The organism is Comamonas kerstersii (assembly GCF_008801935.1).
Taxonomy (GTDB): Bacteria; Pseudomonadota; Gammaproteobacteria; order Burkholderiales; family Burkholderiaceae_C; genus Comamonas; species Comamonas kerstersii.
This window is the reverse complement of the sequence record NZ_VZOT01000002.1, coordinates 393,636-448,706: the sequence shown is the minus strand read 5'-3', so window position 1 is coordinate 448,706 and position 55,071 is coordinate 393,636. Positions and strand designations below refer to the sequence as shown.

Annotated in this window: 53 protein-coding genes and 3 pseudogenes (2 of these 56 running past the window's edge); 30 read left to right on the top strand and 26 right to left on the bottom strand. The window is 60.2% G+C overall.

Annotated elements, in window-relative coordinates:
* Positions 1 to 114, bottom strand: the beginning of a protein-coding gene (locus tag F7P80_RS05240) for a DMT family transporter (protein ID WP_151043219.1). It extends 789 nt beyond the left edge of the window; the window shows 114 of its 903 coding nt (coding positions 1-114); its start codon is at positions 112 to 114; its stop codon lies beyond the left edge, outside the window.
* Between the two features lie 144 nt (positions 115 to 258).
* Entirely contained in the window at positions 259 to 1,398 is a 1,140-nt protein-coding gene (locus F7P80_RS05235; RefSeq protein WP_151043217.1) for an aromatic ring-hydroxylating oxygenase subunit alpha, read from the bottom strand.
* Positions 1,399 to 1,719: 321 nt separating this feature from the next.
* On the opposite strand from F7P80_RS05235, the gene xseB reads away from it, so the two are divergent.
* From xseB to F7P80_RS05210, 5 genes are all read left to right on the top strand, one after another.
* Positions 1,720 to 1,968, top strand: a complete 249-nt coding sequence (gene xseB, locus F7P80_RS05230) for an exodeoxyribonuclease VII small subunit (RefSeq protein WP_151043215.1) — start codon at positions 1,720 to 1,722, stop codon at positions 1,966 to 1,968.
* A 27-nt stretch (positions 1,969 to 1,995) separates the two neighbouring features.
* Positions 1,996 to 2,919, top strand: coding sequence for a polyprenyl synthetase family protein (locus F7P80_RS05225; RefSeq protein WP_077344801.1), 924 nt, complete (start codon positions 1,996 to 1,998; stop codon positions 2,917 to 2,919).
* Positions 2,920 to 3,019: 100 nt separating this feature from the next.
* Positions 3,020 to 4,915, top strand: a complete 1,896-nt coding sequence (gene dxs, locus F7P80_RS05220; RefSeq protein ID WP_054066483.1) for a 1-deoxy-D-xylulose-5-phosphate synthase — start codon at positions 3,020 to 3,022, stop codon at positions 4,913 to 4,915.
* Positions 4,916 to 5,108: 193 nt separating this feature from the next.
* Complete coding sequence (locus F7P80_RS05215) at positions 5,109 to 6,191, top strand: TRAP transporter substrate-binding protein (protein ID WP_054066482.1); 1,083 nt, start codon at positions 5,109 to 5,111, stop codon at positions 6,189 to 6,191.
* A 151-nt stretch (positions 6,192 to 6,342) separates the two neighbouring features.
* On the top strand, positions 6,343 to 7,422 hold the full coding sequence (locus tag F7P80_RS05210) for a TRAP transporter substrate-binding protein (RefSeq protein ID WP_151043213.1): 1,080 nt from the start codon (positions 6,343 to 6,345) through the stop codon (positions 7,420 to 7,422).
* Positions 7,423 to 7,566: 144 nt separating this feature from the next.
* Here the strand turns inward: F7P80_RS05210 and F7P80_RS05205 are convergent, their stop codons facing one another.
* The 3 genes from F7P80_RS05205 to yjgA form a co-directional block, all read right to left on the bottom strand.
* Positions 7,567 to 8,769 (bottom strand): multidrug effflux MFS transporter, encoded by a 1,203-nt coding sequence (locus F7P80_RS05205; protein WP_054066480.1) that lies wholly within the window; start codon positions 8,767 to 8,769, stop codon positions 7,567 to 7,569.
* An 81-nt stretch (positions 8,770 to 8,850) separates the two neighbouring features.
* The gene (gene mog / locus F7P80_RS05200) at positions 8,851 to 9,444 is read right to left on the bottom strand and encodes a molybdopterin adenylyltransferase (protein ID WP_058879735.1); all 594 of its coding nucleotides are present in this window, start codon (positions 9,442 to 9,444) and stop codon (positions 8,851 to 8,853) included.
* Positions 9,441 to 10,124 (bottom strand): ribosome biogenesis factor YjgA, encoded by a 684-nt coding sequence (gene yjgA, locus F7P80_RS05195; RefSeq protein ID WP_151043211.1) that lies wholly within the window; start codon positions 10,122 to 10,124, stop codon positions 9,441 to 9,443. The genes mog and yjgA overlap by 4 nt, the downstream gene beginning before the upstream one ends.
* A gap of 69 nt (positions 10,125 to 10,193) precedes the next feature.
* Between yjgA and pmbA the strand changes: the two genes are divergently transcribed.
* Positions 10,194 to 11,603, top strand: coding sequence for a metalloprotease PmbA (pmbA, locus tag F7P80_RS05190; RefSeq protein WP_151043209.1), 1,410 nt, complete (start codon positions 10,194 to 10,196; stop codon positions 11,601 to 11,603).
* A gap of 123 nt (positions 11,604 to 11,726) precedes the next feature.
* Complete coding sequence (locus F7P80_RS05185) at positions 11,727 to 12,638, top strand: EamA family transporter (RefSeq protein ID WP_151043207.1); 912 nt, start codon at positions 11,727 to 11,729, stop codon at positions 12,636 to 12,638.
* A gap of 66 nt (positions 12,639 to 12,704) precedes the next feature.
* Here F7P80_RS05185 and ydfG read toward each other — a convergent pair whose 3' ends face one another.
* The 8 genes and pseudogenes from ydfG to F7P80_RS05145 form a co-directional block, all read right to left on the bottom strand.
* The gene (gene ydfG / locus F7P80_RS05180) at positions 12,705 to 13,463 is read right to left on the bottom strand and encodes a bifunctional NADP-dependent 3-hydroxy acid dehydrogenase/3-hydroxypropionate dehydrogenase YdfG (RefSeq protein ID WP_054066476.1); all 759 of its coding nucleotides are present in this window, start codon (positions 13,461 to 13,463) and stop codon (positions 12,705 to 12,707) included.
* 115 nt (positions 13,464 to 13,578) lie between these two features.
* A pseudogene (locus F7P80_RS05175) lies at positions 13,579 to 14,167 on the bottom strand (YiaD family glycine zipper/OmpA-like lipoprotein).
* Between the two features lie 136 nt (positions 14,168 to 14,303).
* A complete protein-coding gene (gene trhA / locus F7P80_RS05170) occupies positions 14,304 to 14,939 on the bottom strand; it encodes a PAQR family membrane homeostasis protein TrhA (protein ID WP_054066474.1) in 636 nt (211 codons plus the stop codon).
* Positions 14,940 to 15,116: 177 nt separating this feature from the next.
* Complete coding sequence (locus F7P80_RS05165) at positions 15,117 to 15,470, bottom strand: hypothetical protein (protein ID WP_151043205.1); 354 nt, start codon at positions 15,468 to 15,470, stop codon at positions 15,117 to 15,119.
* Positions 15,471 to 15,631: 161 nt separating this feature from the next.
* Complete coding sequence (azu, locus tag F7P80_RS05160; protein WP_058879738.1) at positions 15,632 to 16,087, bottom strand: azurin; 456 nt, start codon at positions 16,085 to 16,087, stop codon at positions 15,632 to 15,634.
* Positions 16,088 to 16,409: 322 nt separating this feature from the next.
* Complete coding sequence (locus tag F7P80_RS05155) at positions 16,410 to 17,015, bottom strand: plasmid pRiA4b ORF-3 family protein (RefSeq protein ID WP_151043203.1); 606 nt, start codon at positions 17,013 to 17,015, stop codon at positions 16,410 to 16,412.
* Between the two features lie 223 nt (positions 17,016 to 17,238).
* Positions 17,239 to 18,207: a Bug family tripartite tricarboxylate transporter substrate binding protein gene (locus F7P80_RS05150; RefSeq protein WP_054066499.1), complete on the bottom strand. Its 969-nt coding sequence runs from the start codon at positions 18,205 to 18,207 to the stop codon at positions 17,239 to 17,241.
* Between the two features lie 256 nt (positions 18,208 to 18,463).
* Entirely contained in the window at positions 18,464 to 19,501 is a 1,038-nt protein-coding gene (locus F7P80_RS05145) for a CDP-6-deoxy-delta-3,4-glucoseen reductase (protein ID WP_151043201.1), read from the bottom strand.
* Between the two features lie 124 nt (positions 19,502 to 19,625).
* Here F7P80_RS05145 and F7P80_RS05140 point away from each other — a divergent pair, with 124 nt between their 5' ends.
* Entirely contained in the window at positions 19,626 to 20,564 is a 939-nt protein-coding gene (locus F7P80_RS05140) for an SDR family oxidoreductase (RefSeq protein WP_151043199.1), read from the top strand.
* A gap of 34 nt (positions 20,565 to 20,598) precedes the next feature.
* On the opposite strand, the gene F7P80_RS05135 is transcribed toward F7P80_RS05140, so the two are convergent.
* Entirely contained in the window at positions 20,599 to 21,111 is a 513-nt protein-coding gene (locus tag F7P80_RS05135) for a DUF4124 domain-containing protein (RefSeq protein ID WP_058879741.1), read from the bottom strand.
* 181 nt (positions 21,112 to 21,292) lie between these two features.
* Between F7P80_RS05135 and ppk2 the strand changes: the two genes are divergently transcribed.
* A complete protein-coding gene (ppk2, locus tag F7P80_RS05130; protein WP_077344790.1) occupies positions 21,293 to 22,444 on the top strand; it encodes a polyphosphate kinase 2 in 1,152 nt (383 codons plus the stop codon).
* A 116-nt stretch (positions 22,445 to 22,560) separates the two neighbouring features.
* Here ppk2 and F7P80_RS05125 read toward each other — a convergent pair whose 3' ends face one another.
* Complete coding sequence (locus F7P80_RS05125; protein WP_151043195.1) at positions 22,561 to 23,466, bottom strand: LysR family transcriptional regulator; 906 nt, start codon at positions 23,464 to 23,466, stop codon at positions 22,561 to 22,563.
* Positions 23,467 to 23,570: 104 nt separating this feature from the next.
* Between F7P80_RS05125 and F7P80_RS05120 the strand changes: the two genes are divergently transcribed.
* The 10 genes from F7P80_RS05120 to F7P80_RS05085 all read left to right on the top strand — a co-directional run bounded on the left by F7P80_RS05120 (position 23,571) and on the right by F7P80_RS05085 (position 32,629).
* The gene (locus F7P80_RS05120; protein ID WP_151043193.1) at positions 23,571 to 24,233 is read left to right on the top strand and encodes an NAD(P)-dependent oxidoreductase; all 663 of its coding nucleotides are present in this window, start codon (positions 23,571 to 23,573) and stop codon (positions 24,231 to 24,233) included.
* Positions 24,234 to 24,270: 37 nt separating this feature from the next.
* The gene (locus F7P80_RS17355; protein ID WP_346265183.1) at positions 24,271 to 24,453 is read left to right on the top strand and encodes a twin-arginine translocation signal domain-containing protein; all 183 of its coding nucleotides are present in this window, start codon (positions 24,271 to 24,273) and stop codon (positions 24,451 to 24,453) included.
* The gene (locus F7P80_RS17350) at positions 24,446 to 24,766 is read left to right on the top strand and encodes an MBL fold metallo-hydrolase (RefSeq protein ID WP_346265182.1); all 321 of its coding nucleotides are present in this window, start codon (positions 24,446 to 24,448) and stop codon (positions 24,764 to 24,766) included. Before F7P80_RS17355 ends, F7P80_RS17350 begins: the two co-directional genes overlap by 8 nt.
* Complete coding sequence (locus F7P80_RS17345; protein WP_346265181.1) at positions 24,744 to 25,046, top strand: MBL fold metallo-hydrolase; 303 nt, start codon at positions 24,744 to 24,746, stop codon at positions 25,044 to 25,046. Before F7P80_RS17350 ends, F7P80_RS17345 begins: the two co-directional genes overlap by 23 nt.
* A 220-nt stretch (positions 25,047 to 25,266) precedes the next feature.
* Positions 25,267 to 26,445, top strand: coding sequence for a sugar transporter (locus tag F7P80_RS05110; protein WP_151043191.1), 1,179 nt, complete (start codon positions 25,267 to 25,269; stop codon positions 26,443 to 26,445).
* A gap of 141 nt (positions 26,446 to 26,586) precedes the next feature.
* Entirely contained in the window at positions 26,587 to 28,767 is a 2,181-nt protein-coding gene (locus F7P80_RS05105; protein ID WP_151043189.1) for a TonB-dependent hemoglobin/transferrin/lactoferrin family receptor, read from the top strand.
* A 29-nt stretch (positions 28,768 to 28,796) separates the two neighbouring features.
* Entirely contained in the window at positions 28,797 to 29,876 is a 1,080-nt protein-coding gene (locus F7P80_RS05100) for a hemin-degrading factor (RefSeq protein ID WP_151043187.1), read from the top strand.
* A gap of 22 nt (positions 29,877 to 29,898) precedes the next feature.
* Positions 29,899 to 30,765, top strand: a complete 867-nt coding sequence (locus F7P80_RS05095; RefSeq protein ID WP_151043265.1) for a heme/hemin ABC transporter substrate-binding protein — start codon at positions 29,899 to 29,901, stop codon at positions 30,763 to 30,765.
* Positions 30,762 to 31,823, top strand: a complete 1,062-nt coding sequence (locus F7P80_RS05090; protein WP_151043185.1) for a FecCD family ABC transporter permease — start codon at positions 30,762 to 30,764, stop codon at positions 31,821 to 31,823. The genes F7P80_RS05095 and F7P80_RS05090 overlap by 4 nt, the downstream gene beginning before the upstream one ends.
* Positions 31,824 to 31,825: 2 nt before the next feature.
* On the top strand, positions 31,826 to 32,629 hold the full coding sequence (locus tag F7P80_RS05085) for a heme ABC transporter ATP-binding protein (RefSeq protein WP_054066461.1): 804 nt from the start codon (positions 31,826 to 31,828) through the stop codon (positions 32,627 to 32,629).
* 108 nt (positions 32,630 to 32,737) lie between these two features.
* Here the strand turns inward: F7P80_RS05085 and ppsR are convergent, their stop codons facing one another.
* Positions 32,738 to 33,571, bottom strand: a complete 834-nt coding sequence (gene ppsR / locus F7P80_RS05080) for a posphoenolpyruvate synthetase regulatory kinase/phosphorylase PpsR (RefSeq protein ID WP_054066460.1) — start codon at positions 33,569 to 33,571, stop codon at positions 32,738 to 32,740.
* 221 nt (positions 33,572 to 33,792) lie between these two features.
* Here ppsR and ppsA point away from each other — a divergent pair, with 221 nt between their 5' ends.
* From ppsA to F7P80_RS05060, 4 genes are all read left to right on the top strand, one after another.
* Positions 33,793 to 36,183, top strand: coding sequence for a phosphoenolpyruvate synthase (ppsA, locus tag F7P80_RS05075; RefSeq protein ID WP_151043183.1), 2,391 nt, complete (start codon positions 33,793 to 33,795; stop codon positions 36,181 to 36,183).
* A gap of 39 nt (positions 36,184 to 36,222) precedes the next feature.
* Positions 36,223 to 36,483, top strand: coding sequence for a DUF4212 domain-containing protein (locus tag F7P80_RS05070; protein WP_151043181.1), 261 nt, complete (start codon positions 36,223 to 36,225; stop codon positions 36,481 to 36,483).
* 42 nt (positions 36,484 to 36,525) lie between these two features.
* Positions 36,526 to 38,616: a VC_2705 family sodium/solute symporter gene (locus tag F7P80_RS05065; RefSeq protein ID WP_058879747.1), complete on the top strand. Its 2,091-nt coding sequence runs from the start codon at positions 36,526 to 36,528 to the stop codon at positions 38,614 to 38,616.
* 175 nt (positions 38,617 to 38,791) lie between these two features.
* Positions 38,792 to 39,247, top strand: a complete 456-nt coding sequence (locus F7P80_RS05060) for a hypothetical protein (protein WP_151043179.1) — start codon at positions 38,792 to 38,794, stop codon at positions 39,245 to 39,247.
* 71 nt (positions 39,248 to 39,318) lie between these two features.
* On the opposite strand, the gene F7P80_RS17050 is transcribed toward F7P80_RS05060, so the two are convergent.
* The 3 genes and pseudogenes from F7P80_RS17050 to F7P80_RS05050 form a co-directional block, all read right to left on the bottom strand.
* Positions 39,319 to 39,687, bottom strand: coding sequence for an FKBP-type peptidyl-prolyl cis-trans isomerase (locus tag F7P80_RS17050; protein ID WP_240184056.1), 369 nt, complete (start codon positions 39,685 to 39,687; stop codon positions 39,319 to 39,321).
* Positions 39,667 to 40,011: pseudogene (locus tag F7P80_RS17045) on the bottom strand (FKBP-type peptidyl-prolyl cis-trans isomerase); the annotation flags it as partial. The pseudogene F7P80_RS17045 and the gene F7P80_RS17050, both read right to left, overlap by 21 nt.
* A gap of 100 nt (positions 40,012 to 40,111) precedes the next feature.
* The gene (locus tag F7P80_RS05050; RefSeq protein ID WP_054066454.1) at positions 40,112 to 40,417 is read right to left on the bottom strand and encodes a winged helix-turn-helix transcriptional regulator; all 306 of its coding nucleotides are present in this window, start codon (positions 40,415 to 40,417) and stop codon (positions 40,112 to 40,114) included.
* Positions 40,418 to 40,832: 415 nt separating this feature from the next.
* Between F7P80_RS05050 and F7P80_RS05045 the strand changes: the two genes are divergently transcribed.
* Positions 40,833 to 42,080, top strand: a complete 1,248-nt coding sequence (locus F7P80_RS05045; protein WP_151043177.1) for a CaiB/BaiF CoA transferase family protein — start codon at positions 40,833 to 40,835, stop codon at positions 42,078 to 42,080.
* Between the two features lie 75 nt (positions 42,081 to 42,155).
* Here F7P80_RS05045 and F7P80_RS05040 read toward each other — a convergent pair whose 3' ends face one another.
* Positions 42,156 to 43,247 (bottom strand): tartrate dehydrogenase, encoded by a 1,092-nt coding sequence (locus tag F7P80_RS05040; RefSeq protein ID WP_151043175.1) that lies wholly within the window; start codon positions 43,245 to 43,247, stop codon positions 42,156 to 42,158.
* Between the two features lie 96 nt (positions 43,248 to 43,343).
* Between F7P80_RS05040 and F7P80_RS05035 the strand changes: the two genes are divergently transcribed.
* Positions 43,344 to 44,279, top strand: a complete 936-nt coding sequence (locus tag F7P80_RS05035; protein ID WP_151043263.1) for a LysR substrate-binding domain-containing protein — start codon at positions 43,344 to 43,346, stop codon at positions 44,277 to 44,279.
* 107 nt (positions 44,280 to 44,386) lie between these two features.
* Here the strand turns inward: F7P80_RS05035 and F7P80_RS05030 are convergent, their stop codons facing one another.
* Entirely contained in the window at positions 44,387 to 44,833 is a 447-nt protein-coding gene (locus F7P80_RS05030; protein ID WP_151043173.1) for a GatB/YqeY domain-containing protein, read from the bottom strand.
* A gap of 123 nt (positions 44,834 to 44,956) precedes the next feature.
* Complete coding sequence (rpsU, locus tag F7P80_RS05025; protein ID WP_003052999.1) at positions 44,957 to 45,169, bottom strand: 30S ribosomal protein S21; 213 nt, start codon at positions 45,167 to 45,169, stop codon at positions 44,957 to 44,959.
* A 371-nt stretch (positions 45,170 to 45,540) separates the two neighbouring features.
* Between rpsU and F7P80_RS05020 the strand changes: the two genes are divergently transcribed.
* The 4 genes and pseudogenes from F7P80_RS05020 to F7P80_RS05005 form a co-directional block, all read left to right on the top strand.
* Positions 45,541 to 46,035, top strand: coding sequence for an acyl-CoA thioesterase (locus tag F7P80_RS05020; protein ID WP_151043171.1), 495 nt, complete (start codon positions 45,541 to 45,543; stop codon positions 46,033 to 46,035).
* 91 nt (positions 46,036 to 46,126) lie between these two features.
* Complete coding sequence (locus F7P80_RS05015; protein ID WP_249041380.1) at positions 46,127 to 48,091, top strand: PhoX family protein; 1,965 nt, start codon at positions 46,127 to 46,129, stop codon at positions 48,089 to 48,091.
* A gap of 266 nt (positions 48,092 to 48,357) precedes the next feature.
* Complete coding sequence (gene olsF / locus F7P80_RS05010; protein WP_151043169.1) at positions 48,358 to 50,079, top strand: bifunctional ornithine lipid synthase OlsF; 1,722 nt, start codon at positions 48,358 to 48,360, stop codon at positions 50,077 to 50,079.
* Positions 50,080 to 50,171: 92 nt separating this feature from the next.
* Positions 50,172 to 50,708: pseudogene (locus F7P80_RS05005) on the top strand (IS256 family transposase); the annotation flags it as partial.
* Between the two features lie 192 nt (positions 50,709 to 50,900).
* Here F7P80_RS05005 and F7P80_RS05000 read toward each other — a convergent pair.
* From F7P80_RS05000 to F7P80_RS04985, 4 genes are read right to left on the bottom strand one after another with little or no spacing between them, the layout of a single operon-like run.
* Positions 50,901 to 51,242: a copper-binding protein gene (locus F7P80_RS05000; protein WP_151043167.1), complete on the bottom strand. Its 342-nt coding sequence runs from the start codon at positions 51,240 to 51,242 to the stop codon at positions 50,901 to 50,903.
* Between the two features lie 32 nt (positions 51,243 to 51,274).
* A complete protein-coding gene (locus F7P80_RS04995) occupies positions 51,275 to 51,751 on the bottom strand; it encodes a cupredoxin domain-containing protein (RefSeq protein WP_151043165.1) in 477 nt (158 codons plus the stop codon).
* A 53-nt stretch (positions 51,752 to 51,804) separates the two neighbouring features.
* Complete coding sequence (locus F7P80_RS04990) at positions 51,805 to 53,178, bottom strand: multicopper oxidase family protein (RefSeq protein WP_151043163.1); 1,374 nt, start codon at positions 53,176 to 53,178, stop codon at positions 51,805 to 51,807.
* Positions 53,179 to 53,211: 33 nt separating this feature from the next.
* Positions 53,212 to 54,312, bottom strand: coding sequence for a TolC family protein (locus F7P80_RS04985; RefSeq protein WP_151043161.1), 1,101 nt, complete (start codon positions 54,310 to 54,312; stop codon positions 53,212 to 53,214).
* Positions 54,313 to 54,457: 145 nt separating this feature from the next.
* On the opposite strand from F7P80_RS04985, the gene F7P80_RS04980 reads away from it, so the two are divergent.
* Positions 54,458 to 55,071, top strand: the 5' portion of a protein-coding gene (locus tag F7P80_RS04980) for a heavy metal response regulator transcription factor (RefSeq protein ID WP_054066696.1). Its footprint extends 70 nt past the window's final position; the window shows 614 of its 684 coding nt (coding positions 1-614); the start codon lies at positions 54,458 to 54,460; its stop codon lies off the right edge, out of view.

Sequence of the window (55,071 nt, the reverse complement as noted above, 5' to 3'; positions counted from 1 at the left end):
CAGGCCTCGGTAGAAAACGATTTCTGCGGTGTTGAAGTACACCGCTGCGTATTTGATGCACACGCCCATGGTGGCGAACAGAAAAGCGCCGACCACCATCCATAACACTTGCATTGCCTCTCCCTGCTGTTTTTTGTTGTGCAGCGCCTGCTGTCAGGAGCCGTTCACACAAGCAGTGTGAATAGGTCTAAACAAAAAGAGCTGCCAGCGCCCATGAATCGGGTGCTGGCAGCTCTTGTGAGCGTAGCAAATTTTTGCTTAGCGCTGGGGGATATGCGCTCCCATGATTTGGCGATACCACTCATGGAAATGCTGCATGCCGTCTTCCATGGGGCTCTGGTAGGGACCGACTTCGTTGTCACCACGCTCCAGCAGCGCACGGCGGCCTGCGTCCATGCGCTCGCCGATTTCATCGTCCTCGACAGCGGTTTCCATATAGGCCGCGCGCTGGGCTTCGATGAACTCGGGCTCAAAGGCTGCGATTTCTTCGGGGTAGTAGAACTCCACCACGTTCATGGTCTTGGTGGGGCTGATGGGGTGAAGGGTCGATACGGTCAGCACATGCGGGTACCACTCCACCATGATGTGGGGGTAGTAGGTCAGCCAGATGGCGCCGCGCTCAGGCAGTTCACCGTTGCGGTAATTCAGCAGCACTTCGTGCCACTTCTTGTACACATCAGAGCCAGGCTTGCCGAAGGTGGGGGCTACGCCCACGGTCTGCACGGAGTATTCCTTGGCGAATTCCCACTTCAGATCGTCACAGGTCACAAAGTTGCCCAGGCCGGGGTGGAAGGGGCCGACGTGGTAGTCCTCCAGATAGACCTCGATGAAGGTCTTCCAGTTGTAATTGCACTCATGCATTTCGACATGGTGCAGCACCAGACCTTCGAAGTTGAGCTGCTCACGAGGGCCCATGCCAGCCAGGTCAGCCACGATGTCACGGCCGTTGTCCTCGAACAGCATGCCATTCCACTCGCGCAGCTTGTAGTTGTTCAGGTGCAGACAGGGATCTTGTGAAAACTGGGGGGCGCCCAGGAGCTGACCGCTGGGGTTGTAGGTCCAGCGGTGCAGGGGGCAGACGATATTGCCGCCTGCGTGGCCCTTGCCTTCGGTTTTGAGATTGCCACGGCCCTTGAGCATGACGGCCTGACGGTGGCGGCAGATGTTGGAGATCAGCTCTATGTCGCCCTTGTCATTGCGAACCAGCGCACGGCCTTCGTTTTCGTGAGGCAGTGCGTAGTAGTCGCCAATTTCTGGGACGGACACCGTACTGCCGACATAACGTGGGCCTTTCTGGAAGATGAGTTCCATCTCGCGCTGGAACAGCGCTTCGTCAAAGTAGCTAGAAACTGGTAGTTGGCTTGCGGCCTGCTGCAGTTGAAGACTTAAATCAGACATGGGTGACCTGACCTAAAGACTCCCCACAGGGAGGTGCTTGTTGCACGGGTGAAAAAAGTAAACCGGCTTATGCCAGAGCATGATGGACAGTAGCAAGTCAAGCCTATGTCCGTCTATGCAATGGCGTGTGCCGGTTCGACGGGGAATGGGATTGTATGCGGTGGGGTTATTTTCGCGGGCGTTTTATGTGTATTTAAATCAAATAATTAGCGGGATATTGCAGGAAATATTCCTCCTTCTGGTGCGTACAGGGCTGAATGCGCCGTGGAAATGGCTGCACAGCCTAAAATCCCTGATTCCCCAAACCCACGAGCGCCCACCATGCCCAAGGCAAAAAACGTCGCGATCGCCGACATTTCCACCCCTCCCGACAGTTATGAGTCCGCAGTTGCGGAGCTGGAAACGCTGGCTGTAGCCATGGAGTCCGGGCAGCTGCCTCTGGGTGAAATGATGAATGGCTATCGCCGTGCTTCCTTTCTGCTGGAGTTCTGTCGCAAGCAGCTCAATGAGGTGGAGGCGCAAATCCGTGCGCTGGATGACGGCCAGATCAAGCAATGGTCGCAGGACTGAGTGGGCGCTATGGAAACTCAGATTGTGATGACAACAGATCTTCCCACCAGCAGCACCGACACATCGGTATTTGATTTTCAGGCATGGACGGATGCGCAACTGCAGCGCACCGAGCAGGCATTGTCGGCATGGGTGGGTGTGGATGCACCAGCGAACCTGGGCGATGCCATGCGCTACGCCGTGCTCGATGGCGGCAAGCGCCTTCGCCCTCTGCTGGTGCTGGCGGCAGCGCAGGCTGTCAATGGCCTGCCTGAGGCCGCGCTGCGTGCGGCCTGCGCGGTAGAGCTGATCCATGCGTATTCGCTGGTGCACGATGACATGCCCTGCATGGACAACGATGTGCTGCGCCGCGGCAAGCCTACGGTGCATGTGCAGTTCGGTGAAGCCCAGGCTTTGCTGGGCGGCGATGCTCTGCAGGCGCTGGCGTTTGAGCTGCTGACGCCTTCGGAGGCAGAAGTGCCAGCGGCCATGCAGGCCAAGCTGTGTCGCATTCTGGCGCAGGCCGCTGGTTCACGGGGCATGGCAGGCGGTCAGGCCATTGACCTGGCCAGCGTCGGCAAGGCTTTGAGTGAGCAGGAGCTGCGTCACATGCACGGTCTCAAGACCGGTGCGCTGCTGCAGGCCAGTGTGGCCATGGGTGTTGCCTGTGCACAGGTGTCACAGCCTGTGCAGCAGGCGCTGGCGCGCTATGCCGAAGCGCTGGGCGTGGCCTTCCAGGTGGTGGATGACGTGCTGGATGTGGTGGCCGATGCTGCCACACTGGGCAAGACCCCTGGCAAGGATGCAGCCAATGACAAGCCCACCTTTGTGTCACTCATGGGGCTGGATGGCGCACGCAGTTATGCCAATGTGCTGCTGCAGCAGGCCTTGCAGGCCTTGAAGGAAAGTTGTCTGACGGATGTGCGCGCCCTGTCGGCGTTGGCACATATGGTCGTTTCGCGCTCACATTGAGTGCTGACTGGGGATGTGTTTTCTGTTGTCGGATTGCTGCGCTACCCCCGAGTGAGCAAGCGCTGTTTGCTGTGTGCAATTTGATTTGAATAATTTGCTAATGACCACGAATGCCTACCCTTTGCTGCAGAAAGTGAACACACCTTCTGACCTGCGTGCCATGTCACGCGGTGACCTCAAAGTGCTGTCTGACGAGTTGCGCGCCTATGTGCTGGACAGCGTGTCGAAAACTGGTGGGCACCTGAGTTCGAATCTGGGCACGGTGGAGCTGACCATTGCGCTGCACCATGTGTTCAACACCCCGTATGACCGCATCGTCTGGGACGTTGGCCATCAGACCTACCCGCACAAGATTCTGACGGGCCGCCGTGATCGCATGTCTACGCTGCGTCAGCTGGGCGGCATCTCAGGCTTTCCGTTGCGCTCGGAAAGCGAGTACGACACCTTTGGGGTCGGGCACTCCTCGACCAGTATTTCTGCGGCACTGGGCATGGCCATGGCGGCCAAGCGCAAGGGCGAAAACCGCCGTGCGATTGCCGTGATTGGCGATGGCGCCATGACGGCAGGCATGGCTTTTGAGGCCTTGAACAATGCCGGGGTTATGGATGGCAATCTGCTGGTCATCCTCAATGACAATGACATGAGCATCAGCCCACCCGTGGGTGCGCTCAACCGCTATCTGGCCCAGCTCATGAGCGGTCAGTTCTACGCCGTGGCGCGCAACGTGGGCAAGAACGTGCTCAGCAAGGTGCCTCCGCTGCTGGAACTGGCCAAGCGCCTGGAGCAAAGTGCCAAGGGCATGGTGGTGCCTGCGACGCTGTTCGAGAACTTTGGCTTTAACTACATCGGCCCCATTGATGGCCATGATCTGGATTCGCTGATCCCCACGCTGGAAAACATCCGCAGTCTGGAAGGCCCACAGTTCCTGCACGTAGTCACCAAGAAAGGTCATGGCTACAAGCTGGCAGAAGCTGACCCTATTGCCTACCACGGCCCCGGCAAGTTCGACCCTGCCGTAGGAATTGTCAAATCCAGCGCGCCCTCCAAGCCCACGTTCACCCAGGTGTTCGGCAAATGGCTGTGTGACACGGCAGCGCAGGACCAGCGTCTGGTGGGTATTACGCCCGCCATGCGTGAAGGCTCTGGCCTGGTGGAGTTTGAAAAGCGCTTCCCTGATCGCTACTACGACGTGGGTATTGCCGAGCAGCATGCTGTGACCTTTGCGGCAGGTCTGGCCTGTGAAGGTGTCAAGCCAGTGGTGGCGATTTATTCAACCTTCCTGCAGCGTGCCTATGACCAGCTGATTCACGACGTGGCGCTGCAAAACCTGCCCGTAGTGTTTGCGCTGGACCGCGCAGGTCTGGTCGGTGCGGACGGTGCCACCCACGCAGGTGCCTACGACATCGCCTATGTGCGCTGCATTCCCAATATGAGCATGGCGACACCTGCGGATGAGCGTGAATGCCGTCAGCTGCTGACCTCTGCCTACGAACAAGACCATCCCGTGTGCGTGCGCTACCCCCGTGGTGCTGGTGTGGGCGTGGAGCCGCTGGATGACCTGTCTGCGCTGCCATTTGGCAAGGGTGAAATTCGCCGCCAGAGCCAGGCTGCGCGCCAGGGCGAAAACGGCAGCACCCAGCCCCGCATTGCCATTCTGGCGTTTGGCACCTTGCTCTACCCTGCATTGCAGGTGGCAGAGCACATCGACGCCACGGTTGCCAATATGCGCTGGGTCAAGCCGCTGGATGTGGAGCTGGTGCGCGAGCTGGCAGCTTCGCATGACGTGCTGGTCACGCTGGAAGAAGGCTGTATTGCAGGCGGCGCAGGTGCTGCCGTGTCGGAAGCCCTGAGCGCAGCTGGCCTGACGCTGCCTGTGCTGCATCTGGGCTTGCCCGACCAGTTCATCGAGCACGGAGACCCTGCCAAGCTGCTGGCCCTGCAGGGGCTGGATGCAGCGGGTATTGAGCGCTCCATTCGTGAACGTTTTCTGGCCTGACTTTGTCTGACGGCATCAAGGGGCTCAAGCCTCTTGTGCCTGACATCAGGCTGAAGGATAGAAGCTTTCGGGGGTTTACCCGGGAAAGTGATCAGGGCCTCTATTCCTAGAATTTTGTGTCCCCTTCTGTGCATGGTTTTTCGGGGAGATTCCATGCCTGAAGGCGGCTGCGTATGAAATTCAAGGAGTAAACATGGACCGTCGTTCCCTCATCAAAAGAGCAGGTATTGCTGGCGTGCTGGCGGCTGGCGTGGCACCTGCCGTTCACGCGCAGCCTGCGGTGCGCTGGCGCATGGCGTCGAGCTTTCCCAAGTCGCTCGACACCATCTACGGCAGCGGCGAAAAATTTGCTCAGACTGTCAAGGCGCTGTCCGGTGGCAAGTTTGAAGTGTCCGTGCACGCTGCTGGCGAGCTGATGCCTGCCTTTGGCGTGGTGGATGCGATTGAAAACAGCACCATCGAAATGGCGCAGACTGCGCCTTACTACTTCACGGGCAAGAATGCCATCTTTGCCTTTGGCTGCGCCGTGCCTTTTGGCCTGACTGCACGCCAGATGGATGCCTGGATGGAGCATGGCAATGGCCGCAAGCTGTTCGACAAGTTCTGCGCCAACTACAACATCAAGAGCTACAGCGCGGGCAATACCGGCACGCAGATGGGCGGCTGGTACCGCAAGGAAATCAAGTCTGTCAACGACCTCAAGGGCCTGAAGATGCGTCTGGGCGGCGGCCTGTTCGGTGAAGCCATGGCCAAGCTGGGCGTGGTGTCGCAGAACATGCCTGCTGGTGATGTGTACCAGGCACTGGAAAAGGGTACGCTGGACGCGACTGAGTTCGTAGGCCCCCACGACGACCAGAAGCTGGGCTTTAACAAGGTGGCACCTTACTACTACTACCCAGGCTGGTGGGAAGGTGGTGCAGAGCTGGGGTTCTTCGTGAACGCCAAGGCCTACAACGCCCTGCCTGCCGAGTACAAGGAAATGGTGGATGTGGCCACCCGCATCGCTGCGCGCGACATGACCGCCAAGTACGACGCATTCAACCCCGTGGCCATCAAGAAGCTGGTGGCGGACAAGACCATCCTCAAGGCGTTCCCCAAGGATGTCATGGACGCAGGCTTTAAGGCCTCCATGGAAGTGTTTGCGGAGCACGAGGCGCGCGACCCTGCCTTCAAGGAAATCCACCAGGACATGCGCGCCTTCCAGCGTGACCAGCTGCTGTGGGAGCGCTTCTCCGAGCTGCGCTACAACCAGTACATGACAGGCGTGAAGCTGTAATTTGCTTGCCGAAGCTGCACGCAGGTGCGCTGGCTTCGTTCAGATAAAGCCGGGATGAGAGTGACATCGCATTCCGGCTTTTTTGCCTGCTAAACCGTCCCAGAAGCGGTGCAGGAGGGGGTTTTTTTCTAGCCCAAAAGGAGACTTCAAAATGGATCGTCGTTCCATGCTCAAGCATGCCGGTATCGCCGGCATTGTGGCTGCAGCAGCAGCCCCAGCGGTGCACGCACAACCTGCTATTCGCTGGCGTATTGCATCCAGCTTCCCCAAATCTCTGGACACGATTTACGGCTCTGCCGAAGTGTTTGCCCAGGCGGTCAAGTCCATGACCGGAGGCAAATTTGATGTGTCCGTTCACCAGGCGGGTGAGCTGATGCCAGCATTCAACGTGGTCGACGGTGTGCAAAGCGGCACTGTGGAAGTGGCCCACACCGCGCCTTACTACTTCTTTGGCAAGAACGAGGTGTTTGCCATTGGCGGTGCGATTCCGTTTGGCATGAACTCGCGCCAGCTGACCTCGTGGATGGTCGATGGCGATGGCGGCAAGCTCATGGGCGAGTTCTACGACAAGTACAACGTCGTGCCGCTGGTCGGTGGCAATACGGGGGCGCAGATGGGGGGCTGGTTCCGCAAGGAAATCAAGACGCCGGAAGACATCAAGGGCCTGAAGTTCCGCGTGGGTGGCTTTGCGGGCAAGGTGCTGGAAAAAATGGGCGCAGTGCCCCAGAACATTCCTGCTGGCGAAATCTATCAGGCGCTGGAAAAAGGCACGATCGATGCGGCCGAGTGGATTGGCCCCTACGACGATCTGAAGCTGGGCCTGAACAAGGTCGCACCTTTCTACTACTACCCCGGCTGGTGGGAAGGCTCGCTGAACCTGTCCTTCTATATCAACAACAAGGCTTTCAACAGCCTGAGCAACGAGTACAAGGCTGTGGTGCGCGCTGCATCCTACGAAGCCCATGTGACCTGCCAGGCACGTTATGACGCACGCAACCCCGGTGCGATCAAGCAGCTGGTTGCTGCCAAGACCAAGGTGCTGCCTTTCTCGCAGCAGGTGCTGGAAGCTTCCTTCAAGGCCACCATGGAGCTTTACGATGAACTGGCTGCATCCAATCCAGACTGGAAGAAGATCTACAGCAACTACCGTAACTTCCAGCGCGACCAGGTGCTGTGGTTCCGCTTTGCCGAAGGGCGCTTTGATTCCTTCATGGCAACGCAGAAGCTGTAAGCAGCAGGCGTGCAGCAAAAAGGCCATCCATGGATGGCCTTTTTTTTGTGGAGAAACTCTCAAAAATAGAGCTGCTAGCGCTTGATTTATAAGCTTTTCAAATATTTTTGTATCGGAAATACAGGTTTATCAAGCGCTGACTGCTCACTTTTCTGAAAGTTCCAGACGCTTGGCGCGGCGCGCTGCAATCCACCAGATCAGCATGCCTGCGCTGACCGAGACCGCATGGCCCAGCGCCAGTGCCAGGCCGCTGTGAAACAGCTGCGGCACCACAATGCCGGCCATGATGGCAAACACGCTCATCTGCGTGAAACCCTGCAGCGACGAAGCCAGGCCGCGCATCTGCGGGAAGGTGCCCATGATCTGCAGCGACAGAATGGGCATCAGCAGCGAAATGCCCAAGGTGTAGCAGGCAATCGGCAGCACGGCCCAGGGCACGGCAGGGGTGTCGGTCGAGAGGTTGTAGAGCACATTGCTGGCACTGCCAATGGCCAGACAGGTGTATCCAATGGCTTTCTGGATGCGCACGGGAATATGCCGTGCCAGCGAACCTGACAGGGCAGAGCCCAGCATGGAGCCGCCGATGAGCGGAATGAACAGCCAGCCAAACGAGGTGGCCTCGAGCTTGAGCACGCCCATGACAAACTCGGCGGCCGAGCTGATGTAGATGGCGGTGGCCCCTGTCATCATCGCTGTGCCTGCCACCATCAAGCGAAATTGCGAGTGGCGCAGCGCCATCAGATAGTTGCCCGCAATCACCCCCAGCTTGAGCGGCTGGCGCTTGGCAGCGGGCAGGGTCTCGGGCAGCACCCGCCAGCACAGCAGCACCAGGATGGCGCCGAAGGCTGCCAGAAAGAAGAAGGTCGCGCGCCAGCCGCCATGGGTCTGCAGCCAGCCGCCAAAGATAGGCGCAAGTGCCGGAGCCAGGCCAAAGCAGAACATGACCAGACTCATCATGCGCTGGGCATCTGCACCCTGAAAGCGGTCCTGCACGATGGCACGTGCCACCACCATGCCCGAGCCAGCCATGGCGCCCTGGGCAAAGCGGATCAGCACCAGACCCTCAATGCTGCTGACAAAGGCAGCAACGCAGGAGGTCAGCGCATAGCCGAGGCTGGAAAACAGCAGCACACGGCGGCGGCCAAAGGTGTCGCTGAGCGAGCCGTAGAACAGCATGGTCACCGCCATGGCCAGCACATAGACGCTCAGGGTCTGCTGTACGGCAGCGGTGGGTGCCTCAAACTCCTGGCTGATGGCGTAGAACGAGGGCAGGTAGGTGTCTATGCCCAGTGCACCCATCATGGTGCACATGGCCAGAATCACGGTCAGACTGAGGTTTTGCTTCATAGGCGGTGGCAGTCCTGCGGGCAGGCCGCCAGACGTAAAAAAGGCACATGGCGGGCATGTGCCTTGTCAGTGGGGGATGGCTTATCCCTGGGGGGCGCGGATCGCGCTCTTGGGGCGAAATGCCTTGCACACCGCATCCACGGTTTCCAGGTACGGGCCACCAATCAGGTCAATGCAGTAGGGCACGGCGGCAAAAATGCCGTTGACCAGCTGCTTGCCATCAGCATCCTTGAGGCCTTCCAGCGTCTCGGCAATCGCCTTGGGCTGGCCGGGCAGGTTGATGATCAGGCTCTGGCCACGGATCACCGCCACCTGGCGCGACAGAATCGCCGTGGGCACAAAGCGCAGGGAAATCTGGCGCATCTGCTCGCCAAAGCCCGGCATTTCCTTGTCCGCCACGGCCAGCGTCGCTTCAGGCGTGACATCGCGCAGGGCTGGGCCGGTGCCGCCGGTGGTCAGCACCAGGCTGCAGCCAGCATCCACCAGCTCGATCAGCGTCTGGCTGATGGTGGCCTGGTCATCAGGGATCAGCCGTGCTTCGAAGGTGATGGGGTTGTGCAGTGCGCGAGTGAGCCAGTCCTGCAGGGCTGGCAGGCCCTTGTCTTCATAGACGCCGCTGCTGGCGCGGTCGCTGATGGAGACAATGCCAATCTTGACGGCGTCATGCGTGCTCATTCGTCGGCATCCTCGTCGATGGCCTGTTCTTCATCATGCTGGCCGTGTGTGCCATTGATGTGAGTCAGCAGCAGCTGAAACAGCTCGCGGTAGGCGCGGCCCTTCTTGGCAGGAGGCAGGATCTGGCCCCTGGCTTCGGCTTCTGCGGCCTTTTGCTTGGCTGTGGCTTCATCCTTGCGGGCCTGGCGCATCAGCGCGCGCACTTGCTGCACATCGGTGGCGGGGAACTGATCCAGCCAGATGCCCAGGTGGTCGTCGCTGTCGATCAGGCGATCGCGCCACTGTTCGGCCACCAGCACATTGGTCTGCTCCAGGCTCACGCCGGTGCGCTGCTCTTCCAGCGCGGCCTTGGCGGCTTCGACCTGGCTTTCTTCCAGCTTGCGCATCAGCTTGCCAATGAACTGCATCTGGCGGCGCTTGGCCTCAAAGTTGGTCAGGCGCTTGTGTTCGGCCAGGGCTTCCAGCAGCTTTTCGGGCAGCTGCAGACGGGCCAGCAGCTTGGGGCGCAGGCCCAGCAGGGCTTCGCCCAGGTCCTGCAGCGCATCGCTTTCTTTTTTCAGGTCGGTGCGGGTCTGGTCCCAGGTGCCTTTGAGTTCGGCCTTCAGCTCCAGGTCACGCTCGCTGCCTTCAGCAACGAACACGCCCTTCACGTAATAGCCTTTTTTCGGTTTGCGTGACATGTCTTTTATTCAGAGGGAATAGGGTGGCAGCGCATAGGGGCTGCAGTGCTCGGTATCATATCCGGCGCTATGAACAAACCCCGTACACGCTCTACAAGCACCACTGCAGCGCAGGCTGATTCCGGCTTCAGCTACAGCCGTTCGTTTTTTGAAGGTCTGGTGGACCAGGCCCTGGCACACGCTAAAAAGCTGGGTGCCACCGATGCCGGTGCCGATGCTTCCGAAGGCTGCGGCCTGAGCGTCAGCGTGCGCAAGGGGGAGCTGGAAACCGTAGAACGCAACCGCGACAAGTCGTTGGGCGTGACGGTCTATATCGGCCAGCGCCGTGGCAATGCCAGCACGTCTGACTTTTCGGAAGCAGCCGTCAAGCAGACCGTGCAGGCCGCCTTTGATATTGCACGCTTTACCGCGGAAGACCCCACAGCCGGTCTGCCCGATGCGGACGATATCGCCACCGAAGACACGCACAAGGACCTGGACCTGTTCCACCCATGGGCCGTGACCAGCGAAGAGGCTGCACGTATCGCCATTGAGTGCGAAGCGGCTGCCCTGGCGACCGACAAGCGCATTACCAACAGCGAGGGCGCCAGTGTCTCGGCCCAGCAAAGCCATTTCTACAGTGCTCACACCCGGGGCTTTCGCGGTGGTTACGCCAGCTCGCGCCACAGCATTTCTGTTGCGCCGATTGCTTCGCTGCCCGGCAAGAACGGCGAGATGCAGCGCGACTTCTGGTACAGCTCCATGCGCGATGCCGTGGAGCTGGCTACGCCCGAGGAAATTGGCCGCTATGCCGCCCAGCGCGCCCTGAGCCGTCTGGGCAGCCGCAAGATTCCTACGACCGAATGCCCTGTGCTGTTCGAGTCGCCACTGGCGGCTGGTCTGCTTGGCGGCTTTGTGCAGGCGGTGAGCGGCGGCACGCTGTATCGCAAGAGCAGCTTCCTGCTGGATTCGCTGGGCCGGCAGATCTTCCCCAAGCACATCAATATCGAAGAAGACCCCTTCATCCTGCGCGGCAAGGGCAGCTCGCCATTCGATGACGAAGGCGTGAAGGTGCGTCGCCGCATGGTGGTGGAGGATGGCCGTGTAGAGGGTTACTTCCTGTCGAGCTACTCGGCCCGCAAGCTGGGCATGAAGACCACGGGTAATGCCGGTGGTTCGCACAATCTGACGCTGACCTCCCGCCTGACCCGCCGTGGCGACGATCTGAAGGCCATGCTCCAGAAGCTGGGCACGGGCCTGTTCGTGATCGAACTCATGGGCCAGGGCGTGAACTATGTGACCGGCGACTACTCGCGCGGTGCCTCTGGCTTCTGGGTGGAAAACGGCGAGATTGCTTTCCCCGTGCAGGAGATCACCATCGCAGGCAACCTCAAGGACATGTATCAGGGCATTGAGGCTGTGGGCGCAGATGCGTATAACTACGGTGCCAAGACCGTCGGTTCGGTACTGATCAACCGCATGAAGGTAGCAGGCAGCTAAAGCGCTGCGACTGTTGTCATGAATCCAAGGCATGCTGCACCCAGCATGCCTTTTTTACGCGCCTGGCATCAGAAGTATTGATAGCTGCCAGCGCAGGTGCAGCAAGCGCTAGAGGTCAAAAACATGCATAACAACAGCAAGGGTTTGAGTGGGGCAGACTGGATCTTGGCGCTGGTCGTGATCGTGATCTGGGGCGTGAACTTTGTGGTCATGAAGTGGGGCTTGCAGCAGGTCTCGCCCCTGCTGCTGTGTGCTCTGCGCTTTGCGGCGGCATCATTGCCGTTCCTGCTGTTCATTCGCCCGCCAAAGAATCTGCCATGGCGCTGGCTGGCTGCCTATGGGCTGGTGCAGGGCGTGGGGCAATTTGGTCTGCTGTTTGTGGGCATGCAGCTGGGCATGCCAGCAGGCATGGCCTCTGTCGTGCTGCAAACCCAGGCCTTTGTGAGCCTGCTGCTGGCGGCCGTGCTGATGCGGGAGCGCCCGCGCAGCTGGCAGTGGGCGGGGCTGTGTGTCGCCACGGCGGGGTTGGTTGTGATCGGCAGTGCGCATGGTGAGGGCCCTGCGCAGATGACGCTGATGGGCTTTCTCTGCACCGTGGGTGCTGCAGCCATGTGGGCGAGCGCCAATCTGATTACGCGCCATGCCGCTAGCTTTGGCAGTTACGAGCCCATTCCTTTTCTGGTGTGGACCAGCCTTTTCCCCATCGTGCCGTTGTTGCTGCTTTCCGCCTGGCTGGAAGGTGGCGTTGCCCATATGCTGGCGCAGGTGCAGGCCATGGACTGGCAGGGCTGGGCGGCGGTGGGCTATCTGGCCTTGCTGTCTACGCTGGTGGGGTATGGGTTGTGGACGCGGTTGCTGCAACGCTACCCGACCAGCACCGTGGCACCGCTGTCACTGCTGGTGCCTGTGGTCGGGCTGATAGCGGCCATTGCACTGCTGGGGGAGCTGCCCAATGCCCAGCAGTGGGCAGGCACGCTGGGTGTACTGCTGGGCATGGCAGTCAACCAGTTTGGCAGCCGCTGGGCACGCAGATAAGCCCGCAAGATGGGGGCTGCACCGCAGCGTGCTGTGCTGCGGCGTAGCTCGTGCAGGTGTGCTTTTTCAGGATTTGAAGGGGCCGCGGTGCACGCTCAGGCCCGCAAAGCTTTGCTGCACAGGCATGATTTCGATGGCATTGACGTTCATGTGCGAAGGCGTCTGCGCAATCCACAGCACGGTGCTGGCAATGTCTTCGGGCGTGAGGTACTGCACGCCTTCGTAGACCTTGGCAGCCTTTTCATCGTCACCGGCAAAGCGCACATTGGAGAACTCGGTGCCGCCGCACAGGCCGGGTTCCACATTGGTCACGCGCACAGGCGTGCCCAGCAGATCGGCGCGCAGGTTACGGCTGAACTGCTGCACAAAGGCCTTGGTGGCACCGTAGACATTGCCACCGGCATAGGGCCAGTTGCCGGCGATGGAGCCCAGGTTGATCACATGACCGCGCTGGCGCTGCACCATGCCGGGCAGGAAGGCGCGGGTCATGGAGACCAGCCCCTTGCAGTTGGTGTCGATCATGGTGTCCCAGTCGTCCAGATTGGCCTGATGGGCTGGCTCCAGGCCCAGGGCCAGCCCGGCGTTGTTGACCAGTACGTCCACCTGCGCAAAACCAGCAGGCAGCTGTGCGGGCAGGGACTGCACGGCAGCACGGTCGGTCACGTCCAGTTCGACGGGCAGCAGGCGTTCACCCAGTTCTGCGGCCAAGGCATCCAGCTTGCTCTTGCGACGTGCCGTGGCAATCACCTGGTGACCAGACTGGACAAAGCTGCGTGCCATGGCGGCACCAAAACCTGCGGATGCACCTGTAATGAGAACGATCATGGAAAACCTCTCCTGTAAATCAACCGTGCATTGTGGGCAGAGCAGACGCGCTACGGCAAGTCTTGGATGACCATGTCAGCCTTCTGCAGGCTGCGGGTGCGAATGCACGTCTGACTTATCGCCCTTGCTCAGCCACGTAGATTTCCACGCGACGATTCTTGGAGCGGCCCCATGCACTGTCGTTGGAGGCAATGGGTTCACGTGCACCACGGCCTTCGGTCTGGATGCGTGGACCTGCTACGCCACGGCTGAAGATGTAGTCGCGGGTGGCATTGGCGCGCCTGACGGAGAGCGGATCGTTGATGCGGGCACCACCTGTGCTGTCCGTGTGGCCGATGATGACGACATGCGTCTGGGGGTAGCGCTTGAGGCTGTCCGCAAACTGGTTGAGCACGGGGCGGAACTGGCTCTTGATGTAGGCGCTGTTGGTGTCAAAGGACACATCCGTGGGAATGGCCAGCTTGAGCTGGTTGTCTGGCGTGCGACTGACGGTAACGCCCGTGCCGCGTGTGGCGGCTTCCAGCTCCTTGCGCTGGCGCTCCATATTGGCTGACCAGATGTACGTGCCCACGCCGCCGACCACTGCACCAATCAGCGCGCCCTTGCCAGCCTTGTTGCCTGTTGCCTGTGGCCTTGGCCAGGCCTGCGCCTGCAATGGCACCTACGCCAGTGCCAATCATGGCATTGCGCTGGGTTTCGGTCATGGTGGCACATCCTCCCAGGGCCAGAGAAGTAGCCAGGGCGAGGATGGAGAGGGTACGAATGGACAATGCTGACTCCTTGAAAAGTTAAAAAATGTATCGCAAATCGATACAGCTTTTCAGGAGTTGCTGGGCAGGTTCAGGCCGCAGCGGCAGCAGCAGGCAGCACGTAGCCAATGATGGCGATGTAGTGCATCAGGCTGCCTGCAATCACGAACAGGTGCCAGATGCCGTGAAAGTGGCGCACATGGTCAAACACGAAAAAGCCAATGCCTGCTGTGTAGAACAGGCCGCCTGCAGCCAGCCAGGCAAAGCCTGTGGAGCCCAGCGCCTGTATCAGCGGGCCAGTGGCAACGATCACGGCCCAGCCCATGACGGCGTAAATCACCAGTGACAGCAGCCGTGTTTCGCTGCGCTGCCACAGCTCCTGCACGATGCCGATGAGGGCCAGCCCCCAGACCACGCCAAACAGGCTCCAGCCCCAGGGGGCGCGCAGGCTGATGAGGCAAAACGGCGTATAGCTGCCAGCAATCATCAGATAGATGCTCAGATGGTCGCACTTTTGCAGAATGCGCTTGGCCCGCCCGCGGACGCTGTGATAGAGGGTGGAGACGGCGTACAGCAGCACCATGGCTGCGCCGTAGATACAGACGCTGGTGATGGCCTGCGCGTCCGTGTACAGGCTGGCATAGACGATCAGCCAGGTAGCACCTGTGAGCGCAAACAGGACGCCGACCAGATGCGTCCAGGCATTGAAACGTTCTCCGTGATACATGGCAGCCCCATGGGGAAAAGTTGCTGGAGGCGGGCAGGCCAGATCACGGCCAGCGCCTCTGTCAGTCCATGATGCATGGACTGTATCAGAGGGACTGGCCATCAAAAAAGCCCACGTGATGTGGGCTGTTTGCTGATGTGGAGGAACCGGCTCAGGACCCGTCCTCAGGCGCGGCAATCAGATGGCCAGGGCCAGCAGATCGCTTTCCACGCACACGCCGTTGTCCAGAGCGGCGCGCACGACAAAGCCTTCGTCCAGTGCTACGAGCTGGGCGCTTTCTGCGTTAAAGCCTTCGCTGCCCTGTTCAGACTTGAACGAGAAGTAGCCACGCAGGGGCAGCTCGGCCGCACATTCCATGTCGATGTCGCTGTGCTGCTCGTTGAGCCACTGGCGTGCCGACTGCAAGGAGGCTGCCACCTGCAGGCATTCAGCGGGGATGTCGATATGGGCTGTACGGGTGACTTCGTCACCGCTCAGACCTTCGAGTTCACCAATGGTGAAAAATGCAACTTCAAAGCTTTGCTGACTCATGATGCTGTGAGTTTCTTGCTATCAAAAAAGGTGCATTTTGCGTGCTCTGGCAAATGCCTGAGAGTCGTAGGGTATGGCGATCAGGCCCGCAAAAAAAGCCCCGGCGCAAGGCTCGGGGCTCAGGGGTGAAAGCCGCATGCAGCGGCATTTCAGGGGAGGATTTAAGCGCCCAGCTTCAGGCTGCCCTTCATGATGAAGGAGTGGCCGGGGAAGGAGCAGAAGTAGGTGTAGTCAGTGCCAGCCTTGAGTTTGGACACGTCAAAGGTCACGGAAGTGCTTTCACCGCCACCGATCACCTTGGTGTGAGCCAGCACGCGGGTGTCGCCTGCCTTCACATAGTCAGCAGCAGCGCCAGCCTTCATGCCGTCAGCAGCAACAGCAGTAGCGTCGGCGGTAGCGGTCAGCACAATGTTGTGGCCCATGGAGGACTTGGGCATCTTGCCGACGTGGTTCAGCGTGATGGTGTAGGTCTTGCAGGACTTGGGCACTTCAATGTTCTTCACATTGAATTGCATCTGGTCGTTGCCTTCAACGGTGATAGCGCAGTCAGCAGCCATTGCAGGAGCAGCAATGCCACCGGCAGCCAACAGAGCGAGAGTCGTCAGAGTTTTTTTCATAGCGCAATCCTTCCGAATGAATCTTTGCGAAGTAAGAAATGCCGGGCAGCTTCAAGCTTGGAATAGGTCTAACTGTCCAGTCGACGATATTGTGAGCTTGAAACTTCAGACTTTTGTGAAATTTGGAAATTGCATACAGCTATCAAGGTGATTTTGCGTTGACACCTGATAACGATCAAAACCAGCAGCACATGGCTGCGGAGGCGTGGTTTGAATACTCTCAATAAATGAGCATCTTGCGCTTGATTCTCAAGAAAATCGCTATGTTTTAAAAGCAAAAATCTTGCAAATCAAGCGCTGAGTGCTCATTTATTTGAAGTTTTCAGGCTGCCAGCAATACGGGGCGGGGCTTGGCAGATGATCGCCGTGGCTGCTCTGGCTGCAAGGCCTTGACGCGCTGCTGCGCGGCATGCAGGTCAAAGTGTCTGGGGGTGAAAGTGCTGGCGTGAGGGGGGGGATCGTCGTCTGCTGGGGCTTGAATCAGTTCAGTAAAACCGATGGGGCCGCCGCAGTCTTCGGGGGGGCAGGCATTGCGCCCGGCCAGGCATTGGGGGAGGGGGTGTTCATGTGCCTGTGTGCTGTCACCCAGAGGTACACAGGCTTCCATCTTGATGCGGTGCAGCCATTCGTCACCAAAGTCGTAGAGGTAGCGAATGCTCAGTGCCTGGTGCCTCAGCAGCTGGCCGATGGTGTAGCGGTGCGCATCCATGGTCGGGTCATCGGGCCAGTCTGCATCGGGGATGCCGTAGCGCTGTCCCGCAATTTCAAACATGTACAGATGCCGGTTTTCCCAGCCCATGGCGGCCTGGATGATCTGGTGCAGCTGTGCCAGAGTGGTGGTTTCGGCGACGAGTAAGCGTCGCCACACGGCAGGTTTGGTGGCACACAGCTGGATGTGCAGCTGATAGCCATAACGGATTTTTCGCATGGGCGTCTCCTCCCTAACGTCGTTAAAAACTGCATCGCAGGCAGTTGCTTTTGTCGTGGCACTTTGTAACGCAGACTGCAAAAGTGTGTCTGGCCTCAGGTTATTACTGGGCTGTTCGCGTAATGGCTTTCAGGTGCTGGGGTGTATTGCTGTGATATTTGCGCAGCAGGGGCGCAAAAAAGGCACCCGAAGGTGCCTGAATGTGCATGCGTGTGGGCGAGGATTAATCCACGCTGGCGCCAGAGGCCTTGACGATGGGCTCGTACTTGGTGCGCTCTGCGGCCATGAAGTCGTTGAACTGCTGGACCGAGCTGGGCGCAGGTTCTGCCATCAGCGAGGCAAAACGCTTCTGGGTTTCTGGGTCCTTGAGGGCTTCGGTGAAAGCCTTGTTCAGGGTTTCAATCACCTCGGCAGGCGTGCCAGCAGGTGCAATCAGACCCCACCAGGTGTCGATGGCAAAACCCTTGAGGGTGTTGGACAGCGGAGGGATGCCGGGCAGCAGCTTGCTTTCATTGGCGGTGGTCACAGCCAGCGCCTTGAGCTTGCCGGACTGAATGTTGGCAGAGGCAGCGGCCAGGTTGTCGATGTTGAAGTCTACCTCACCAGCGAGCAGGGCCAGCTGTGCAGGGCTTGCACCGCGGTAGGGGATGTGCACGACGTCAATGTCCAGACCCTGCTTGAGCATCTCGCCCGCCAGATGGCCCGCACTGCCGTTGCCGCCGCTGCCGTAGCTGAGCTTGCCTGGGTTGGCTTTGGCGTAGGCCACCAGATCATCGACGGAGTTGATGCCAAGCTTTTGTGCCTTGGCTGCATTGACAACCAGCACGTTAGGCACGGTCACCATCTGTGTGATGCCGACGAAGTCCTTGGCAGGGTCAAAAGGCAGTTTCTTGTACAGCCAGGGGTTGATGGCATTGGTGGCGACAGCAGCCAGACCAATGGTTTTGCCATCAGGCTTGGACTTGGCAATGGCGTCCACACCAATATTGCCGCCCGCGCCGGGCTTGTTTTCCACAATCACGGTGCCCAGCGTAGGGCGCACGCGTTCAGCCAGCATGCGTGCAGTGACATCCAGAGGACCACCGGGCGCATAAGGCACGATCAGATGAATAGGCTGTTCAGCCAGTGCCATTGGAGAAACCATGGCAGCGGCAAGCGCCACGGAGGACAGCAGGATGTTTCGACGATTCATGTAGGACATTGTGCAGGATTCTTGCGCACAGGCGTTTAGTCCTTCCTTGTTTTGAATTTTTATTGATGTATTTTTGCTTTCTATGCTGGTCTCATTCGATGATTGGTGTATTTACACAATTTTTGTGCGATCTAGCGCAAAGCAATACTGCAGTGGTGCGTGCGGGAATGAAAGCAAATGTTTCCTGGCTGCTTTACATGGGCACATGAAAAAGGCCACTACTGTGGCCTTGTTGATTTCTGGTGGGTGTGAGTTCTTACTTATCAGCTTCGCTGGTGAAGGCATCGGCAAAGAAGCATTCCTCAGGCAGGCCGCGCTGGCTGGTGTAGCTGCTGCGTGCGGCGTCCACCACGACAGGGGCGCCGCAGGCATAGACCTCGTGGCCGGAAAGATCAGCAAAGTCGTCGAGCACGGCCTGGTGCACATAGCCGGTGCGACCGCTCCAATGGTCTTCGGGCAGGGCGTCAGAGATCACGGGCACATAGCTCAGGTTGGGCATGGAAGTGCTCAGCTCCTTGAGCCAGGCATCCATGTACAGGTCTTCAGGGCGGCGGCCACCCCAGTACAGGCTGACGGGGCGGGTCATGACCTTGTGCTGCATGTGCTCCAGCAGTGCCTTGATGGGGGCAAAGCCTGTGCCTGAGGCCAGGAAGACCATGGGCTTGTCCGAGTCTTCGCGCAGGAAGAAGCTGCCAAACGGGCCTTCGGCACGCAGGATTTCCTTTTCCTTCATGGCACCGAACACATGGTCGGTGAACTTGCCGCCGGGCATGTGGCGAATGTGCAGCTCAATGGCGGGGGTGTTCGCCGCCACATGGGGGGGCGTCGCCATGGAGTAGGCGCGGCGTGAACCATCGCGCAGGATGAACTCCAGATACTGGCCAGCGTGGAACTGGAAAGCCGTATGGGCAGGCAGCTGCAGCTGCACGCGCATGACGTCGTGCGAGAGTTTTTCCAGCGCATTCACGCGCACAGGCATTTTCTTGATGGGGAAGGCGTTGGCGCCAGTCACCTGGCGCGACTCCAGCACCACGTCGCTGGTGGCGGTGGCGCGGCAGGTCAGGATCAGGCCAGCGGCCAGTTCCGCCTCGCTGAGTGCGTTCTCGGAGTAAGCCTCATGCGTCACTTCGCCGCTGAGCTTTTTGCATTTGCAGGAACCGCAGGCACCGTCTTTGCAGCCATAGGGCAGGCCTACACCGGCGTGAATGGCAGCCGCCAGAATGGTTTCTTGGCCGGAGGCAGAAAACTGGCGGCCACTGGGCTCAACGGTGATCTGAAAGGTGGAGGCGTTCATATTCTGGCTATCCTTGGCAGTTTCTTGGTCTGCACTTGCCGCAGGGGGAGCGTGAAATGCTTGGCCCCCAAATGGCAATGGGCCGCTGCGGCGGCCCGGTGCATGAAATTGGGATTCCTGAATTTTGCCTGCAAACCAATTCCCTCGGCGCGCTTTGCCTGCGCGTTTTCGCCGTCCTCGCGTACTCATTGTGGGTTGCGGGGATGTGGGCCAGCGTCTGGCGCGTGATCTGCAGGCCCAGTCTGGCCGCAGCCAAAGCCATGGCCCACGGGTGCTGGCGCTGACGTCATCGGCGGACAAACTGCCGCAGCTGCGCGCGCTGGGCATTACGCCCTTGCTGGGCAATCTGGACGATGTGCGCAGCCTGCGCCGCCTGTGTGGCGTGGCGCAGCATGTGGTGCATCTGGCACCGCCCCCGGGGGCGGGAGTGCAGGACAGCCGCACGCGCAACCTGGTGCGTGCGCTCGGGCGCGGGCGAGCGCCTCGGACGCTGGTCTATGGCTCCACCACCGGTGTGTATGGCAACTGCCACGGTGCATGGGTAGAGGAAGGCCGCCCGGTACAGCCTGCCACAGACCGCGCCCGCCGCCGCGTAGATGCCGAGCAGCAGCTGCGTGCCTGGGGGCAGCGCAGCGGTGCGCGGGTGAGCGTGCTGCGCATTCCGGGCATTTATGCACCCGACCGCGAAGGCGGCACACCGCGCACGCGGCTGCTCAAAGGCTTGCCTGTGCTGCAGCATGAAGACGATGTGTTCACCAACCACATCCATGCCGACGACCTGGCGCGCATCTGCTGCGCTGCACTGTGGCGCGGCAAGCCGCAGCGCACCTACCACGCCAGTGATGACACCGAGCTGCGCATGGGGGACTACTTTGATCTGGCTGCTGACCTGTACGGGCTGCCGCGGCCGCCGCGTGTGTCGCGTGCGCAGGCACAGCACAGCCTGCCGCCGGTGATGCTGAGCTTTATGAGCGAATCACGCCGCCTGCGCAATGCACGCATGAAGCAGGAGCTGCGGGTGCGGCTGCGCTATCCCACGGTCAGTCAGGGGCTGAGGTCGTAGCCGCCATGTATTCAGCCGCTCAGTATTCAGCAACTCAGGGGCGGGTCCAGACATTGCCTTTGCCATCCCAGCAGCGAAATACATTGCAGTGGTAGCCTGCACCATCGGGATGGGGTTTGTGTGCGGGGGGTGGCGGTGGAACCGGGCGATGCATGGGTGGGCGCTGAGGCACGGGGACCGGCACATACACGGGGCTGGCAGGTGGCGCTTGTGGTTCCTGCACGATGATAGGCTGTGGTGGCCGCTTCGCGGCCGCAGCTGCGGCACGCTCGGCCTCTGCTTTGCGCTGGGCAGCCTCCTGCTCGGCGCGTAGCAGTTGCTGCTCACGCTTTCGTTCGAGGGCTTGCTGGTACTGGGCGTCCTGCCGGGCCTGTTCCTCGGCACTCAGTGGTGGCGCCACTTCCTGCATGCGCTGGTCGTGCGGGCAGGTGGTGTTGGTGTAGGTCACGCGGCCCTGGGCATCTTCGCAGCGCAGCACCTGGGCACCGGCTGTGCTGCAGACACTGAGCAGGGCAAGCAAGGTGGCGTAGAGCGGATGCGCAGTCATGACAGTACGAAGTAGTAGCACTGCCCACAGTGTGCCCTGAACAGAGGCGATGAGGAACATCGCACATCAGCCCAAACTGGGGTGGCGCAGGGCCTGGGACGATGGTATCGTCTGAATATTTTCCAGATTTTTTTGACGGCAGGCATGCAAGCAGACTTGCATGCCACAAGGAGTTTTACGCATGGTTGATAAGCCCACCAGCAGCAAATCCCGCAAGCAACGCGCACAGGCCGAACAGGTAGAGCAGACACCGGCACCGCGCCCACAGCCTGCAGAGGCTGCACAGACGGTCGAGCAGTTCGTGACCGAAAAAGCCACGCAGGCTGCGCAAAAGCGCCGCGTGGAGGCTGCGTTGAGCGTGCTCGATGGTGCTGGCGACGACAAGGTCCGTGCCAAGGCCCTGCGTGCGCTGCTCGATGGCTCCGACCCTGAAGACCGCAAAGCCATTCTCAAGGCGCTGAACAAGCTGGGCGGCACGGGGCAGCCTGCTGCCAAGGTCAATCCTGACGATGAACTGAGCAAGGACTGGAAGGATGGCGGCTACCCCTACGCCAATTTGCTGCGCCGCTCGGTCTATGAAAAGGACAAGTTCCAGCTGCAGGTGGAACTGCTCAAGCTGCAGGCCTGGGTCAAGGAAACCGGCCAGCGCGTGGTCATCATCTTTGAAGGGCGCGACGCTGCGGGCAAGGGCGGCACCATCAAGCGCTTCATGGAGCATCTGAACCCCCGTGGTGCACGCGTGGTGGCGCTGGAAAAGCCTTCGGACATCGAGCGCGGTCAGTGGTACTTCCAGCGCTATGTGCAGCACCTGCCCACGGCGGGTGAGATCGTGCTGTTTGACCGCAGCTGGTACAACCGTGCGGGCGTCGAGCGGGTGATGGGCTTTTGCTCGGATGAGGAATACCGGCAGTTCATGCAGCAGGTGCCGCAGTTCGAGCGCATGCTGGTGCAAAGCGGCGTTCACTTGATCAAGTTTTGGTTCAGCGTCAGCCGCAAGGAGCAGCGCCGCCGCTTCAAGGAGCGTGAAAGCCATCCGCTCAAGCAGTGGAAGCTCTCGCCCATCGACCAAGCATCGCTGGACAAGTGGGACGACTACACCCGTGCCAAGGAAGCCATGTTCTTTGAAACCGACACGGCCGATGCACCCTGGACGGTGGTCAAGAGTGACTGCAAGAAGCGCGCGCGCCTGAACGCCATGCGCTATGTGCTGCACAAGCTGCCCTACAAGAACCGTGATATGAACAAGGTGGGCAAGCTCGATGCGCTGATTGTGGGCCGCGCTACCGCTGTCTATGAACGCGGTGAAAAGCCTGAGCTAAAGACTGAAAAATAGGAGCGTCTTGCGCTTGAAAAATAAGGGTTTCAGATAGAAAAGTATCTGAAATCTATGAATATCAAGCGCTGGCAGCTACATCAATTGAAAAGCAGATGCCTGTGCATCTGCTTTTTTTACGCCTGCAGACTGTCCAGATAGGCCTGTAGTTCTTCGATGGCCTGGCGCACCTTGGCCGGCTGCGCATCGCGCTGTGGCGTGACCGCCCAGAGGTCCAGGTGGCCCATGTCCCAGTCCGGCAGCAGGCGCACGAGGCGGCCAGCCTCTACCGCCGGGCGTACATCCACGGCTGCCAGCAAGGCGATGCCCAGCCCCGCCTCGCACAACGCGAGCACGGCGGCCTGGTGGTTGCTGGTGCTCTGCGGTTGCACCTGCAGGTCGTGCGTCAGGCCAGTGCTGTTCTGTGTCCAGTGCAAGGGCGCGGCATGCGCATCGTCGTGTGCCAGTGCCAGCCAGTAGGCGTGGGCCAGCTGCTGCGGGTGCTCAGGCAGGTGGCCACCATGTGCAGCCACCCATTGCGGTGCCGCACACAGCCAGAACGGGGTGCTGCCCAGTTTGCGTGCCACCCAGCTGGAATCGGTCAGCGGGCCATAGCGCAGGGCCAGATCAACACGAGCCTGAATCAGGTCAATTGGCGCATCGTCCAGCAGCAGGCGCAGCCGTAAATCCGGAAAGCGTGCCAGCCAGGCGCCGAGTGCCGGAGCTGCATGCTGGGCAAAGCCTACAGGGGCAGACAGGCGTAGCTCGCCTGTGGGTGTGTCGTGCTGTGCAGCCAGCTCGGCCCGGGCGCGGGTAGCCGCAGCCGTGAGTACGGCGCACTGCGTGTAAAAGCGCTGGCCTGCATCGGTCAGCGCAATCTGCCGGGTGGAGCGGTGCAGCAGGGTGACGCCGCTGTCACGCTCGAGCTGGCGGATGTGCTGGCTCACGGCAGATGCACTCATGCCCAGTACTTTGGCCGCAGCTGTCATGGAACCGCGCTGCACCACGGTGGCAAAAATAGCCATGCGTTTGAGGTCGTCCATGCTGCAATTATGAAGCTGTGCTTCAAAGTAATGTCAATTTCTGCGTGAAACAGCCTGGCATCTGCAACTTAAGCTTCATCCATCAAGATTGAAGGAGAAAAGTGATGCAAGTTGCCCTGATTGGTGCCACAGGTTTTGTTGGTGCAGCCCTGCTGCAGGAGTTGCTGCATCGAGGCCATGAAGTGGTGGCCCTGGTGCGCGAGCCTGCCAGGCTGGCTGCACGCCCCGGTCTGCGTGTAGTGCAGGCAGATGTGATGGATGTCAAGGCTGTAGCAGCGGCTGTGCACGATAGGGATGCAGTGCTCAGTGCCTACAACGCAGGTTGGGCCAACCCGAATATCTATGAAGACTTCATGCGCGGCTCCCGCGCCATCGTGCAGGGTGTGAAAGCGGCTGGCGTCAAGCGCTATCTGGTGGTGGGCGGGGCAGGCAGCCTGTATGCCGCACCAGGCGTGCAGATCGTGGATACGCCGCAGTTCCCTGCCGCTATCAAGCCCGGTGCCAGCGCGGCACGCGATATGTACACCGAGCTGCAGCAGGAAAGTGCGCTGGACTGGACGCTGCTCAGCCCTGCCGTGGGTTTTCATGCAGGCTCAGCTGCGCAGGCGCGTGGCCGTACAGGCCAGTACCGTACAGGGCAGGACATGCCGCTGATGCAGGCCGATGGCCAGCCCGGAGATATTTCAGCCGCAGATCTTGCCGTGGCGCTGGTGGACAGCATGGAGCAGGGCACACATCTGAAAGCCCGCTTCACCGTGGCCTATTGAGCAGGCGCTACGTAACTTTCATGACCAAGGTGCAGCCATGTTGACTCGCAGAAACTTTTTACAGACCACCGCTGCGGCGGCAGTGCTGCCGCACTGGCTGGCCCAGGCCCATGGAGCAGATGCCGCTGCCTTGCAGCTGACGCACTTTCCTGCGGATGAAAGCGGTTTTTCACGCGCGCCGGTGCTGCTCAGCGGTGCCAGCGAGGCCATCTATGATTGATGGCGGCTTCAGGCTCTCGGACGGACATGCACTGGCCAAGGCCATTGTGGCTACGGGCAAGCGGCTGACGACGATTTACATCTCCCAAAGCGACCCGGACTATTACTTCGGACTGGCACCGGTGCTTGAAGCCTTTCCCGATGCCGTGGTGGTTGCTGCGCCCGAGACGGTGATGGCCATTGCTGCCAATGTGGACAAAAAGCTGGCCGTCTGGGGGCCGCAGCTCAAGGACAATGGCCCGCAGCAGCGTGAAGATCTGGTGTTTGCCCAGCCCTGGGGCGCCTGCACTCATGCACGATGGCCATCGCATTGACATCGTGCCAGCGCATGGCATGGACAACCGCCGCTATCTGTGGGTGCCATCGCTGCAAGCCATTGTGGGCGGTGTGCTGGTGTTCGATGGTCTGCATGTATGGATGGCTGACACCCTCACGGCCAAGGAGCACCATGCCTGGCGCGAGAACCTGCAGGCCATGCTGCGCGTGAGCCTAAGGTGGTCGTGCCCGGGCGCATGGCGGCGGGCAGCAGGCTGGATGCTTCAGTCCTGCGCTTTACGCTGGAGTATCTGCAGACCTATGAGCAGGCACTGCTGATGGCGCGAAGCAGTGAGGCGCTGATTCAGGCCATGCTGCAGCGCTACCCTGAACTGCCTGGTGTGAGCTCGCTGCAGCTGGGTGCCAAGGTGGTCATGGGGGAGATGCAGTGAGGCTGAGTCACGGGGCTGGGGCATCTCCCTTGCCATGCAGTCCGGCGCTGGCACAGCCACAATAGCAGTCCTGCAGCGCCGCACATGGCGTGTTTTAACTTCCCTATCTGTCTGTGACTCATTCCTCTTCTGATCTGCGCGCCTGGCTGAGCGTGTGTGCCCTGGCGCTGGGCGCTTTTGTTTTCAACACCAGTGAATTCGTACCCGTCGGCCTGCTGAGTGACATCGGCGCCAGCTTTGCCATGCCTGCCGAGCATGTGGGCCTGATGCTGACCATCTACGCCTGGATTGTGGCGCTGGCCTCGCTGCCGCTGATGCTGCTCACCCGAAAAATGGAGCGTCGCAAGCTGCTCATGGGCGTGTTCGGGCTGTTTATCGTCAGCCATGCGCTCTCGGGGCTGGCCAATAGCTTTGCCATGCTGGTGCTCAGCCGTGCGGGCGTGGCGTTTTCGCATGCCGTGTTCTGGTCCATCACGGCGGCCCTGGCCGTGCGCGTGGCCCCGCATGGCAAAAAAGCGCAGGCGCTGAGCCTGCTGGCCACGGGCACTACGCTGGCCATGGTGATGGGTATTCCGCTGGGTCGGGTCGTGGGCGACTGGCTGGGCTGGCGCATCACCTTCTGGTCGATTGGTGTGATTGCCGCCATCGTCATGCTGGCGCTGGCACGTTTGCTGCCACTGCTGCCCAGCGAGAACTCAGGTTCGGCCTCCAGCATTCCGGTGCTGATGCGCCGCCCTGCGCTGATGGCGATTTATCTGCTTTTGATTCTGGTGGTGACCGCGCAGTTCACCGTCTACAGCTATATCGAACCCTTTGTGCAGGCAGTGGGTGGGCAGGACGCCCATGTCACCACCCTGGTGCTGCTGCTGTTTGGCGGCATGGGCATTGTGGGCAGTGTGCTGTTCAGCGCGTTCAACCAGCGCTTCCCGCAGGGCCTGCTGCGGGTGGCCATTGCAGTCATGGCCATCAGCCTGGGCCTGCTGCTGCCCGTGGTGCATGCAGCCTGGGGGCTGTATGGCGTGAGCGTGGTCTGGGGCGTGGCCATGATGTGCATGGTGCTGTCCATGCAGGCCAAGGTGCTGGCCCTGGCGCATGATGCCACCGATGTCGGCATGTCACTGTTCTCCGGCATTTTCAACATCGGCATTGGTGCGGGGGCCCTGCTGGGCAGCCAGGTCAGCCTGCACATGGGTATGCAGAACATCGGCTGGGTGGGTGCTGCCCTGGCGCTTGCCGGTCTGGTGTGGTGCGTGTTTGCGCAGCAGCGCTGGGCACCCAGACGGTAAAAGTATTTTGCGTCAGATTATTTAAATAAGAATTATTCTCATATAATTCGCCGCATTGCCAGCCCCCCAGGTTGATTCTTCAGCCCAGGTCGCCAGCCCAAAGCCATTGGGAATGGAACAGACAGGAAAGAGAGATCAACCATGCCACATACCTGGGGAGGGCTGCGGCCCATTGCCTGCACCGCTGCATTGCTGGGGCTGGGCAGCACCTATGCCCATGCCGCAGAGCCGGTGCTGCCCGAGCAGACGGTGCAGGAGCGTGCCGAAGCGCTGGACCCTGCAGCGACGCCTTATGCGACCGAAGTGGTCGACCGCGCCACCATAGAGCGCAAGCAGATACTCGATATTCGCGATGCCACCAGCGACATGGTGAACGTGGAAGTGCCACGTGCACCGCGCCGGGGTGCAGGTATTTCCGGTACCACGGGGCGCGAGGGCAACACAGGCTTTGAAATTCGCGGTCTGGGCGGCAATCGCGTGCAGATGCTGGTCGATGGCATTCCGCAGCCAGAGGCTGATAGTTTCATGAACAGCCACAGCTTTGGCCGTGACTATGTGGACCCGCTGATGCTCTCTGGCATCGAAGTGCACAAAGGTGCCAGCACGGTCGGTGTGCCATCAGGTGGCGTAGCGGGCATGGTGCAGATGCGCACCCTCTCGCCCGGTGACCTGCTGGGCGCTGACAAGCTGTTTGCAGGCCGCGCCCTGCTGGGCTGGCGCAGTGAAAACCGGGGCTGGAATACGGGTGCAGCAGTGGCGGGTAAAGCCTCGGAGCAGGTGCAGTGGCTGCTCGCAGCTCATGGGGAGCGCAGCCATGCCACGGAAACCATGGGGCACATCGGCGGCACAGGCCTGCAGCGCACCAAGGCCAATCCAGAAGATAACCACCGCTATTCCCTGCTGGGCAAGCTGGTGCTGCGCCCGGATGGTCGCCAGCGCCATGTGTTCACGGCGGAACTGCGCGACCAGGACGGCCATGTCACCAATCTGCATGACTTTGACAATGGCACGACGCGCTCTCATGAGGACGATATCGACAGCCAGCGCAAGCGCCTGTCCTGGCAGGGTGAGTGGCAGCTCGATGCACCGGCTGCAGACAAGCTCAAGGCTTACGCTGCCTGGCAGGACAGCAGCTCCAGCCAGCGCCTGAATATTGACACCAGCAACCGTGGCCAGCGTCTGCGTCATCACCGCTATGACGAGCAGCTGCTGCAACTGGGGTTGCAGGCGCACAAACGCATTGGCACGCATGGCCTGCATTACGGTGCAGACGTCTACCGCATGAAAAATGATTCGCAGAGCCTGTCCACCGACAGCGGCGTCACCACGGCTGTGCCCAAGGGGCCGGATACGCGCACCACGCAATGGGGCCTGTTTGTGGAAGACCACTGGGATCTGGGGCCGTGGATGTTCAAGCCCGGGCTGCGTTACACCAGCGTGGATATAGACGCTGATGCCAGCAGCATCGACATGGGACAGTCTGGTGCACAGCCTGTGTCCAAGCGCTTCAGTGCCTGGCTGCCGCAAATGGGCGTGCAGTGGCAGCCGCTGGACGACCTGCAACTGTTTGCCAGCTATGTGCGCGGCTTCCGGGCACCTACGTCTGGAGAGTTGAATAACTTCTTTGGCAATGTCACGCCGTACTACGGTTACTACATCCTGCCCAATCCAGACCTGAAGGCAGAGACCAGCAACAACTTTGAGCTGGGCCTGCGTGATGCGCATGGGCCGCTGCAGTGGGAAGTCACCGGTTTTTATGCGCGCTACCGCAACTTCATCGAGCGCTATGCCGATGCAGGATCGCAAGGCACGTTCCCTGTCATCAGTCTGATGCGCTCACGCAACCAGTCCAAAGCCACGATCAAGGGACTGGAGTTGCGCGGCAGGGCCGAGCTGGGGCACAGCTGGGGTGGTCAATGGGTAGCGCGTGCTGCCTACGGCTATGCCAAGGGTACGGGCGAGAACGGCCAGGGGCTGGAGAGCATTAGCCCGCAGCACCTGAAACTGCACATCGGCCAGCAGGCCGCGCGCTGGCAGTGGGAGCTGGGCATGACCCATACCGCCGCCAAGCAGCGCAAGGACATGCCCTCTGACAGCCGCGTGCTGTTCCTGCCGCCTTCACACACCGTGCTGGATCTGGATGCGCAGTGGCAGCTGCGCAAGCACCTGCGCCTGAATGTGGGCCTGCACAACCTGACCGACCGCAAGTACTGGAAATGGTCGGACGTGCGGGATGTGACAGCAACTGCGGAACACGCCGCCATCGATGCCTACAGCCAGCCGGGGCGCAACCTGCGCATTTCCCTGGTTGCCGAGTTTTAAGACCTGCGTATCAAGCAAGGAGAGCAATCATGAATACCGTAGTGGATACATCACTGTGCGATGCCGCACAGATTCGCGCTGCGTTTGACCAGGCGCGCAAGCAAGGTCTGCGTGCCAAGGATGCGGCGCGGTCGCTGGGCCTGAGTGAGGGTGCTGTGCTGGCTGCTCACTGTGGTGAGCATGCAGGCAGTCTGCAGGTGCAGCCGCTCAAGCCGCAGTGGTTGGAGATCCTGCAGGCATTGCAGCCCTGTGGCCCCTTGATGGCACTGACGCGCAATGAGGCCGTGGTGCATGAGAAGGATGGCATCTACCAGGGGTTTACCAAGGAAGGCCCCATTGGCCTGTGCAACAACGAAGACATAGACCTGCGCCTGTTCTTCTTTGCCTGGCATGCTGGCTTTGCCGTGACGGAGTCAGGCCGCTACGGCCAGCCCATGCATAGCCTGCAGTTCTATGACCAGCATGGCACAGCCGTGCACAAGATCTATGTACGGCCACAGACCGAGATGCAGGCCTGGGAGCAGGTGGTGCAGGCCTTTGCAGACTCTGCGCAGCGCTACAGCTTTGTGGAAAAAGCGGAACGCGCGCCTGTCGCTGACGATGCCAGCATTGACGCCGCTGGCCTGCGCCAGGCCTGGGCGCAGCTCAAGGATACGCATGACTTCTTCGGCATGCTCAAAACCTTTGGCTGTGAGCGTCAGCAAAGCTTTCGGCTCACACGCGGTGCATTCTGTGAGCCGCTGAGCAATACCGCCGTCACGCAGCTGCTGGAGCAGGCCGCCAGCGCGGAACTGCCCATCATGGTGTTTGTGGGCAGCAAAGGTTGTATCCAGATCCATTCCGGCCCCGTACGCCACATCAAGCCTTTGCAGACGCCTGGCTCGGACTGGATCAATGTGCTGGACCCGGGCTTTAACCTGCATCTGCGCCGTGATCTGATTACCAGCACATGGCTGGTGCGCAAGCCCACGACCGATGGTGTGGTGACGTCGGTAGAGCTGTTTGATGCGACAGGTGATGTGGTGGCCATGTTCTTTGGTGTGCGCAAACCTGGTCAGGCTGAATTGCAGGCATGGCGCACGCTGGCGGAAGGGCTGCCCCGTGCATAAGCAACTCCATCAGCCATCACAGATGCTGCCGTACACACGCCGCCAGTGGTGTGCCGCGCTGGGGCTGGGTGCGCTGGGCAGCGTGCTGCCAGCACGTGCAGCAACCACCGCAGTGCAACGCCTGATAGCGCTGGGTGGCGCCATGACGGAAGTGGTGTATGCGCTGGGCGCTGAGGATCTGCTGGTCGCCACCGACACCACCAGCCTCTACCCAGAAGCTGCGATGCGCACGCCCAAGGTGGGCTATCTGCGTCAGCTCTCTGCTGAAGGGCTGCTGTCGCTTCAGCCCGATGCCATTGTGGGCAGCAGCGAAGCTGGGCCGCCCATTGTGATCGAGCAGGTGCGCGCTGCCGGTGTGCGTGTGGAGCTGGTGCCCAGCAGCCATGACTTTGCTGAAGTGCTGCGCAAGATTGACACCGTGGGGCGCGTGACCCAGCGCGAGGCCGCAGCGGCAGCGCTGACTCAGCAGCTGCAGCAGCAATGGCAGCAGGTACAAGGCCTGGTAGCGCAGGCTGAGCGTAAGCCGCGTGCGCTGTTCATCCTGTCGCACAGTGGCTCGCCCATGGTGGCGGGGCGTGGCACGGCAGCACATGCGCTGCTGGAGCTGGCGGGGGCAGTCAATGCCGTCACGCAGTTTCAGGGCTACCGGCCACTGACCGCAGAGGCCATGGCTGCTGTGGCGCCAGAAGTGATTGTCAACAGCACGCAGGGCATTGAAGCACTGGGTGGGGTAGAGGCTTTCTGGCGCAGACCAGAACTGGCCCTGACCCCCGCTTTTGCACGCAAGGCGCTGGTCGGTATGGAAGCCAGCCATTTGCTGGGCTTTGGCCCGCGCCTGCCTTCGGCGGTGCAGGAGCTGCATGCCCAGATGCTGCAGGTCACCGCATGATGCAGGCAGGCCGCTGGAGCCATGCAGGCAGATTGCGTCCGCCTGTTGCCTGCGGGTTGGGATTTGGGCTGGCCGTTGCGGCTTTTGTCTGGGGCAGTGCACATGGCGCCTATGCCATCAGCCCGGCGCAGCTGTGGCAGGTGCTGGTGCAGGCCCTGCAAGGGCAGGGCGCGCAGGGCACGGAGCATCTGGTGTTCATGAACATCCGCCTGCCGCGGCTGCTGCTGGGGGCGGCGGCTGGTGCGGGTCTGGGCATGGCGGGGGCGCTGATGCAGGGGCTGTTTCGCAACCCGCTGGCCGATCCCGGGCTGATTGGTGTGAGCAGTGGCGCCGCGCTGGCAGCAGCCGGAGCCATTGTGCTGGGCCCCATCTGGCTGCCAGTGCTTGGCTTTCAGCTGGGTAGCTGGGCGCTGGCCGTCTGCGCCTTTGCAGGCGGTGTGCTGGTGACCTGGCTGATCTACCTGCTGGCGCAGTCCGGCGCAGGCACGCGGGTGAGCCTCATGCTGCTGGCGGGCATTGCCATCAATGCGCTGGCAGGGGCTGGGCTGGGTTTTCTGAGCTATGTGTCCACGGACGAGCAGCTGCGCAATGTGCAGCTGTGGCTCATGGGCTCACTGGGGCAGGCCCGCTGGGCGGCGGTGTGGATGGTCGGCACGGTGGTGCTGGTGTGCATGGCGCTGGCGCAGCGCCTGGCGCGGCCCTTGAACGCCATGGCGCTGGGTGAAGCGCAGGCGCAGCTGCTGGGCGTGCCGGTGGAGCGTACCAAGCGCCAGGCCGTATGGATAGCGGCCTTGACCGTAGGGGCAGTGACTTCGTCCACGGGCATGATTGGCTTTATCGGGCTGGTGGCTCCGCACTGGGTGCGGCTGGTGGCAGGGCCAGATCACCGCGTGGTGCTGCCATGCTCGGCCCTGCTGGGTGCAGCCCTGGTGCTGGCTGCAGATGTGGTGGCGCGCACCATCGTGCAGCCGGCGGAGATGCCGCTGGGCGTACTCACGGCGCTGATTGGTGTGCCGCTGTTTTTGCTGATGCTGCGGCAGTTCAGGGGCAAGGTATAGGTATGGCTCAGACAGGTTTGCTGCATTGCCACGGCTTGCAGATTCGCCCGCATGCCAGGGCCAGCATCATTGCGCAGGTAGAAGCACTGCTGCAGCCGGGGCGGGTGACGGCCATCGTGGGCCCCAATGGCGCAGGCAAGAGCACGCTGCTGTCCGTCATGCTGGGGCTGCGCGCAGCCGATGCCGGTGTGGTGCTGCTCGATGGCCAGCCGCTGCAGCGCATGCCAGCCTGGCAGCTGGCTGCACGCGTGGCCTATATGGCACAGGACACGCAGGTGGCTTTCAGCTTTCTGGCGCAGGAGGTGGTGCAGATGGGGCGCTATCCGCACCGCCATGCACCCAGCAGGCAGGAAGCACAGATCGTGCAGGCGGCCATGCACAGCACGGGGGTGGTGCATCTGGCGCAGCGGGACATCGCCACGCTCTCCGGCGGTGAGCGCGCACGGGTGCACCTGGCACGTACCCTGGCACAGGTCTGGGAGCCTCAGGCGGCGGGGCCGTGCTGGGCCTTGCTCGATGAGCCCATGGCTGCGCTGGACTTGCAGCACCAGCATGCCTGCATGCAGCTGCTGCGCGGCAGGGCGCAGGAGTGGGGGCTAGGTGTTGTCATCGTGCTGCACGACCTGAATCTGGCGCTGCACTATGCCGATGATGTGCTCTTGCTGCCCGGTCAGGGTGCTGCTGCGGTGTTTGGCCACAGGCAGGTGGTATTGACGCCAGCGCGTATTCAGCAGGTCTGGGGTGTGCAGGCGCAGTGTCTGCATACCGAGCAGGGGCAGTTGCATTACGCATTCAGCCTGCAATGAAAAAAAATAGCTGCCAGCGCTTGTATTTACTGGTTTTCAGGGTGATTTATATCTGAAACCAAGAAAAATCAAGCGCTGGCAGCTACTTATTTAGTAGTTGCTGGCTGATCAGCCGTGTATGCCTACGCCCAGACGGTGCGGCAGCACTTCCTGCAGGATGGTGGTGGAGATTTCCTCGATGGACTTGGTGGTCGTTGACAGCCAGCTCACCCCGGCGCGGCGCATCATGGCTTCGGCCTCATGGACTTCGTAGCGGCAGTTCTGCAGGCTGGCGTACTTGGAGCCGGGGCGGCGTTCGTTGCGGATCTCGGACAGGCGAATGGGGTCAATCGTCAGGCCGAACAGCTTCTTGCGGTGTGGTTCCAGCGCAGGTGGCAGCTTCTTGCGCTCAAAGTCTTCGGGAATCAGCGGGTAGTTCGCGACCTTCAGACCAAACTGCATGGCCAGATACAGGCTGGTCGGGGTCTTGCCCGAGCGGCTCACGCCCAGCAGGATGACTTCTGCGCCCTGCAGGTCATGGTTGGTCTGTCCGTCGTCGTGGGCCAGCGTGTAGTTGATGGCCTCCATGCGGTCCAGATATTCCTTGCTCTGGCTGATGTCCGAGAACCGCCCCACGCGGTGCTGGCTCTTGAGGCCCAGCTCTTCTTCCAGAGGCTTCACAAAGGTGCCGAACATGTCCATCAGCAGGCCCTTGCACTGCTCATTGATCACACCCACCACTTCCTGATTGACCAGGGTGCTGAAGACGATGGGCTTTTTGCCTTCGATGTCAAAAGTGTGGTTAATTTGTCGGACAGCCTGGTGCGCCTTGTCTACGGTGTCGACAAAAGGAATGCGCACAATGCGTGGCTTGATATCAAACTGGGTCATCAAGGCCGTGCCAAAGGTTTCTGCGGTAATGCCGGTGCCGTCCGAGATGACAAATACAGTGCGCGAATGCATGGGGCAATCATTCCCTTCAAATTTAAACACCCGAAGCTGCGGCGAAATTGCCCGGCCGGGACTAGAATGACACCCATTATTCCCAAATTTCACCGGTCTGCTGGTCGATGACCGACAACAAGAACAAGCAAAGTTGTCATGGATAAGCAGGCGGGTTTCCCAGCGGCATGATGGTCAGTGGGTCGCTGGGCTGACAGGTTTTTTAACTTTGGAGCCTTCCCATGTCTAATCGTTTCGAAGAGACGGCACTGGTCGTGCCTTTCGAAAACCTGCGTATGAGCGACGTTGAAGTCGTCGGTGGCAAGAATGCCTCCCTCGGCGAGATGATCTCTCAGCTGCCTCAGGGCGTGCGCGTGCCAACCGGTTTCGCGACGACTGCCCACGCCTTCCGCCAGTTCCTGGCCCATGAAGGTCTGGCCGACAAGATTTCCGCCAAGCTGGCAGCACTGGACGTTGATGACGTGCGTGCCCTGGCTGCAGTGGGTGCTGAAATCCGCGCCATGGTGGAAGCACAGCCTTTCCCTGCAGATCTGGAGGCAGCCATCCGCACGGAATTTGCCCGTCTGCAAGGCGGCAATGCCGAAGCATCCTTTGCCGTGCGTTCTTCCGCTACCGCCGAAGACCTGCCCGACGCATCGTTTGCCGGTCAGCAGGAAACCTTCCTGAACGTGGTGGGCATCGAAGACGTGCTGCACAAGATGAAGGAAGTGTTCGCATCGCTGTACAACGACCGCGCCATCTCCTACCGCGTGCACAAGGGCTTTGCCCACGACGTGGTGGCCCTGTCTGCTGGCGTGCAGCGCATGGTGCGCTCCGACCTGGGCGCAGCGGGCGTGATGTTCACCATCGACACCGAGTCCGGCTTTGAAGAAGTGGTCTTCATCACTTCCAGCTATGGCCTGGGTGAAACCGTGGTGCAGGGCGCTGTGAACCCTGACGAGTTCTACGTGCACAAGCCCATGCTCAAGGCGGGCAAGAGCGCGCTGATCCGCCGTAATCTGGGCTCCAAGCTGATCCAGATGGTGTTCTCCACACCTGAAGAAAAGGCTGCATCGGGCAAGCTGGTCAAGACCACCGACGTGGCTCCCGAGCTGCGCAACCGTTACTCCCTGACCGATGCCGAAGTGCAGGAACTGGCCCAGTACGCACTGGTGATCGAGCAGCACTATGGCCGTCCCATGGACATCGAGTGGGGCAAGGACGGCACCGACGGCAAGCTGTACATCCTGCAGGCGCGTCCTGAAACCGTGAAGAGCCAGTCCAAGGGCCAGGCCGAATTGCGCTACAAGCTCAAGGGCACCGGCAATGTGCTGGCCGAAGGCCGCGCCATTGGCCAGAAGATCGGTACCGGCCCTGTGCGTCTGGTGTCTGACATCTCGCAGATGGACCAGGTGCAGGCTGGCGACGTGCTGGTGACCGACATGACCGACCCCAACTGGGAACCCGTCATGAAGAAGGCCGCTGCCATCGTGACCAACCGTGGTGGCCGTACCTGCCACGCTGCGATCATCGCGCGTGAACTGGGTATTCCTGCTGTGGTGGGCTGTGGTGACGCCACTTCGCGCCTGAAGGACGGCACTCTGGTGACCGTGTCCTGCGCCGAAGGTGATACCGGCAAGATCTATGACGGCCTGATCGAGACCGAAGTGACCGAGGTCAAGCGCGGCGAAATGCCCGAGATCAAGACCAAGATCATGATGAATGTGGGCAACCCCCAGCTGGCCTTTGACTTTGCACAGCTGCCCAATGCTGGCGTGGGTCTGGCGCGTCTGGAGTTCATCATCAACAACAACATCGGCGTGCACCCCAAGGCCATCCTGGACTACCCCGCCGTGGATTCTGACCTGAAGAAGGCCGTGGAATCCGTGGCCCGTGGTCATGCTTCCCCACGTGCTTTCTACGTGGACAAGGTGGCTGAAGGCGTGGCAACCATTGCTGCAGCTTTCTGGCCCAAGCCCGTGATCGTGCGTATGTCGGACTTCAAGTCCAACGAATACCGCAAGCTGATCGGTGGCAGCCGCTACGAGCCCGAGGAAGAAAACCCCATGCTGGGCTTCCGCGGTGCTGCACGTTACATCTCCGAAGACTTCGGCGAAGCCTTCAAGATGGAATGTGAAGCCCTGCGCCGCGTGCGTGAGGACATGGGTCTGACCAATGTGCAGATCATGATCCCCTTCGTGCGTACCCTGAAGCAGGCTGAGCGCGTGACCGAACTGCTGGCTGAAAATGGCCTGAAGCGCGGCGAAAACGAACTCAAGCTGATCATGATGTGCGAAGTGCCTTCCAACGCCATCCTGGCCGACGAGTTCCTCGAGTACTTCGACGGCTTCTCGATTGGCTCCAACGACCTGACACAGCTGACGCTGGGTCTGGACCGTGACTCCGGCCTAGAGCTGCTGGCCGCTGACTTTGACGAGCGCGACCCTGCCGTGAAGAAGATGCTCGAGCGCGCCATCTCCGCCTGTCTGTCCAAGGGCAAGTACGTAGGTATCTGTGGTCAGGGCCCTTCGGACCACCCAGACTTCGCCAAGTGGCTGGCCGATCAAGGCATTGTGTCGATCTCGCTCAATCCTGACACCGTGATCGATACCTGGCAGAACCTGGCTGGCTAAACCAGCGAAAGGCCTGTAGTGCAGTTCTCTCACGACAACATGCATGACGGGTCTGAGACAAGCGGGGGGCAGTTGCCGCCCGACTTGCACGACACACACCATCTGTGGCTCAAGGCAATCTTGCTGGCGGTCTGGGTGGTGTTTTCTTTTGGGGTGTGCTTTTTTGCGCGTGATCTGCAGGCCTGGGTGCAGGGCTGGCAACTGGGCTACTGGATGGCGGCCCAAGGGGCAGTCCTGATGTTCATGCTGATCGCGCTGGTCTATTGTGTGGTGATGGATTACTTTGAGCGCAAGGCTTAGGCCTTTCGCGCTTTTTTCGCCTCTGCACACGCCCTCATGCATATGCCGACTGGCGCAGGTCGCGCCGCCTTGTACCGTGCACGCGCTTATCGCTGGCGCATCCATCGTATGGTGGGGCTGTATGGCCTGTGCGTGCTGGGTCTGCTGCTGCTCATGACCTGGGCCGAAAACCAGGGGCTGGCACGCCACTGGATAGGTCCCATCTTCCTGTTTGTGCCCGTGATGATGTACGCCGTGATCGGCGTCTGGGGCCGGACGGGCGATGCTGATGAGTACTACGTGGCAGGCCGGCGCATTCCCCCGGTCTACAACGGCATGGCGGCAGCGGCAGACTGGGTGAGCGCCGCATCCTTTATCAGCCTCTCTGGCGCACTTTATCTGCAGGGCTTTGGCGGCTCCAGCGGTCAGCCCGGCGGTCTGGCCTATCTGCTGGGCTGGACCGGCGGCTTCTGTCTGGTCGCCATGCTGGTGGCACCGCATCTGCGGGCCATGAATCTCTACACCTTGCCGGAATTTTTTCAGGCACGCTTTGGTGGCAAGTGGCCGCGCATCATCGCTGCGCTGGCCGCCGTGCTGTGTTCCTTTGTCTATGTGGTGGCCCAGATTTATGGCGTGGGCCTGATTGCCTCTCGTCTGACGGGGGTGCAGTTTGAGATTGGCATCATGCTGGGCCTGGGCGGTGTGCTGCTGTGCTCCTTTCTTGGTGGTATGCGCGCCGTGACCTGGACGCAGGTGGCGCAGTACGTGGTCATCCTGCTGGCCTTTCTGATTCCTGTGTCGTGGCTGGCGTACAAGCAGCTGGGCAATCCCATTGCCGCCGTGGCCTATGCCAGCCAGCTGCACAAGATTTCGCAGCTGGAGGAGCAGCTGCTGCATTCGCCCAAGGAGCGATCCGTGCAGCAGATCTATCAGGAGCGCACCGATATGCTGGAGGCCAAGCTGCAGGATGTGCCCCTGGCCATGGAGCGTGACCGGCTGGTGCTGCACGAGCGGCTGCGCTATCTGCGCTCCATCCAGGCAGATGTGGGCGCCATTGCTGCCGTCAGCCGTGAGTACGCCAACCTGCCGCGCAGCCCGCAGGAGGCCGAGCAGCTGTGGCGCCAGCAGCTGCAGGAATACCGTGAGCGTGCCCAGCCGCTCGGCGGTCTGCCCCGCCATGGCCAGCCCTTTGGGGGCGATCCGGAAGGCAGTGCGCAAGAACGCGCACAGTTCAATGATGAACGCGCCAATTTTCTGGCGCTGATGTTCTGCTTGATGTTTGGCACGGCAGGCATGCCGCATTTGCTCACGCGCTACTACACCGTGCCCTCGGTGTCGGCGGCACGGACCTCGGTGGCCTGGACGCTGTTCTTTATCGCGCTGCTGTATCTGTCAGCGCCTGCGCTGGCGGTGCTCATCAAGCTGGAGGTGATGAACAACCTGGTCGGTGTGCGCTTTGATGAGCTGCCGAGCTGGATTGCCCAGTGGGCGCGGGTGGATGGCTCGCTGCTGTCGGTGGAAGACATTAACCGTGATGGCATTTTGCAGTTTGGCGAGCTGCGGCTGGGGGCTGACCTGATTGTGCTGGCTGCGCCTGAAATTGGCGGCTTGCCCTATGTGATTGCCGGGCTGGTGGCGGCCGGTGGTCTGGCAGCGGCGCTGTCTACGGCCGATGGTCTGCTGCTGACCATCAGCAATGCGCTGGTGCGTGATCTGTATTTTTCACGCGGCACGCACAAGAGTTCGTCCGAGCAGCGCGTGATTGTCTCCAAGTTCGTGCTCATGGGCGTAGCGCTGCTGGCGGCCTGGGTTGCCGGGCAGCGCTCTTCGGACATTCTGCCCATGGTGGCCATGTCGTTTTCGATTGCGGCTTCGGCCTTTGTGCCCGCCATGGTGCTGGGCATCTTCTGGCGTGGCGTCACCCGTCAGGGCGCAGTTGCAGGCATGCTGGCCGGGCTGGGGATCACGGCTTACTACATCCTCTCACACACGCAGTGGGTGCAAAGCGCAGTTCCCGCAGCGCTGCTGGCCGATGGCCTGTGGTGGGGGCTGCAGCCCATTTCTGCCGGGGTGTTCGGCGTGTTCCTGGGTACCGGGGTGACCGTGCTGCTGAGTCTGGTGACCACAAAGAAGAATAAAAAAGTGAGCACCTAGCGCTTTATTTGTAATGATTTCAAAGATAAATATCTATCAAATCAAATAGATGTAAGCGCTGGTAGCTATTTAAAGCATAGCTATCCGTACTATCCTGCACATGGATTGCCCCAATGCAGTGCCCAGCACCGCTGTGCCATGCTTTGTTAAAAATAATTGCTACGGAGGAGGGTATATGGCTGCGCTGTACATCAAGACGGAAGCGGGGCAGCAGGCATTCAAGGCGCGCAGTGCGCAGCTGGCAGGCAGGCTGCGTTCCGCATTCCTACTGTTTGATGGCCAGCGCAGTGTGGAAGATGTGCTGGCCGCCACGCAGGGGCTGGGAGTGACGGAGCAGGACATCCAGGCCATGGTGGATGCAGGTTTTTTGCAACATGCTGCGCCAGCGCTGGCCCCTGCACAGCCTGCACCCGAAGTGCAGCCCAGTGCACGCACGCCGCAGGAGCGCTATCGGGATGCCTATCCGCTGGCGGTCGCGCTGACAGGCAAGCTGGGGCTCTCAGGCTTTCGCCTGAACCTGTCGGTGGAAGCTGCCACCAGTTACGAAGAGCTGGCTGCTGTGGCTCCCCGGATCAAGGATGCCGTCGGTGCATCCGCCTATGCGCCGCTGGAGCAGGCCCTGTTCGCCTGATGCAGGCGCCACAAACAAAACGGCCTGTCAGAGACAGGCCGTTGTTGCATGGACATGGACCGATGGCGTGATTACACCGCCAGCAGTTCCACGTCAAACTTCAGGGTGGCGTTGGGAGGAATCACACCGCCTGCGCCACGTGCGCCGTAGCCCAGCTCTGGGGGAATGATCAGGGTGCGCTTGCCGCCCACCTTCATGCCTTGCACGCCCACGTCCCAGCCGCGGATCACCATGCCAGCGCCCAGCGTGAACACGAAGGGGTCATTGCGGTCCTTGCTGGAGTCGAACTTGGCGCCTTGCTCGCCGTCCTTGTACAGCCAGCCGGTGTAGTGCACGGTCACGCGCTTGCCGCGCACGGCTTCTGCGCCATCGCCCACCACGGTGTCTTCCATCTGTACCTGGGGCGCAGCCTTGGTACCCAGCAGTTCCACTTCAAACATCAAAGTGGCGTGGGGAGGAATCACGCCACCAGCGCCGTAGGCACCGTAGCCCAGTTCTGGGGGGATGATCAGGGTGCGCTTGCCGCCCACCTTCATGCCTTGTACGCCTTCGTCCCAGCCTGGAATCACCATGCCTTCGCCCAGCGAGAATTCAAAAGGCTCACGGCGGTCTTTGCTGGAGTCAAACTTGGCGCCTTGCTGACCGTCTTGGTACAGCCAGCCGGTGTAGTGCACCTTGACGTCAGAGCCGCTGGTAGCTTCAGCGCCCTGTCCAACAACCGCGTCTTCGAATTGCAGGCCAGAGGCAGTGGTGATCAGTGCCATGAAAATTCCTTGTATCGGGAAATGCTAGAAAAACAAAAGGCACCGTCGGTGCAAATCCGGGGTGCCTTTTACGTGTGCCGTAGTGGGCCGAGTGCGTAGATTACTTCTTTGCGCGCGCTGCTGCCCAGCGTGAGGCAAAAGCCTGCAAGTCGCTCAGGCGCTTGAGCAGGTCCTGGCCCGAGGCAGTGACTACATAGCCGTCGTTGCCGTGTTCCATCAGCCCTTCTTCACGCAGCTCCTTGATACGGGTGTTCAGCGTATTGGGGGTAATGCCACCTACGCTGTCTTGCAGCAAGCGAAAGGTTTGAGGGTGACCATCACGCAGTGCCCACAGCACGCGCAGTGCATAGCGGCGCTCGAGCTTTTCGAGCAACTGGTTGATAGCGACGTTTTCCTTAGAGCTCATGGACGCTTCTCCTTGCGCTGAGATGGGACATGGAAGGGGCGCAACGCCGTTCATCCATGCGGGTTTGACTATAGCTTTGAATCTTGTCTGCTACAAGTTTAGTAGCTCGGTGCGAAGAATCGCTAGGCCATTACGCGTTTAAAACATTAAAAATTCTGCTTTTGTTGTTGTCCAGCCACGTTCACTGGACAGATGGGGCATATGCCGACATAGCTTGGGCAAGGGTGTTGCGGGTGCATGGCTACCCAAAATCCGGGCATCGCGTCCAGCGAGGCGGGTGCTGGCGTGCTCACCTTCTGGCATGGGCGGATTACCGAAAATCTCGGGAAGCTGGGCTGAGTGGCTTCCTAGAATCGATCTGGGGAAAACCCCGTGCGGTATTGCCATGCCGCCTTTTGAACCACGCTTTGCCAATATGACTGATTTCGCACCTTCTGACCTAGCCCAGCCAGCCCACACACAGCCTCCTGCCGCCAATCTGCCCCTGAAGGGCATCCGCGTGGTGGAGTTCAGCCACATGGTGATGGGGCCTGCATGCGGCATGGTGCTGGCGGATCTGGGGGCAGAAGTGATCAAGGTGGAACCAGTGACGGGCGACCTCACGCGCAACCTGCTGGGTGCGGGTGCAGGCTTTTTCCCCATGTTCAACCGCAACAAGAAAAGCATTGCCATTGACCTGCGCAATGCCGAGGGCGTGCAGGCGGCGATTCGTCTGGCCTCGACTGCCGATGTGGTGCTGCAGAACTTCAAGCCCGGAGTGATGAAAAAGTACGGGCTGGACTATGCCTCGCTGTCCAGGCTCAACCCCGGCCTTATCTATGTGAACCACACCGGCTTTTTGCCCGGCCCTTATGAGCGCCGCACCGCGCTGGATGAAGTGGTGCAGATGATGGGTGGTCTGGCCTATATGACGGGCCGCCCCGGCGACCCACTGCGTGCGGGCACCAGCGTGAACGACATCATGGGCGGCATGTTCGGTGCCATTGGCGCCATGGCCGCACTCATGCAGCGCGCGCAGACAGGCAAGGGGCAGGAGATTGATTCCGCGCTGTTTGAGAACAATGTCTTTCTGGTCGGCCAGCACATGATGCAGTACGCCGTGACAGGGCAGCCTGCTGCGCCCATGCCAGAGCGTATTTCTTCGTGGGGGCTGTACGACATCTTCAGCGTCAAGGATGGTGAGCAGATCTTCCTGGCGGTGGTGAGCGATCCACAGTGGCGCACCTTCTGCTCGGCCATGGGCTTTGAAGACATGCTCCATGATCCGGCCCTGCAGACCAATAACGACCGTGTGTGTGCGCGCAGTACCATGCTGCCGGAACTGCGCCAGCGTCTGGCCCAGTACAGCGCGGCGGAGCTGGCAAAGATTTTTGAAGCCCATCAGCTGCCATACGCACCGATTGCGCGGCCCGAGCAGTTGTTTGATGACCCCCATCTGCTGGCCACAGGTGGTCTGGCTGATGTGGTGCTCAGCGACGGTGAACGCGCAGGCCAGACTGCCAAGACCACGCTGCTGCCCATTCGCATGGCTGGCCAGCGCCTGCCTGTGCGCAGCAACCCGCCCAAGGCCGGTGAGCACACACGCGAGCTGCTGGCATCGCTGGGCTATACGGCTGAAGACATTGCTGCTCTGGCGCTGGCCGGGGCCGTAGCTGGGGCCTGAGACCGTGCAGGCCTGCCATCCCGACCCGGGATGGCAGCTGCTATGTGGGGCTTGCGGTGCAGGGCTTAGAGGGTCTTAGTTGCGGCCCGCAATATGGGCGGCAATGGCCTGCCCCACCTCGGTCGTATTGGCTGTGCCACCCAGATCGGGGGTGCGTGGGCCACTCTTGATGGTGTCTTCAATGGCCTTGACGATAGCGTCATGCGCGGCACGCCATGGGCCCTGGCTGTGGCCGAGAAAGTCCAGCATCAGCGCGCCGGACCAGATCATGGCAATCGGGTTGGCAATGTTCTTGCTGTAGATGTCGGGTGCCGAGCCATGCACGGGCTCGAACAGGCTGGGAAAGCTGCGCTCTGGGTTCAGGTTGGCTGAAGGTGCCAAGCCAATCGTGCCCGTGGTCGCGGGGCCCAGGTCACTCAGAATGTCGCCAAACAGATTGGTGGCAGCCACCACGTCAAAGCGGCCGGGCTGCAGCACAAAGCGCGCGGTCAGAATGTCAATGTGCTGCTTGTCCAGCGTGACTTCGGGGTAGTGCTGGTGCATGGCATCGGCCTGCTTGTCCCACCAGGGCATGCTGATGGCAATGCCGTTGGATTTGGTCGCCAGCGTCACATGCTTTTTGCTGCGGCTCTGCGCCAGTTCAAACGCATATTTCAGCAGGCGCTGCGCGCCGTGTTTGCTGTAGACCGATTCCTGAATGCAGATCTCGCGGTCCGTGCCTTCAAACATTACGCCGCCCAGCGCGGTGTATTCGCCCTCGGTGTTTTCGCGCACCACGTAGTAGTCAATATCACCGGGCTTGCGGCCAGCCAGCGGGCAGGGCACGCCTTCAAACAGGCGCACGGGGCGCAGGTTGATGTACTGGTCAAACTCGCGGCGGAATTTGAGCAGCGAGCCCCACAGCGAGATGTGGTCGGGCACGGTAGCAGGCCAGCCCACAGCGCCAAAGAAAATGGCATCCATGCCCTGCAGCTGTTGCTTCCAGTCGTCAGGCATCATCTGGCCGTGTTCGGCGTAGTAGTCGCAGTGGGCCCAGTCGAAATGGTGGAACTCCAGCGGCAGGTCAAAGCGCCTGGCTGCGGCTTCCAGCGCACGCAGGCCTTCGGGCATGACTTCCTTGCCGATGCCGTCGCCGGCGATGACTGCAATCTTTTTGGGTGTGGACATGGTGCTTCCTCGTGAATGTGTTGCGGTATTCTGCACCTTGCATATCTGAATACAATTGACTGATCGTGGCCTGATTGTTTACAGATCGTGCAGAAAATGCCCTCGCCCGAAGACCTGCGCGTCTTCACCACCGTGGTGCGCAAAGCCAGCTTTGCCGAGGCTGCGGCCGCGCACAATGCTTCGCCGGCCTTTGTCAGCAAGCGCATCCGCCTGCTGGAGCAGGAGCTGGGCGTGAAGCTGCTGCATCGCACTACACGGCGGGTCGCTGTCACGGAGCAGGGCGAGCGCGTCTACCACTGGGCGCAGCGCATTCTGGACGAGGTCGAGCATCTGCTGCAGGAGGTGGATGTGACGCGCCGCCAGCCGCGCGGCCTGCTGCGGGTGTCCACCAGCTTCGGCTTTGGCCGCAATGTGGTGGCGCCCGCGCTGTCGCAGCTGATTGCGCAATATCCGGCGCTGCAGCTGCGCCTGGAGGTGTTTGATCGCATCGTCGATGTCGCGGCCGAGGGCTTCGATCTCGATGTGCGCGTGGGCGACGAGATTGCGCCGCACCTGATTGCGCGGCATCTGGCCGACAACCATCGCGTGCTGTGCGCTGCCCCGGCCTATGTGCAGCGGCGTGGCAGTCCGCGCACGCTCGACGAACTGGCCGCGCATGACTGCCTGGTCATCAAGGAGCGTGACCATCCCTTCGGTGTCTGGAAACTGCGCTCGGGCAATCAGGAGCGAAGCGTGAAAGTGACCGGGCCGCTGTCCACCAATCATGGCGAGATGGCCGTGCAATGGGCCCGCGACGGCCATGGCATCGTGCTGCGCTCGCTCTGGGATGTGGCGGCCGATCTGCAGGCCGGCAGCCTGCTGCAGCTGCTGCCCGAGTGGCAGCAGCAGGCGAATATCTGGGCTGTCTACCCGACGCGGCTGGAGCGCTCGGCCAAGGTGCGGGTCTGCGTCGAGTTCCTGCAGGAGTTCTTCAGCAAACAGGCTCCCACGGGATTCAGGAATGCTATTAAAAAAGAAGCTACTATCACTTGATCTACATGAATTTCAGATTCTTTTTAATCTGAAAGATATGCAAGGCAAGCGCAAGCAGCTTCTGTTTTTGAACCTGATGCCGCGTGGCAGCTCAGGCCGGTAGCCAATTACTTTGTCAGCGCGGCCTTCACGGCAGCGGACACCAGGCCCATATCGGCCTTGCCAGCCAGCTGGGCCTTCACTTTGCCCATCACCTTGCCCATGTCGCCGGGGCCGGAGGCACCCAGCTCAGCCACGATGGCTTCGACGGCGGCGGTGATTTCGGCTTCCGACATGCGCTCGGGCAGGTAGACCTTGAGCACTTCCATCTCGGCCTTTTCCACATCGGCCAGATCGGTACGGTTGGCGGCTTCGTAGGCAGCGATGGAGTCCTTGCGCTGCTTGATCAGCTTGTCCACGATGGCAATGATGGCGGCGTCATCGAGTTCGATGCGCTCGTCCACTTCCTTTTGCTTCATCGCAGCCTGCAGCAGGCGGATGGTGCTCAGGCGTGCGCTGTCCTTGGCACGCATGGCGGTTTTCATGTCTTCGGTAATCTGGGCTTTCAAGCTCATGGCATTCTCCTTGGGGTGGAGGTCACTGCTGCGTGGCAGTGGCCAGAAAACAAAAAACCCGCGCCTGGCGTCCCGAGCGCGGGTTTGCGGCTTTTTTACGGCCGACTGGTCCTAATCAAACGATTAGTACAGCTTCTTAGGCAGCTGCATGCTGCGAACGCGCTTGTAGTGGCGCTTCACGGCGGCAGCCTTCTTGCGCTTGCGCTCGGCTGTAGGCTTTTCGTAGAACTCACGTGCGCGCAGGTCTGTCAGCAGGCCCAGCTTTTCGATGGTGCGCTTGAAGCGGCGCAGAGCAACTTCGTAAGGTTCGTTTTCTTTGACGCGGATGGTAGTCATTCAGTTTCCAGATATATCTGTGCTGACAGCGGGTTCTCAGGAAGATCGGGCCTGTGAGCCATGAACAGCGGTTGTGCCCCGTCTCTATGAACTAGTATGGCCGACGGGGTATTGCCAGCAAAGTCGTGCATTATAGCGAGTTTCCAGTTGCCTGCTCGCAATGGCTTTGCAAGGCCCTGGAAGATATGCAACAGCATGTGCCTGCTGGCGCCATGGAGCCAGGCTGCAGCAGGCATGCTGCTTGCAGCCGCGCAGACTGTATGCCAGAGCATGTCCCGTATGTCTGCCAGGCCTGAAAATCCGGCCTGAAAGCCAGGTTGGCGCACATGCCATCAGCCTGTACTGCTATCAATTCCTACAATCTGCGGTCTATGAATCTGCCTTCACACCAACTCAGCATGACGGTGCTGATGACCCCCGACATGGCCAACTTCTCCGGCAATGTGCACGGGGGCGCCATTCTGAAAAAACTGGACGAAGTGGCCTACGCCTGCGCCAGCCGCTATGCAGGCCGCTACTGCGTCACGCTGAGCGTGGACCAGGTCATGTTCCTGCAGCCTATCCATGTGGGCGAGCTGGTGACCTTTCTGGCCAGCGTGAATTACACCGGTACGTCTTCCATGGAAATTGGCATCAAGGTGATTGCCGAAGACATTCGCGGTCAGGTCGTGCGCCATGTGAACAGCTGCTTTTTCACCATGGTGGCGGTGGACGATGACCGCAAGCCCGTGGCCGTTCCCAGGCTGGAGCCTTCCACGAGCGTTGAAAAACGCCGCTGGCAGGCTGCACTGATCCGCAAGGAAATGCGCAAGGAAGTGGCACAGCGCTTTGCCCAGACGCGCCAGAGCGCACAGGCTGCCATGTAAAAAAACTGTCATCGTAGCTTCACAGCTTGGTCATGGGGGCTCCAGAAAATGCGTGGCACAAATGAACCGCATATTTCCGGAGAGGATCCCCATGATGCAAGCACACGAAACGCCGATGGACAGCGAAGATATTCCAACCAATCTCTCAGCCAATCCTCATTTTCAGAGCGTGGTCGATCGTGCAGTGTCTCGGCGCGGCTTTCTGCGCAGCGGCACAGGTCTGTCTGCCGCCATGTTTCTGGGGCTGGGTGGAGGTCTGGCAGGCTGCGCTGCGACTGGCAAGCCCTCGGCCAGCCAGCCACTGATGGGCTTTCAGGGCATTGCCGCCTCTACGGCCGATGAGCTGCGCGTAGCGCCGGGCTATTCCGCACGCGTGCTGGCACCGTGGGGTACGCCGCTGCTCGATGGCTCACCAGCCTTCAAGGGCGACGGCAGTGAAAATGCTGCTGCACAGGCACTGCAGGTGGGCGACAACCACGACGGGCTGCACTTTTTTGCCCTGGATGGCAAGAACGACGAAGGCCTGCTGGTGGTCAACCACGAATACTGCACGGTGGACAAGAAAAGTGGTGCCTACACTTGGCTGTTTGGCCATGAAGGCCAGAAGGCGCGCGAGCAGTGGTCGCCCGAGCATGTGCGCAAATCCATGAATGCGCATGGCGTGTCGGTCATGCACATACGCCGCAACAGCAATGGCGCATGGGACATCGTGCCCGGCAGCCGTTACAACCGCCGCATTACTGCGCAGACCGATATGCAGCTGACCGGCCCGGCCGCAGGCGATGCATTGCTGCGTACCAAGGCAGACCCCACGGGCACGCGTGCACAGGGCACCTTCAACAACTGCGGCAATGGATTTACGCCGTGGGGCACTTACCTCACTTGCGAAGAAAACTTCAACAACTACTTTGGCACAACGGCGGGGCAGGATCTGCGCAGCCCAGAGCAAAAGCGCTACGGCATTGCTGCCAAGCGAAGCACATTCCAGTGGGAAGCGCATGAGCCGCGCTTTGACTACGTCAAGGAACCCAACGAATCCAATCGTTTTGGCTGGATTGTGGAGATTGACCCCTTCAACCCCACATCCACGCCGAAAAAGCGCACGGCACTGGGACGCTTCAAGCATGAGAACGCAGCGTTTGCGCTGAGCAAGGACGGCCGTGCCGTGGTCTATATGGGTGACGACCAGGCCAATGACTACATCTATAAATTTGTCTCTGATGGCAAATATGTCAAAGGCGGTGATAACAGCCGCCTGCTCGACAGCGGCAAGCTGTACGTCGCACGCTTTGATGCAGGCAGTGTGGAGGGCGACTTTGCCGGAACAGGTGCCTGGCTGCTGCTGGACAAGCAGGCCAACCCTGCACTGCTGGCTGATGCGCAACTGCCAAACCAGGCCGCGGTGCTCGTCAACGCGCGTACTGCGGCAGATATCGTGGGCGCAACCAAAATGGACCGCCCGGAGTGGGTGAGTGTGCATCCCCAGACGGGCGAGGTCTATGTCACGCTGACCAACAACAGTTCGCGAACCCAGGCTGACGAGGCCAATCCACGTGCCAAGAACGTCTACGGTCAGATCGTGCGCTGGCGTGAAGCCGGGGGCGATGCCGCAGCGCAGCAGTTTGAGTGGGACATTTTTGTACTGGCAGGCAACCCCATCGTGCATCCCGACCGCAAGGACCTGCGCTCAGGCTCGGCGAATGTCACGGCAGACAACACCTTCAACAGCCCCGATGGCCTGGCTTTTGACCCCTATGGTCGTCTGTGGATTCAGACTGATGGCAAGTACAGCAACAAGGGTGACTTCGCAGGCCAGGGCAATAACCAGATGCTGTGTGCAGACCCTGTGACCAAGGAAATCCGTCGTTTCTTTGTGGGGCCTAAGGAGGCAGAAGTCACAGGCATCACCTGGACGCCGGACTGCCGCACCATGTTCATCAATATTCAGCATCCGGGTGAGGAAGGCGACAGCCACTGGCCCGATGGCGGGCAGCGCATTCCTCGCTCTGCCACCGTAGTCATTACCAAGGATGACGGTGGCGTGATCGGTAGCTGATCGAGCAACATAGCCTGGCCCTTCGCGGGGCTGAGCATGTAGCAAAGGCTGCAACGGTGGTGGACGTTGCAGCCTTGTTTTTATGCATGAAAAATGGCTTTGAGGCTTATGAAATAAGCGATAGCAGCTATGAAATTCAATATGACAGTGTACGGGTGGCGTAGTGCTATGCACGCGGCTGTCACCAAACCGTCGCAGGACTGACCTACCTCTGTCATATACAGGGCTCAGCATGTCTGTGTGTTCATCAGTGCGGGAGAAGTGTCATGTTCTCTGTCGATCAGCTTGTTGACATCCACCTGCCACAGTTGCAGCAGCATCCCCGAATCAGGCAAGGGGTGCGTGGTGTACTGCGCAGACTGTTACGGGAGCAAAGTTTTCGTCACTTTGCGCAGAAATATCCGCATCTGCAGGGCTTTGAGTTTGTGGAGCAGGTGCTGGAGCACTTTGCTTTCAGCTATGCCGTGCGAGACAACGAGCGTGAGCGCATTCCCAGCCACGGGCGTGTGGTCATCATTGCCAACCACCCGATTGGCTCGCTGGATGGGCTGGCCTTGCTCAATCTGGTGGGCAGCATTCGAAGAGATGTGAAGATCGTGGCCAATGGCTTGCTGGCCGAGCTACAGCCTTTGCAGCGTGTCATGCTGCCTGTCACGATCATGGGCGGGCGTAGCGGCACTCGCCAGCTCAAGGCGATCTTTGAGCACCTGCAAGGCGAGGGCGCTGTGATTATTTTCCCCGCTGGTGAGGTCTCGCGCCTGAACCCTGAAGGGGTGCGTGATGGCCGCTGGCATAGCGGATTTCTGCGCCTGGCAGGGCAGACGCGATCGCCCATAGTGCCGATTCACATCGATGGGCGTAACTCGGCGCTGTTTTACGGCGCTTCGCTGCTCTATAAGCCGCTGGCCACATTGCTTCTGGTCAAAGAGATGTTTGGGCAACACCAAAAAAGCATTGATTTGCGCATTGGTCACCCCATTCCTGCGAGCAGCTACAGCGCTTTGCCGCTGGAGCCTGAAAGCGTCACCAAGCTGCTGCGTAAACACCTGTACCGTCTTCCACAGAACAAACCGCCTTTGCTGCGGGTGGAGACTGCGATTGCTCACCCTGTAGATCGTGCTGCGCTGGCGCAGGCCGTGGCCGCTTGTGAGCTGCTGGGAGAAACGCCAGACGGCAAGCGCATTCATTTGTTTCGCGGAGAGCTGGATTCCCCCATCCTGCGCGAGGTGGGGCGGCTGCGGGAGCTGTCCTTTCGCGCTGTGGGAGAAGGCAGTGGGACGCGCCGTGATCTCGACCGGTTTGACGCCTGCTACGACCATTTGATTCTGTGGTGCCCGCAGGACCTGGAAATTGCAGGCAGCTACCGCATGGTGCGCACGGCACAAGTGCTGCAGCAGTATGGCGTGCAGGGCTTGTACAGCCACACGCTGTTTGAATTCACACCGGGTATGGACGCTTACCTGAGCCAGGGGCTGGAGCTGGGGCGTTCATTTGTACAGCCCAGATACTGGGGCAAGCGTTCTCTGGATTACCTGTGGTTTGGCATAGGGGCCTACGTGAAGCGCTATCCAGAGTGCCGTTATCTGTTCGGACCTGTATCGCTCAGCCGGGAGCTGCCTCAGGCGGCACGAGATCTGATCGTCTTTCATTACCGCAACCACTACGGCGCTGCCTGTCTGGCCCATGCGCGCAGGCCTTACGTGCCCTCAGAAAGCAGGGATGTGCATGCCCAGCTGACGGGAGACCACTGCGCTGCAGATTTTGTACGCCTGAAGCATTTGCTGGCCCATATGGGCTGCAGTGTGCCTACGCTCTACAAGCAGTACACCGAGATCGCAGAGCCCGATGGTGTGCGCTTTCTGGACTTTGGCATAGACCCCGACTTTGCGAGTTGTATTGATGGCCTGGTGCTGGTGGATGTGCAGCGGCTGAAACCCCATAAAAAAGCACGCTACATGGGGGAGGCAGCATCGACGGCTGAGGCTTGAATGTGTAGCGCACCTACCGCTTGCAGCGCACCAGCATCGGCTGAGCAGGGGAGCGGTGGGAGGCCCTGAGGCGATGCATCGCCATGCAATAACAAGACATCTTCATCGCCTGCGTCGATGGGCTCAAAGGCTTTCCAGATGCCATTGAAGCGGTGTTTCCACAGACCGTGGTGCAACTGTGCATTGTCCACATGGTGCGCCACAGCCTGAACTACGTGCCCTGGAAGCAGCGAGCTCAAGTAGCAGCCGATTTGCGCCGCATTTACCAGTCGGCAACCGTGCAAGAGGCCCAACAATGCTTGCAGGAGTTCGAGGCTAAATGGGCAGATACTTACCCCAGCATCATCCAGTTTTGGCGCAAGAACTGGGCTCGCCTGATGCCGTTCTTTGACTATCCGGCTGAGATACGCAAGGTGATCTACACCACCAATGCCATTGAATCGGTGAACATGAGCTTGAGAAAGATCACCAAAAGTCGTGGCTCATTCCCCAGCGATGAGGCACTGCTCAAGCTGTTTTACTTGGCACTGCACAACATCAGCCGCAAGTGGACGATGCCCATCCGAGATTGGAAGGCAGCTCTGAATCGGTTTACGATTGAGTTTGGAGACAGACTCTCCGCGAACTGACGTCCGAACCGTTTACACAAAAAACTCGGACACCCTCGCCAGGGGTTTTGAGGCATTCATGGTGCAGTCCTTTCCAGACAAAATCCAGCGGTCATCGCCAGTGTGGCGCCACCACCGCGTCCCCATGACGCTTGATGTACGCCAGCCTGCTTGCAAGAGCCACTGGAACATGACCGCTGGATTACAAAATTGTCAGGATGCAGGGGTGATTTGGGTAATCACCATCTTGCCATTTTGCTGTTCGACCACGAACCGGACCTTGTCGCCGACTTTGAGGTTACTGAGCATGGCGGGCTCGGCCATGGTGAACACCATCGTCATCGGCGGCATATCCAGGTTTTTGATCTCGCCGTGTTTGATAGTCACCTTGCCCGCACCAGTGTCGATGCGGCGAACTTCTCCCTCGGTCATGTCGGCTGGTGCGGCCATGTCCATCTTGCTGGGGTCCATGGGCACCTGCGCGAACGCCTGAGTGCTGGCGAGGGTGGAGGCTGCTAGTGCCGCAGCGCTTAGAAAAACGCGAAAACTCTTCATGGTTGCATCCTGTGCAAATTAGGCTCAACAGTTCAGCGAGCCGAGACTTTGACTTGGCCCTTCATTCCTGCCTCGTAGTGGCCCACGTGCAGGCAAGCAAAGTGCACAACACCTGCTTTGGTGAAGCGCCAGATCACCTCACCCTGCTGGCCGGGCTTGAGTGAAATCTTGTTTGCTTCCTCATGCTCCATGCCAGGAAACTTTTTCATCTCTTCGTAGTGCTCCTTCAACTCTTGCTCGGTGCCAAGACTGAACTCATGGGGCACCTTGCCGGAGTTCTTAATGACAAACCGGATGGTTTCCTCCTTTTTGACGGTCACATCCGAAGGCGTGAAACGCATGTTGTCAGCAGCGTCCACCTGGATGGTGCGGGTGACATTAGCTGCAATGCCGGGCTCACCAGGTGTCGAGTTGTCATGGCCACCCGCGTGTTTGCCCGAGGCGAACGCAGTGGATGCGGCCAAAGTCATGGCGGTAAGGAGGAAGGAGGAGGATTTACTGAACTTCATGTGTGATCTTTCTGGCAGTGTTGAGGGGAGTCGTGAAAACGGTGGGCGTGGCTTCAATGCTGCATGCATTTGACAGCCTTGGCGTTGGCCGGTGTGCTGGGCGCAGCTGCCTTGGCTGGGGCCGGGGTGGCTCCGGTCCATTCATGGGCCACAGTGCCGGGAGGGAATTTGTAGTTGCCAGGGTCCTTGTAATCCCCGGGTTTTTGGTCCTTGCGTACCTTGAGTACGCTGAGCATGCCGCCCATGCCAATGGGGCCAAACTGGCCATGGCCGGTCATCATGGGTGCGGTGTTTTCGGGGATGGGCATTTCCATGCTTTCCATGTCACCCATGCCGCGCTCCCCCATCAGCATGTAATCGGGCACCACCTTCTGAATCTTGCCGATCAGGCCGCGGTGATCTACACCAATCATGGTCGGCACGGCGTGTCCCATGGCGTTCATGGTGTGGTGGCTCTTGTGGCAGTGCAGGGCCCAGTCACCTTCCTCATCTGCGATGAAATCGAGTTGGCGCATCTGACCGACAGCGATGTCGGCAGTGACTTCGGGCCATCGTGCCGCCAAGGGGGTGGGGCCGCCATCAGTACCTGTCATCACGAATTCGTGGCCGTGCAGGTGAATGGGGTGATTGGTCATTGTCAGGTTACCTACGCGCAGGCGAACCCGGTCACCCAATCGCACGTTGAAGCTGTCAATGCCCGGGAAAATGCGGCTGTTCCAGCACCAGATGTTGAAATCCGTCATCGTGTTGATCTTGGGCGTACGGGTGCCGGGCTCCACGTCAAAGGCGTTGAGCAGGAAGCAGAAGTCGCGGTCCACGTCGCTGATCAGCGGGTGCTTGGTCTTGGGATGGGTAACCCAGAAACCATGCATGCCCATGGCCATCTGCGTCATTTCGTCGGCGTGCGGGTGATACATGAAAGTGCCCGGGCGGCGCGCTTCAAACTCGTAGACGAAGGTCTTGCCAGCCGGAATCGCGGGCTGGTTCAGGCCAGCCACACCATCCATGCCGGCGGGCAGACGCTGGCCGTGCCAGTGGATGGTGGTGTGTTCGGGCAACTTGTTGGTCACAAAGATGCGCACGCGATCGCCTTCCACCACTTCAATGGTGGGTCCAGGGCTCTGACCGTTGTAGCCCCACATGTTCACCACGAAGCCTGGGGCCACCTCGCGCACCACAGGCTCAGCCACCAGGTGGAACTCCTTGACGCCATTGTTCATACGCCAGGGCAGCGTCCAGCCATTGACTGTGACCACAGGGTTGTAGGGGCGCCCGGTGTTAGGCACCAGTGGATCTGCTGTGGCTGCTGAGGTTTGGATAACGGGTTCGGGCAGTGCTGCCAAAGCGGAGCGGGCAACTGCCAAGCCAGCAACAGAAGCTGCAGCACCCGCGAAGAAGCGGCGCCGGGAGGGAATGTTCGTTTTCATGCGTAATAGTCCAGATGTTGATGCGAAGTGCGTTCAATGGCCGGCTGCGGCAGTGGCCTGCTCGCCGCCACCGAGGGCAACAAAGGCATCAGGCTGACCACCTTGCAGCACCCATTGCAGATCGGTTTCAGCGATCAGTGCGTCACGCTGCGCGTCTATGGCGGCCACCACGGTCTGTGAGCGCGCTTTTACGTCTGCCAAAACGCCCCAGACGCTTTCGAGCATGCCGTTGTAGCGAAGCTGGGTTTCCTCTCCAATCAGTTCGCGCTGCTTGAGAACGTCATTGCGATAACCGTGGTAAACATCAAGACTGGCGGCATAGGCTGCGTAAGCCTGCATGGCGTTGTTGCCAGTTTTTCTGCTCTGTGCCAATGGCAAGTTGCCTTGTATCGCCGCGAGGCGCGTTCGCAGTTCTGTGTCGCTCATCGGCGTTGCTGTGTCCGGCAGGCGGTCCGGCAAAGCCACGCGGCTGTGTACCGAGTCAAGTCCCATCGTCTTCAGCAGTGCGCGTTCGGCCTGGCTTGCGGTCAATCGCGCTCGTTTGAGCTCCATCCGGGCAGATGACTCGCCCAAAGCCACCTGGGCTTGTTGATAGCGGCTCCAATTGCCCACACTCACCATACGGCGGCCAAGTTCCGCAGCCGCTTCTGCGGCTGTTACGGAATCTTCCACTGACTTGAGCGCTTGTTTTGCAGCCACGGCCCTGATCCAGGCCTTTCGTGTGTCCGCTGCCACTTTCAGCACCTCATCGGCACCATCAATCCTTTGCTGAAGTCTGGTATCGACTTCACCCCAGGCACCGGCAGCAATACGCTCCACGTTCTCCCGCCCAAGTCGAGCCAGAGGTGATGCCAGTTCGCGATGGACTTTCCAGGCAGCTCGAATGGCATCAGAAGTAGATGACAGCGCAAATTCTGGGACAGCATCTGGCGTTGCCGCTTGCGTTGTCGGCTGTGACTTCTCCCAGCGCAGCACATCTGCGTGACCTCTCGGGAACTGACCGACAGTCTCATTCGCTTTGCGCCAGTCTTGCACAATATCATCCTGAGCCTGTGCCTGAGCACCCCAGTGCGCCACCACAAGACCCAGCGTCAGCATGGGCATCGCTTTATTTTTCAGCCATCGATGCTTCATCGAAATCGCTCCTATTGATGCGTATCAAACGGATGAATTCTGAATAGGCAGCACCGACAACAGCCTGTCGGCAAGATTACAAATGCGTCATGTTAGCCCGTGGCTGCTTGGCCCCTGGCACACTACAGGCACAGGAAGACTTGCTGTGAAGATACTCATCGTTGAAGACGAACCCAAGACGGGTGACTACCTGCGCCAAGGGCTGCGCGAAGCAGGGTTTGCCGTGGACCTGGTGACCAACGGCATAGATGGCCTGCACTATGGGCTGGATGGCAACCACGATCTGGTGATTTTGGACGTGATGCTGCCGGGGTTGGATGGCTGGCAAGTGCTCCAGAACTTGCGCAGCCGAGGCCGGCAGATGCCAGTGCTGTTCCTGACTGCACGCGATCAGGTAGAAGATCGGGTCAAAGGTTTAGAGTTGGGGGCAGACGACTACTTGGTGAAACCTTTTTCGTTTGCCGAGCTGCTGGCGCGAGTGAGGACCATTCTGCGCCGGGGCCGCAACAGCTCCGAAAGTACGGCATTGAGGGTGGCGGACTTAGAGCTGGATCTGTTGCGTCGCCGTGTGACTCGCGCAGGCATGCGCATCGATCTCACCGCCAAGGAATTCGGATTGCTTGAGCTGCTGATGCGCCGCCAAGGCGAAGTGCTGCCGCGTTTATTGATCGCATCGCAAGTGTGGGACATGAATTTCGACAGCGACACCAACGTCATCGAAGTGGCGGTGCGGCGCCTGCGAGCCAAGGTAGACGACGG

Bases quoted from the DNA above. Each gene is read 5' to 3' on its own strand.
- F7P80_RS05235 (WP_151043217.1), bottom strand. From the start codon at position 1,398: ATGTCTGATTTAAGTCTTCAACTGCAGCAGGCCGCAAGCCAACTACCA.
- xseB (WP_151043215.1), top strand. From the start codon at position 1,720: ATGCCCAAGGCAAAAAACGTCGCGATCGCCGACATTTCCACCCCTCCC.
- F7P80_RS05225 (WP_077344801.1), top strand. From the start codon at position 1,996: ATGACAACAGATCTTCCCACCAGCAGCACCGACACATCGGTATTTGAT.
- dxs (WP_054066483.1), top strand. From the start codon at position 3,020: ATGACCACGAATGCCTACCCTTTGCTGCAGAAAGTGAACACACCTTCT.
- F7P80_RS05215 (WP_054066482.1), top strand. From the start codon at position 5,109: ATGGACCGTCGTTCCCTCATCAAAAGAGCAGGTATTGCTGGCGTGCTG.
- F7P80_RS05210 (WP_151043213.1), top strand. From the start codon at position 6,343: ATGGATCGTCGTTCCATGCTCAAGCATGCCGGTATCGCCGGCATTGTG.
- F7P80_RS05205 (WP_054066480.1), bottom strand. From the start codon at position 8,769: ATGAAGCAAAACCTCAGTCTGACCGTGATTCTGGCCATGTGCACCATG.
- mog (WP_058879735.1), bottom strand. From the start codon at position 9,444: ATGAGCACGCATGACGCCGTCAAGATTGGCATTGTCTCCATCAGCGAC.
- yjgA (WP_151043211.1), bottom strand. From the start codon at position 10,124: ATGTCACGCAAACCGAAAAAAGGCTATTACGTGAAGGGCGTGTTCGTT.
- pmbA (WP_151043209.1), top strand. From the start codon at position 10,194: ATGAACAAACCCCGTACACGCTCTACAAGCACCACTGCAGCGCAGGCT.
- F7P80_RS05185 (WP_151043207.1), top strand. From the start codon at position 11,727: ATGCATAACAACAGCAAGGGTTTGAGTGGGGCAGACTGGATCTTGGCG.
- ydfG (WP_054066476.1), bottom strand. From the start codon at position 13,463: ATGATCGTTCTCATTACAGGTGCATCCGCAGGTTTTGGTGCCGCCATG.
- trhA (WP_054066474.1), bottom strand. From the start codon at position 14,939: ATGTATCACGGAGAACGTTTCAATGCCTGGACGCATCTGGTCGGCGTC.
- F7P80_RS05165 (WP_151043205.1), bottom strand. From the start codon at position 15,470: ATGAGTCAGCAAAGCTTTGAAGTTGCATTTTTCACCATTGGTGAACTC.
- azu (WP_058879738.1), bottom strand. From the start codon at position 16,087: ATGAAAAAAACTCTGACGACTCTCGCTCTGTTGGCTGCCGGTGGCATT.
- F7P80_RS05155 (WP_151043203.1), bottom strand. From the start codon at position 17,015: ATGCGAAAAATCCGTTATGGCTATCAGCTGCACATCCAGCTGTGTGCC.
- F7P80_RS05150 (WP_054066499.1), bottom strand. From the start codon at position 18,207: ATGAATCGTCGAAACATCCTGCTGTCCTCCGTGGCGCTTGCCGCTGCC.
- F7P80_RS05145 (WP_151043201.1), bottom strand. From the start codon at position 19,501: ATGAACGCCTCCACCTTTCAGATCACCGTTGAGCCCAGTGGCCGCCAG.
- F7P80_RS05135 (WP_058879741.1), bottom strand. From the start codon at position 21,111: ATGACTGCGCATCCGCTCTACGCCACCTTGCTTGCCCTGCTCAGTGTC.
- ppk2 (WP_077344790.1), top strand. From the start codon at position 21,293: ATGGTTGATAAGCCCACCAGCAGCAAATCCCGCAAGCAACGCGCACAG.
- F7P80_RS05125 (WP_151043195.1), bottom strand. From the start codon at position 23,466: ATGGACGACCTCAAACGCATGGCTATTTTTGCCACCGTGGTGCAGCGC.
- F7P80_RS05120 (WP_151043193.1), top strand. From the start codon at position 23,571: ATGCAAGTTGCCCTGATTGGTGCCACAGGTTTTGTTGGTGCAGCCCTG.
- F7P80_RS17355 (WP_346265183.1), top strand. From the start codon at position 24,271: ATGTTGACTCGCAGAAACTTTTTACAGACCACCGCTGCGGCGGCAGTG.
- F7P80_RS17350 (WP_346265182.1), top strand. From the start codon at position 24,446: ATGATTGATGGCGGCTTCAGGCTCTCGGACGGACATGCACTGGCCAAG.
- F7P80_RS17345 (WP_346265181.1), top strand. From the start codon at position 24,744: ATGCACGATGGCCATCGCATTGACATCGTGCCAGCGCATGGCATGGAC.
- F7P80_RS05105 (WP_151043189.1), top strand. From the start codon at position 26,587: ATGCCACATACCTGGGGAGGGCTGCGGCCCATTGCCTGCACCGCTGCA.
- F7P80_RS05100 (WP_151043187.1), top strand. From the start codon at position 28,797: ATGAATACCGTAGTGGATACATCACTGTGCGATGCCGCACAGATTCGC.
- F7P80_RS05095 (WP_151043265.1), top strand. From the start codon at position 29,899: ATGCTGCCGTACACACGCCGCCAGTGGTGTGCCGCGCTGGGGCTGGGT.
- F7P80_RS05090 (WP_151043185.1), top strand. From the start codon at position 30,762: ATGATGCAGGCAGGCCGCTGGAGCCATGCAGGCAGATTGCGTCCGCCT.
- F7P80_RS05085 (WP_054066461.1), top strand. From the start codon at position 31,826: ATGGCTCAGACAGGTTTGCTGCATTGCCACGGCTTGCAGATTCGCCCG.
- ppsR (WP_054066460.1), bottom strand. From the start codon at position 33,571: ATGCATTCGCGCACTGTATTTGTCATCTCGGACGGCACCGGCATTACC.
- ppsA (WP_151043183.1), top strand. From the start codon at position 33,793: ATGTCTAATCGTTTCGAAGAGACGGCACTGGTCGTGCCTTTCGAAAAC.
- F7P80_RS05070 (WP_151043181.1), top strand. From the start codon at position 36,223: ATGCATGACGGGTCTGAGACAAGCGGGGGGCAGTTGCCGCCCGACTTG.
- F7P80_RS05065 (WP_058879747.1), top strand. From the start codon at position 36,526: ATGCCGACTGGCGCAGGTCGCGCCGCCTTGTACCGTGCACGCGCTTAT.
- F7P80_RS05060 (WP_151043179.1), top strand. From the start codon at position 38,792: ATGGCTGCGCTGTACATCAAGACGGAAGCGGGGCAGCAGGCATTCAAG.
- F7P80_RS17050 (WP_240184056.1), bottom strand. From the start codon at position 39,687: ATGTTTGAAGTGGAACTGCTGGGTACCAAGGCTGCGCCCCAGGTACAG.
- F7P80_RS05050 (WP_054066454.1), bottom strand. From the start codon at position 40,417: ATGAGCTCTAAGGAAAACGTCGCTATCAACCAGTTGCTCGAAAAGCTC.
- F7P80_RS05045 (WP_151043177.1), top strand. From the start codon at position 40,833: ATGACTGATTTCGCACCTTCTGACCTAGCCCAGCCAGCCCACACACAG.
- F7P80_RS05040 (WP_151043175.1), bottom strand. From the start codon at position 43,247: ATGTCCACACCCAAAAAGATTGCAGTCATCGCCGGCGACGGCATCGGC.
- F7P80_RS05035 (WP_151043263.1), top strand. From the start codon at position 43,344: ATGCCCTCGCCCGAAGACCTGCGCGTCTTCACCACCGTGGTGCGCAAA.
- F7P80_RS05030 (WP_151043173.1), bottom strand. From the start codon at position 44,833: ATGAGCTTGAAAGCCCAGATTACCGAAGACATGAAAACCGCCATGCGT.
- rpsU (WP_003052999.1), bottom strand. From the start codon at position 45,169: ATGACTACCATCCGCGTCAAAGAAAACGAACCTTACGAAGTTGCTCTG.
- F7P80_RS05020 (WP_151043171.1), top strand. From the start codon at position 45,541: ATGAATCTGCCTTCACACCAACTCAGCATGACGGTGCTGATGACCCCC.
- F7P80_RS05015 (WP_249041380.1), top strand. From the start codon at position 46,127: ATGATGCAAGCACACGAAACGCCGATGGACAGCGAAGATATTCCAACC.
- olsF (WP_151043169.1), top strand. From the start codon at position 48,358: ATGTTCTCTGTCGATCAGCTTGTTGACATCCACCTGCCACAGTTGCAG.
- F7P80_RS05000 (WP_151043167.1), bottom strand. From the start codon at position 51,242: ATGAAGAGTTTTCGCGTTTTTCTAAGCGCTGCGGCACTAGCAGCCTCC.
- F7P80_RS04995 (WP_151043165.1), bottom strand. From the start codon at position 51,751: ATGAAGTTCAGTAAATCCTCCTCCTTCCTCCTTACCGCCATGACTTTG.
- F7P80_RS04990 (WP_151043163.1), bottom strand. From the start codon at position 53,178: ATGAAAACGAACATTCCCTCCCGGCGCCGCTTCTTCGCGGGTGCTGCA.
- F7P80_RS04985 (WP_151043161.1), bottom strand. From the start codon at position 54,312: ATGAAGCATCGATGGCTGAAAAATAAAGCGATGCCCATGCTGACGCTG.